The 56,991-nt window shown below is 62.9% G+C and carries 49 protein-coding genes, 1 other RNA gene and 2 pseudogenes (2 of these 52 cut by a window edge); 30 read left to right on the top strand and 22 right to left on the bottom strand.

Annotated elements, in window-relative coordinates; genetic code table 11:
- Both ABQY74_RS03215 and ABQY74_RS03220 read left to right on the top strand, forming a co-directional pair.
- Positions 1–731: the 3' portion of an SLC13 family permease gene (locus ABQY74_RS03215; protein ID WP_024937865.1), read on the top strand. It extends 625 nt beyond the left edge of the window; the window shows 731 of its 1,356 coding nt (coding positions 626–1,356); the start codon falls outside the window, past its left edge; its stop codon occupies positions 729–731.
- Positions 732–810: 79 nt separating this feature from the next.
- Positions 811–1,530 carry a GntR family transcriptional regulator gene (locus tag ABQY74_RS03220; RefSeq protein WP_024937864.1) on the top strand — a complete coding sequence of 240 codons (720 nt, stop codon included), beginning with the start codon at positions 811–813 and terminating at the stop codon, positions 1,528–1,530.
- 150 nt (positions 1,531–1,680) lie between these two features.
- Here ABQY74_RS03220 and ABQY74_RS03225 read toward each other — a convergent pair whose 3' ends face one another.
- The 4 genes from ABQY74_RS03225 to ABQY74_RS03240 all read right to left on the bottom strand — a co-directional run bounded on the left by ABQY74_RS03225 (position 1,681) and on the right by ABQY74_RS03240 (position 5,341).
- Positions 1,681–2,304, bottom strand: a complete 624-nt coding sequence (locus ABQY74_RS03225) for an HAD hydrolase-like protein (RefSeq protein WP_349793363.1) — start codon at positions 2,302–2,304, stop codon at positions 1,681–1,683.
- A gap of 240 nt (positions 2,305–2,544) precedes the next feature.
- The gene (locus ABQY74_RS03230) at positions 2,545–2,964 is read right to left on the bottom strand and encodes an STAS domain-containing protein (RefSeq protein ID WP_005923815.1); all 420 of its coding nucleotides are present in this window, start codon (positions 2,962–2,964) and stop codon (positions 2,545–2,547) included.
- Positions 2,961–3,392, bottom strand: a complete 432-nt coding sequence (locus ABQY74_RS03235) for an ATP-binding protein (protein WP_005923812.1) — start codon at positions 3,390–3,392, stop codon at positions 2,961–2,963. Before ABQY74_RS03235 ends, ABQY74_RS03230 begins: the two co-directional genes overlap by 4 nt.
- Positions 3,392–5,341, bottom strand: coding sequence for a SpoIIE family protein phosphatase (locus ABQY74_RS03240; protein WP_349793484.1), 1,950 nt, complete (start codon positions 5,339–5,341; stop codon positions 3,392–3,394). Before ABQY74_RS03240 ends, ABQY74_RS03235 begins: the two co-directional genes overlap by 1 nt.
- Positions 5,342–5,638: 297 nt before the next feature.
- On the opposite strand from ABQY74_RS03240, the gene ABQY74_RS03245 reads away from it, so the two are divergent.
- The 9 genes from ABQY74_RS03245 (at position 5,639) to ABQY74_RS03285 (ending at position 18,949) form a co-directional block, all read left to right on the top strand.
- Positions 5,639–6,238 (top strand): hypothetical protein, encoded by a 600-nt coding sequence (locus ABQY74_RS03245; RefSeq protein ID WP_179464996.1) that lies wholly within the window; start codon positions 5,639–5,641, stop codon positions 6,236–6,238.
- A complete protein-coding gene (locus ABQY74_RS03250; protein ID WP_349793366.1) occupies positions 6,235–7,557 on the top strand; it encodes an XVIPCD domain-containing protein in 1,323 nt (440 codons plus the stop codon). The genes ABQY74_RS03245 and ABQY74_RS03250 overlap by 4 nt, the downstream gene beginning before the upstream one ends.
- 86 nt (positions 7,558–7,643) lie before the next feature.
- Positions 7,644–7,719: non-coding RNA, sX9 sRNA (locus ABQY74_RS03255), on the top strand.
- Between the two features lie 888 nt (positions 7,720–8,607).
- Positions 8,608–9,609, top strand: coding sequence for an arabinogalactan endo-1,4-beta-galactosidase (locus ABQY74_RS03260; RefSeq protein WP_349793368.1), 1,002 nt, complete (start codon positions 8,608–8,610; stop codon positions 9,607–9,609).
- A gap of 395 nt (positions 9,610–10,004) precedes the next feature.
- Positions 10,005–12,692 (top strand): pyruvate dehydrogenase (acetyl-transferring), homodimeric type, encoded by a 2,688-nt coding sequence (aceE, locus tag ABQY74_RS03265; RefSeq protein WP_349793370.1) that lies wholly within the window; start codon positions 10,005–10,007, stop codon positions 12,690–12,692.
- A gap of 557 nt (positions 12,693–13,249) precedes the next feature.
- Positions 13,250–14,620, top strand: a complete 1,371-nt coding sequence (locus ABQY74_RS03270; RefSeq protein ID WP_349793372.1) for an RES family NAD+ phosphorylase — start codon at positions 13,250–13,252, stop codon at positions 14,618–14,620.
- Positions 14,621–15,204: 584 nt separating this feature from the next.
- Positions 15,205–16,041, top strand: coding sequence for a DUF1837 domain-containing protein (locus ABQY74_RS03275; RefSeq protein WP_349793486.1), 837 nt, complete (start codon positions 15,205–15,207; stop codon positions 16,039–16,041).
- Positions 16,038–18,653 carry a DEAD/DEAH box helicase gene (locus ABQY74_RS03280; protein WP_349793374.1) on the top strand — a complete coding sequence of 872 codons (2,616 nt, stop codon included), beginning with the start codon at positions 16,038–16,040 and terminating at the stop codon, positions 18,651–18,653. The genes ABQY74_RS03275 and ABQY74_RS03280 overlap by 4 nt, the downstream gene beginning before the upstream one ends.
- Positions 18,654–18,727: 74 nt before the next feature.
- On the top strand, positions 18,728–18,949 hold the full coding sequence (locus ABQY74_RS03285) for a DCL family protein (protein WP_372470086.1): 222 nt from the start codon (positions 18,728–18,730) through the stop codon (positions 18,947–18,949).
- Positions 18,950–19,028: 79 nt separating this feature from the next.
- Here ABQY74_RS03285 and ABQY74_RS03290 read toward each other — a convergent pair whose 3' ends face one another.
- Together ABQY74_RS03290 and ABQY74_RS03295 are read right to left on the bottom strand one after the other, a co-directional pair.
- Positions 19,029–19,313: a hypothetical protein gene (locus tag ABQY74_RS03290; protein ID WP_372470110.1), complete on the bottom strand. Its 285-nt coding sequence runs from the start codon at positions 19,311–19,313 to the stop codon at positions 19,029–19,031.
- 92 nt (positions 19,314–19,405) lie between these two features.
- A pseudogene (locus ABQY74_RS03295) lies at positions 19,406–19,633 on the bottom strand (transposase); the annotation flags it as partial.
- 125 nt (positions 19,634–19,758) lie between these two features.
- Between ABQY74_RS03295 and ABQY74_RS03300 the strand changes: the two are divergent.
- On the top strand, positions 19,759–20,397 hold the full coding sequence (locus tag ABQY74_RS03300) for a hypothetical protein (RefSeq protein WP_349793378.1): 639 nt from the start codon (positions 19,759–19,761) through the stop codon (positions 20,395–20,397).
- A 9-nt stretch (positions 20,398–20,406) separates the two neighbouring features.
- Positions 20,407–21,345: an XVIPCD domain-containing protein gene (locus ABQY74_RS03305; RefSeq protein ID WP_349793380.1), complete on the top strand. Its 939-nt coding sequence runs from the start codon at positions 20,407–20,409 to the stop codon at positions 21,343–21,345.
- A 226-nt stretch (positions 21,346–21,571) separates the two neighbouring features.
- Here ABQY74_RS03305 and ABQY74_RS03310 read toward each other — a convergent pair whose 3' ends face one another.
- Positions 21,572–21,958 (bottom strand): hypothetical protein, encoded by a 387-nt coding sequence (locus ABQY74_RS03310; RefSeq protein ID WP_230608471.1) that lies wholly within the window; start codon positions 21,956–21,958, stop codon positions 21,572–21,574.
- 539 nt (positions 21,959–22,497) lie between these two features.
- Positions 22,498–23,244 (bottom strand): hypothetical protein, encoded by a 747-nt coding sequence (locus ABQY74_RS03315; protein WP_349793382.1) that lies wholly within the window; start codon positions 23,242–23,244, stop codon positions 22,498–22,500.
- 458 nt (positions 23,245–23,702) lie between these two features.
- Here ABQY74_RS03315 and ABQY74_RS03320 point away from each other — a divergent pair, with 458 nt between their 5' ends.
- From ABQY74_RS03320 to ABQY74_RS03365, 10 genes and pseudogenes are all read left to right on the top strand, one after another.
- Positions 23,703–23,972, top strand: a complete 270-nt coding sequence (locus tag ABQY74_RS03320; RefSeq protein WP_104593049.1) for a hypothetical protein — start codon at positions 23,703–23,705, stop codon at positions 23,970–23,972.
- On the top strand, positions 23,969–24,382 hold the full coding sequence (locus ABQY74_RS03325; RefSeq protein ID WP_349793384.1) for a SymE family type I addiction module toxin: 414 nt from the start codon (positions 23,969–23,971) through the stop codon (positions 24,380–24,382). The genes ABQY74_RS03320 and ABQY74_RS03325 overlap by 4 nt, the downstream gene beginning before the upstream one ends.
- 89 nt (positions 24,383–24,471) lie before the next feature.
- Positions 24,472–25,090, top strand: a pseudogene (locus tag ABQY74_RS03330) (hypothetical protein).
- Positions 25,091–25,165: 75 nt separating this feature from the next.
- Positions 25,166–25,807 carry a hypothetical protein gene (locus tag ABQY74_RS03335; protein WP_257998296.1) on the top strand — a complete coding sequence of 214 codons (642 nt, stop codon included), beginning with the start codon at positions 25,166–25,168 and terminating at the stop codon, positions 25,805–25,807.
- Positions 25,808–25,915: 108 nt separating this feature from the next.
- Positions 25,916–26,818 (top strand): XVIPCD domain-containing protein, encoded by a 903-nt coding sequence (locus ABQY74_RS03340; RefSeq protein WP_349793487.1) that lies wholly within the window; start codon positions 25,916–25,918, stop codon positions 26,816–26,818.
- A 79-nt stretch (positions 26,819–26,897) separates the two neighbouring features.
- Positions 26,898–27,491: a hypothetical protein gene (locus ABQY74_RS03345; RefSeq protein WP_146010630.1), complete on the top strand. Its 594-nt coding sequence runs from the start codon at positions 26,898–26,900 to the stop codon at positions 27,489–27,491.
- 622 nt (positions 27,492–28,113) lie between these two features.
- Complete coding sequence (locus ABQY74_RS03350) at positions 28,114–28,686, top strand: RNA polymerase sigma factor (protein WP_225880023.1); 573 nt, start codon at positions 28,114–28,116, stop codon at positions 28,684–28,686.
- A 94-nt stretch (positions 28,687–28,780) separates the two neighbouring features.
- Positions 28,781–29,104: a DUF4880 domain-containing protein gene (locus ABQY74_RS03355; protein WP_104601114.1), complete on the top strand. Its 324-nt coding sequence runs from the start codon at positions 28,781–28,783 to the stop codon at positions 29,102–29,104.
- Positions 29,105–29,784: 680 nt separating this feature from the next.
- Positions 29,785–32,232 (top strand): TonB-dependent receptor, encoded by a 2,448-nt coding sequence (locus ABQY74_RS03360; protein ID WP_349793387.1) that lies wholly within the window; start codon positions 29,785–29,787, stop codon positions 32,230–32,232.
- 69 nt (positions 32,233–32,301) lie between these two features.
- Positions 32,302–34,377 (top strand): Atxe2 family lasso peptide isopeptidase, encoded by a 2,076-nt coding sequence (locus ABQY74_RS03365; RefSeq protein WP_349793389.1) that lies wholly within the window; start codon positions 32,302–32,304, stop codon positions 34,375–34,377.
- A 70-nt stretch (positions 34,378–34,447) separates the two neighbouring features.
- Here ABQY74_RS03365 and ABQY74_RS03370 read toward each other — a convergent pair whose 3' ends face one another.
- From ABQY74_RS03370 to ABQY74_RS03400, 7 genes are all read right to left on the bottom strand, one after another.
- Positions 34,448–36,169 carry a lasso peptide isopeptide bond-forming cyclase gene (locus ABQY74_RS03370; RefSeq protein ID WP_349793391.1) on the bottom strand — a complete coding sequence of 574 codons (1,722 nt, stop codon included), beginning with the start codon at positions 36,167–36,169 and terminating at the stop codon, positions 34,448–34,450.
- Positions 36,169–36,843 carry a lasso peptide biosynthesis B2 protein gene (locus tag ABQY74_RS03375; RefSeq protein ID WP_167707702.1) on the bottom strand — a complete coding sequence of 225 codons (675 nt, stop codon included), beginning with the start codon at positions 36,841–36,843 and terminating at the stop codon, positions 36,169–36,171. Before ABQY74_RS03375 ends, ABQY74_RS03370 begins: the two co-directional genes overlap by 1 nt.
- Positions 36,844–36,955: 112 nt before the next feature.
- Entirely contained in the window at positions 36,956–37,102 is a 147-nt protein-coding gene (locus ABQY74_RS03380; protein WP_104533192.1) for a benenodin family lasso peptide, read from the bottom strand.
- Positions 37,103–37,150: 48 nt separating this feature from the next.
- Positions 37,151–37,291, bottom strand: a complete 141-nt coding sequence (locus ABQY74_RS03385) for a lasso peptide xanthomonin 1 (protein WP_104538648.1) — start codon at positions 37,289–37,291, stop codon at positions 37,151–37,153.
- A 244-nt stretch (positions 37,292–37,535) separates the two neighbouring features.
- Positions 37,536–38,315: a GntR family transcriptional regulator gene (locus ABQY74_RS03390; RefSeq protein ID WP_349793394.1), complete on the bottom strand. Its 780-nt coding sequence runs from the start codon at positions 38,313–38,315 to the stop codon at positions 37,536–37,538.
- 148 nt (positions 38,316–38,463) lie between these two features.
- Positions 38,464–39,489 carry an alpha/beta hydrolase gene (locus tag ABQY74_RS03395; RefSeq protein ID WP_039523261.1) on the bottom strand — a complete coding sequence of 342 codons (1,026 nt, stop codon included), beginning with the start codon at positions 39,487–39,489 and terminating at the stop codon, positions 38,464–38,466.
- A gap of 135 nt (positions 39,490–39,624) precedes the next feature.
- Positions 39,625–41,211, bottom strand: coding sequence for an SDR family NAD(P)-dependent oxidoreductase (locus tag ABQY74_RS03400; RefSeq protein ID WP_166764039.1), 1,587 nt, complete (start codon positions 41,209–41,211; stop codon positions 39,625–39,627).
- Positions 41,212–41,629: 418 nt separating this feature from the next.
- On the opposite strand from ABQY74_RS03400, the gene ABQY74_RS03405 reads away from it, so the two are divergent.
- The gene (locus ABQY74_RS03405) at positions 41,630–42,409 is read left to right on the top strand and encodes an SPFH domain-containing protein (RefSeq protein WP_047129562.1); all 780 of its coding nucleotides are present in this window, start codon (positions 41,630–41,632) and stop codon (positions 42,407–42,409) included.
- A gap of 213 nt (positions 42,410–42,622) precedes the next feature.
- On the opposite strand, the gene ABQY74_RS03410 is transcribed toward ABQY74_RS03405, so the two are convergent.
- Together ABQY74_RS03410 and ABQY74_RS03415 are read right to left on the bottom strand one after the other, a co-directional pair.
- Positions 42,623–43,222: a TetR/AcrR family transcriptional regulator gene (locus ABQY74_RS03410; protein WP_184352817.1), complete on the bottom strand. Its 600-nt coding sequence runs from the start codon at positions 43,220–43,222 to the stop codon at positions 42,623–42,625.
- Positions 43,219–43,836, bottom strand: coding sequence for an NAD(P)H-dependent oxidoreductase (locus ABQY74_RS03415; RefSeq protein ID WP_349793396.1), 618 nt, complete (start codon positions 43,834–43,836; stop codon positions 43,219–43,221). The genes ABQY74_RS03410 and ABQY74_RS03415 overlap by 4 nt, the downstream gene beginning before the upstream one ends.
- A gap of 223 nt (positions 43,837–44,059) precedes the next feature.
- Between ABQY74_RS03415 and ABQY74_RS03420 the strand changes: the two genes are divergently transcribed.
- Both ABQY74_RS03420 and ABQY74_RS03425 read left to right on the top strand, forming a co-directional pair.
- Positions 44,060–45,034 carry a glutathione S-transferase family protein gene (locus ABQY74_RS03420; protein ID WP_349793398.1) on the top strand — a complete coding sequence of 325 codons (975 nt, stop codon included), beginning with the start codon at positions 44,060–44,062 and terminating at the stop codon, positions 45,032–45,034.
- Between the two features lie 79 nt (positions 45,035–45,113).
- Entirely contained in the window at positions 45,114–45,509 is a 396-nt protein-coding gene (locus tag ABQY74_RS03425) for a VOC family protein (protein ID WP_104575195.1), read from the top strand.
- Positions 45,510–45,641: 132 nt separating this feature from the next.
- On the opposite strand, the gene ABQY74_RS03430 is transcribed toward ABQY74_RS03425, so the two are convergent.
- From ABQY74_RS03430 to ABQY74_RS03440, 3 genes are all read right to left on the bottom strand, one after another.
- Positions 45,642–46,103, bottom strand: a complete 462-nt coding sequence (locus ABQY74_RS03430; RefSeq protein ID WP_024937826.1) for a membrane protein — start codon at positions 46,101–46,103, stop codon at positions 45,642–45,644.
- Between the two features lie 215 nt (positions 46,104–46,318).
- On the bottom strand, positions 46,319–47,314 hold the full coding sequence (locus ABQY74_RS03435) for an alpha/beta hydrolase (RefSeq protein WP_039531075.1): 996 nt from the start codon (positions 47,312–47,314) through the stop codon (positions 46,319–46,321).
- Positions 47,314–47,937 carry a YiiX/YebB-like N1pC/P60 family cysteine hydrolase gene (locus tag ABQY74_RS03440; protein ID WP_349793401.1) on the bottom strand — a complete coding sequence of 208 codons (624 nt, stop codon included), beginning with the start codon at positions 47,935–47,937 and terminating at the stop codon, positions 47,314–47,316. Before ABQY74_RS03440 ends, ABQY74_RS03435 begins: the two co-directional genes overlap by 1 nt.
- Before the next feature lie 149 nt (positions 47,938–48,086).
- Between ABQY74_RS03440 and ABQY74_RS03445 the strand changes: the two genes are divergently transcribed.
- Both ABQY74_RS03445 and ABQY74_RS03450 read left to right on the top strand, forming a co-directional pair.
- Complete coding sequence (locus ABQY74_RS03445) at positions 48,087–48,422, top strand: DUF3817 domain-containing protein (protein WP_065046138.1); 336 nt, start codon at positions 48,087–48,089, stop codon at positions 48,420–48,422.
- Positions 48,423–48,904: 482 nt separating this feature from the next.
- Positions 48,905–50,080: an HBL/NHE enterotoxin family protein gene (locus tag ABQY74_RS03450; RefSeq protein ID WP_104623450.1), complete on the top strand. Its 1,176-nt coding sequence runs from the start codon at positions 48,905–48,907 to the stop codon at positions 50,078–50,080.
- Between the two features lie 325 nt (positions 50,081–50,405).
- Here ABQY74_RS03450 and ABQY74_RS03455 read toward each other — a convergent pair whose 3' ends face one another.
- Entirely contained in the window at positions 50,406–52,730 is a 2,325-nt protein-coding gene (locus ABQY74_RS03455; RefSeq protein ID WP_349793403.1) for a DPP IV N-terminal domain-containing protein, read from the bottom strand.
- A gap of 403 nt (positions 52,731–53,133) precedes the next feature.
- Here ABQY74_RS03455 and ABQY74_RS03460 point away from each other — a divergent pair, with 403 nt between their 5' ends.
- On the top strand, positions 53,134–54,567 hold the full coding sequence (locus tag ABQY74_RS03460; RefSeq protein WP_349793405.1) for a GAD-like domain-containing protein: 1,434 nt from the start codon (positions 53,134–53,136) through the stop codon (positions 54,565–54,567).
- Between the two features lie 50 nt (positions 54,568–54,617).
- Here ABQY74_RS03460 and ABQY74_RS03465 read toward each other — a convergent pair whose 3' ends face one another.
- The gene (locus ABQY74_RS03465) at positions 54,618–55,709 is read right to left on the bottom strand and encodes a DUF1615 domain-containing protein (RefSeq protein ID WP_349793407.1); all 1,092 of its coding nucleotides are present in this window, start codon (positions 55,707–55,709) and stop codon (positions 54,618–54,620) included.
- A gap of 439 nt (positions 55,710–56,148) precedes the next feature.
- On the opposite strand from ABQY74_RS03465, the gene ABQY74_RS03470 reads away from it, so the two are divergent.
- Positions 56,149–56,991 carry the 5' portion of a diguanylate cyclase gene (locus ABQY74_RS03470; protein ID WP_024937818.1) on the top strand. It continues 1,032 nt past the right edge of the window, so 843 of the gene's 1,875 nt are visible here — the first part of the coding sequence; it begins with the start codon at positions 56,149–56,151; its stop codon lies beyond the right edge, outside the window.

Here is a 56,991-nt window from a genome sequence, read left to right on the forward strand (position 1 = left end):
CCGATGCGCAGTATGTGGCGGTGGCCGACGACCAGGCCTCCAAGCGCCCGTTCGCGATCGAAGGGCATGGTTCGCTGGTGGCCGCCGGTGGCGGCACCCTGTCGACCAATCCGCTCGCGCTGGAGGCGGTCGCCATCACGCGCGATCGGGTGATCACGCTGGTCGGCCTGCTCGGCCTGGGCATCGCCGCGCTGGTCTACAACCTCAACGTCGGCCTGGTCTCGATCACCGTGGCGGTGGCGCTGGCGTTGATCTCGCCCAGCGCGCAGAAGGGCGCGGTGGACGGCATCAGCTGGTCCACGGTGCTGTTGATCAGCGGCGTGGTTACCTACGTGGCGGTGCTGGAAAAGGCCGGCGCGGTGGACTACATCGGCACCGGCGTGTCGCATATCGGCATGCCGTTGCTGGGGGCGCTGCTGGTCTGCTACGTCGGCGGCATCGTTTCCGCATTCGCCTCGTCGGCGGCGGTGCTGGGCGCCACCATCCCGCTGGCGGTGCCGTTCCTGATGCAGGGCCAGCTCGGTGCGGCCGGGGTGATCTGCGCGCTGGCGGTGTCGTCCACCATCGTCGATGTCAGCCCGTTCTCCACCAATGGTGCGTTGGTGGTGGCCTCGGCCGCCAAGGAAGAACGCGACGCGCTGTTCCGCCGCTTTCTGGTCTACAGCGGGCTGGTGGTGTTGCTGGGGCCGCTGGTGGCCTGGCTGCTGTTCGTGGTGCCGGGCTGGCTGTGATCCGGCCCGTGTCCGGCAGGGCATTGGGGTGCCCCGGTAGAATGGGCGCCCCCACGCCAGCATCGATGACCCGCCTGCCATGACCCTCGCCCCTGATTCGCGCAACGCCAAGAAGCGCGTACCGCTGTACGAGGAAGTGGCCGAGCGCCTGCGCCAGAAGATCTACGACTACGCGCTGCCGCCGGGCGAATGGATCGACGAGCCGGCGCTGGCCGAGGAACTCGGCATCAGCCGCACCCCGCTGCGCGAGAGCCTCAAGCTGCTCGCCGCCGAAGGCCTGGTGCAGCTGGACGCCGGCCGCGGCAGCCGGGTCACGCGGCTGACGCTGGAAGACCTCAACCAGTTGTTCCCGGTGATGGCGATGCTGGAAGGCCGCTGCGCGCACGATGCGGTCAAGCGCATCGACGCAGCCGGTGTGCAACGCCTGGAAGAGCTGCACGCGGCAATGGAAGCTGCCGCCACCGCTGGCGACCTGGCCGAGTACTACCGCAACAATTACCTGATCCACGAGACCGTACAGCAGTACGCCGGCAATCCGTGGTTGATCCGCGTCACCCACGATCTGCACCGCATCCTCAAGATGCACCGCGGCCGGCAGCTGTTGACGCCCGGGCGCATGGCGCAGTCGCTGGCCGAGCACCGCGAGCTGATGGCGTGCGTACGCCGCGGTGACGCCGAAGGCGCAGAGCGCACGATGCACGGGCATCTGCTGAGCCAGGGCCAGGCCTTGGCGGCGTACGTGGCAGCGGGCGGCATGTTGAACGTGCCGGCACCATTACCGAGGGTGGGTGGGGTCTAGCAGTCGGCGCTGTCCGGGCGCATCACCTCGCGCACCGAGATCGCACATCCCGTCTCCCATCAGGAGAAGGTGCCCGAAGGGCGGATGAGGGTACGTGCGCACGCAGCACCGGGACGCTTCTCGCTCTTGCGAATCCCCAATCCCCGCCGCCTATTCCCCGCCCAACGCAAGCAAGTCATCCACGCGTTCGATCAACCGCGCGCCCGCCAATCCCGCAAACGCCTCCGGATGCGCATAGCCCCAGGCCACTGCAGCAAACGGTAAGCCCACCGCTTGCGCCGCCTCCCAGTCGGCGACCTGATCGCCCACGTACACCGCCTGCGCTGCGGTATGCCCGGTGCTGCGCAACACGCGACGCAAGGCGCGCTGCTTGCCCAGCAGATGCGCACCGCCGTCGATCACTGCGAACTTCGCGCTCAGCTCCTCGCCCAGCGCGCGCTGCACATTCTCCACCGAGTTGGAAGACACCAGGGCCAGGCAGGTGCCGCGGTCGTGCAGGGTCTGCAGCACCTCGGCAATGCCGTCGAACAAGGCCATCGGCGGGGCAGCACGCATCAGGCGGATGAAGTCGGCGGCCACCAGCGGGATGCGCCAGCTGCTCAGGCCCGATTGCTTGAGCAGCTGGCGGGTGCTCAGGCGGCGTGCGGCGTCCACTTCATGCGCTTGCGCGGCGCGGAAGCCGTGCCGCTCGGCCAGTACGCGCTGCGTGCTCAGAAAGAAACCGAACGAGTCGGCCAGGGTGCCGTCGAAATCGAAGATGATCAGCTTGGGCATTGCAACGCAGGGATCAGGGCGTCATAGCCTAACCACTGCCGCGCACACGCCGTACGCAAACACGCCACCGATGTGCGTGCAGGCGAGGTGGCGCCGCAATGCGATCGGCACAACCACTGCGCGCATCGCCAGGCAGGCGCGCGTCCGATGCCAGGGGCGGCATGCACCTCTCGTGTCCTTCTGCCGAGCGCGCCGTCTACATCCAGCCGGCGTCGGTTCGCGGTGCGGCGCTGGCCGCGCTCAGGCCTCGGCGAAATGCGGCACGATCGGCGTATCGCCTTGCGCATGCTGTTCGATGACCTTGCGCTGCATCGCCGCCAGGTAGGCATCCAGCTCTTCGGTGGAGGCAAAGACATCGCTCAGCGGCACTGCCTTGACCATGTCGAAGACCTTGCGGATCTGCGGCTGCGGGTTGGTCACCAGCACCTTGCCCTGGCGCGTGGCCAGTGCCTTGCGCGCCTTGAAGATGCAGCGGATGCCGGCGCTGGAGATGTATTCCAGCGCGGTCAGGTCCAGCACCAGCGTGGTGATCAGGGTGCCCAGCAGCGGCGACAGCGCCGCGTCCAGATCCTGGTAGGTGTGGGTGTCCAGGCGCCCGGTCAGGATGACGCGTTGACGGGTGTCCTGCGGCGGGTCGATCTGGATGGCGAGCGTGGTCATGACAGTGCCTCGGGGACGGGGGCGTACGGGTGGAGCAGGGTGACGCGCACCACGTTGTATGCACCATCGCGGCGGTAGTCGATGTGATCGGCGAACTGATGCACCAGGAACAGCCCCAGCCCGCCGATCGCGCGCTCGTCGAGCTCGGCACTCAGGTCCGGCATCGCGGCGGTGGTCGGGTCGAACGCACTGCCGGGGTCGTGCATCTCCAGCACCAGCGCCTGCGGGTCCAGCTGCAGTTGCAGGCGCAGCGGCTGCTCGGCGCACTGGCCGTGGGTGAGCGCATTGCAGCCGAGCTCTTCCACGATCAGCCGCACCTGGCCGATGCGCTCGGCGTGCAGGCCTTCCAGCGTGAGCGAGTGTTCCAGCGCGTCGTTGGCGCCGGCCAGCTGGGCCAGCGAGGGCGCGATGGCCAGGTCGAGCTTCATCAGGTCGTTGCCTTTCCGGGTGCGTCCCGGCCAGCGTCTGCGACCCGCCCAGCATGCTCCTGGCGCAGCCGGATCGCCAGCAGGGTGATGTCGTCGTACGGGTCGGCCTGGCCGGTGAAGTGGGCGATGTTGGCGATCACCGCCTTGCACTGCGCCGCTGCGCTACGGCGTGGCCGCAAGGCGCCGAGCAGGCGCTCCAGCCCATAGCTGGCGCCCTGCTCATCCATCGCCTCGGTCACCCCGTCGGTATAGCCCAGCAACGTCTGCCCGGCGCTCATGCGGCCCTGCAGCACCGGGTAGGCCACCTGCGGCTCGATCCCCAGCGGCGCGCCGGTGTCCAGCGGCAACGGCCGCGCGCTGCCATCGATGTCGATCAGCACCGGCGGCTCATGGCCGGCACTGGCCAGCCAGTAGTCGCCGCTCACCACGTTGATCACCCCGCACAGCACAGTGGCGAACATGCAGGTGTCGTTGTTTTCGGCCAGCCGCGTGGAGGCGGCGATCAGGATGCTGTCCGGGCGCGTATGCCGGCGCGCGGCGATTTCCAGCACGCTCACCGCGCGCGCCATGAACAAGGCGGCCGGCACGCCCTTGTCGGACACATCGCCCACCACAAACCACAGCAGCCCCGGCTCGGTCTCGACGAAATGGTAGAAGTCGCCGCCCACCGCCTTGGCCGGCTCCAGCCAGGCGCAGGTTTCCAGATGCGAACTGGCGCGGTCGAAGGTGCGCCCGGAGGGCAGCATCGCCTGCTGGATCTCGCGCGCAATCTGCAGCTCGCTGTGCATGCGCTCGCGCGCGGCGGTCATCTCGCCGATCTGCGCGATGTGGTCGCGGATCGCATCGCGCGCGCTGTCGAACGCACGCGCCATCACGCCCACCTCGTCGCGGCGTTCGATGTGCTGCAGCGGGTATGCGAATTCGCCACGGCGAAAGTGCTCGGCGGTATCGGTCAATTCCTCGATCGGGCGCGTCAGCTTGCGCGTGATCCGCCCCATCAGCCACCACCACACCACCGCGCCCAGCAACGCCGCCAGCGCCACCCACGCGGCCAGCCAGTTCAGGCCCGCTAGCACATAGCCTTCCGAGGCGGACAGCACGAAGGTCCAGCCGCTGCGCCCCACCGCCGCGCTATGGGTCAAAAAGCGCTCGCCATCCGGCGCGGTGTGCGCGAACGAGATCGGCTGGCCTGCCGCCACCGCGCGCTGCAACGGCAACAGGTCGGGCCGCGAATGCGCCACGTAACGCTCCAGCGTGTAACGCAGGTTGAGCGCCGGGTCGGGGCTGAACACCAGCATGCCTTCGGGCGACAGCAGCATCGGCTGGATGCCGATGTCGCGCGGCAGTTGGTCGATGATCTCGCGCAGGTGCTGCAGCGGCAGGTCCACGCTGACCATGCCCACCGGTGCGGCATCCACCGCATCGCCCGGGCGGTGCAACGGCAGGTTGTAGCTGGTGTACAGCGCATTGCCGCCATTGGTGTTGAGGTACGGCTCTGACCACCACGCGCGTCCTTCGCGCTGGGTGCGCAGATACCACGGCATCGCGCGGTAGTCGTAGCCCAGGTCCTGCACCGATTTCTCCAGCACGCGCGTGCCATCGCGATGCACGTACCAGACAAACCCGGTGTCGCGCGCCTTCTGCGTGCGCGGCTCGATGATCAACCGCGCCGCACCGATATCCGGGTCGCCGCTGAGCGTGGCCAGCAGCAGCGCGCGCAGATTGAACGGCTGCAGCCCCACCGCGCTGCTGCTGGCCGCCAGCGTGCGGCCGCTCACCTGCACCGAGTCCAGCATCGCCGCCAGGCTGCGTGCGGTCTGCTCGGTCAGGCCATCCACCTCGGTGCGCGCCGCCTCCACCAGCTCGGCGCGTGCGCCCAGGTAGAACACCGTGCCCAGCAACACCAGCAACACCACCAGCACCGCGGTGGCGGCCAGCAACACGCGCATGCGCAGGCTGTGCCGCCAGTGCACCCGCGGGGTGACGGCCACGCTGTCGGCTGGCGATGTGGGACCCGTGGCGATGGCGCGCTTCCGTGGTGGCGGATGGCCCCGATCATGGCAGTTTTGCGGCCGCCGGCAACCGGCTCACGGCCGCCTCATCCTCAGCTGCCGTAAATTGACCCCAGCGGGTCAAGCAAACTAGATTGACTCCCCCTATCGCCATGGAGGCCGGCCTTGCGCCAGATTCTGACCCCGAGCCTGCTGGCCCTTTTGCTTACGGCCTGTAACGCCCCGGAGACCAGCATGACCCAGACCCAATCCCCCGCAACCGAGGCCGCCGCAGAAGCCGACGTCGAGGCCGGTGGCCGCGGCCTTGCCAAGTTGAATCCCAACCCGCGCAAGGCCTACGAGGTCACGCTGACGCTGGACAAGGCGCCCGGCGCCTTCGGCCTGGTGCAGGGCGCGGCGCAGTACGACGTCAGCAACGAAGCCGAATGCGGCAAGATCCAGCCCGAAACCGGCACCGCCGGGCGCATCACCAGCCAGGAAGACTTCGCACTCAAGAAGATCTCCGACACCGAGTACCGCGGCACCGTCTATCTGGACCTGATGCAGGACGAGGACTATTACGGTCGCGGCGTCTGCCACTGGGAATTCAGTGGTGCCAGCGTGCTGCTGAAGGCCACCGGTGCAGAGGAAGAGACCCGCTTCCTGTCGTTTATCGAAGGCAAGACGGTGCAGGCGCAGCAGGCGTCTACTGAGTATTACTGGAGCGAGCGTTATCCGCGTTCAGAGATGAGTGATTTCCCGGACATGGGGAAGCACAACGCTGAAGAATTCAAGCCAGAAATTCGCGACAAGCTCTTCACCATCACGTTGGCTGCCAAGGAAGTTGCGCCATGACCATCCCATCTCAACAGTACGCTGGCTTGTCGGAGGATGTTTACAAGGATCGTGCGGTAGGTCGGCGCGCGCCTGGCCAGGAAGAAGTCGTCACGATTGAAGGGCAGCGTTACGCCGTTCTCGAGCACGTCAACAACAAGTCCAACGGCTATCAAGGCACCATCTATCGTCGCGAAGGCAGTGGCGAGATCGTAGTTGCGCATCGAGGCACCGAAGGCGCAGTCAATGATGTTCTCACCGATGCGAAGATGGTCACCTCGCGGACCAACCCGCAAGCAGCAGATGCGTTGGCGCTGACCAAGAACGCATTGGGCTACGCAAAGGAGCTTGGTAAGGAAGAGGGGCGCACTCCCGAAGTCACCGTCACCGGCCACTCCCTGGGTGGTGCGCTTGCGCAGGTCTCCGCGCACCACTACGACCTCAAGGGCGAAACCTTCAACGCCTACGGTGCAGCCAGCCTGAGTTACCGCATTCCCGAAGGCGGCAACAGCGTGATCAACCACGTGATGGCGTCGGACCCGGTCAGCGCGGCCTCGCCGCATTTCGGGCAGGTGCGCATCTACGCCAAGCCGGATGAAATCGCCACGTTGAGCGGCGCCGGCTACAGCAACAGCAAGGCCAATTTCCTGATTCCCGACTACCCGCTGGTGGCGGCCGGCGGTTCGCTGGGCGCGCACAAGCTAGGCAACTTCCTGGGCGAGCATTCGGCGCTCACCGACCCCAACGCGCGTCCGCTTGCCGAAAAGAACGCGCGCATGATCGACGAATACCGCAGCGATGTGGACGGGCTGCGCACCGGCACCACCATCCTGACGCGCAGCGCGCGCGGCCTCGGCCAGGACGCCATCGACGCCATCCGCGGCCCGCTCGCTCCGGGCGAGCCTGCCAAGCGCGACGCACGCGAGCATGGCAACGAGCACACCTCGCTGCGTATCGACCAATCGGGGCATGTGGGCAACGCCCTGTTCCAGGACGCGCAGCGTGGCGTGCACGCACAGGACGCACGTGCAGGGCGCGCGCCCGACCAGCAGAGCGCCCAGTTGTCCGGCTCGCTCGCCTCGGAAATGCACGCCGCCGGTGGCCAGCGCATCGACGCGGTGATGATGAGCCCCGATGCCGCACGCACCTTCGCCGTGCAGGGCCGCGTGGACGACCCCGCGCAGCTGCGCGTCAGCGTGGAAACCATGACCGCGATGAACACCCCGCTGGAGCAGAGCAGCCAGCGCGTGGCCGACAATGCCGCACGCCAGTCGCTGGCGCTGGAGCAGCAGCAAACCCAGACCCAGCAACAACAGCAGGGCGCACGCGCGCTGGGCTGAGTGCGCTCAGGCATGCATGAGCGCGGAGCGGTCGACAAAACGGCTGCGCAGCCGTCAGGTGGGCGCAGCCCTTGTCCGGAATCGGCATGGACCAATGGTTCACTGCAGTGCCGGGTGCGCCGTTCGCACCATCTGACGGCCGCTCGCTACGCGCTGGTAGTCGCGCTTGATGCGGTGACTGCGCCCGACCCGCAGGCCTGACGCGGCGACGCTTCGATCCGCCAACTGCCGCGATCGCGTGGTGCACAGAAAAAATGCCGGCTTGCCCGGCGTTTTTCGTTTCGGTCGCTGCCGAGCCATGGACGCGAGCGTGTCGAGTGCGCTGAGCGGGCAGGGCAGCTGGAAGGCGGGCAGTCTTCACCCGTCGGGCTGCTGCTGTCGAGCTGGAATCGCAGCTTGCCGCGTAGCGCCGGTGACGGTGATCGAGCCAGGGTGGTCGTTCCAGAATCAGCTGTCAGCCACAGCCACAGCCACAGCCACAGCCACAGCCACAGCCACGCATCCGCAGTCACGCATCCGCAGTCACAGCGCAGCCGCAGCCGCAGCCGCAGCCGCAGCCGCAGCCGCAGCCGCAGCCGCAGCGCGCGGTGAGCGGTGAGTGGCGTGCGTACGGCGATGGTGTGCGCTTCCAGCAACGCGCCCCGGTGCCGGGAGGCCCACAGCACGTCGCCGCACCGCATCGCATCGAGCCCAGGTCTGCTTGTGCTGCCCTAACAGTCGACCACGCCTGTCACCTCAGCGACCGATCGCCAGTAACAGACCCGCTGCGCACTATCGCGCCGGTTTTCTGTTGCACCCGCACAACAATGCGCTGGCGAAAATATCGCCAGTTCGCTGGCGCAAGGTGTTTGCCGCCGCGAGATATGCCGCAACCACGCAGCAGCTATAGCGAGCGCGACCGCATTGCGCCGCCGTGCTGCAATCGCCACCGTTTCGCGGCGTGTCTGGCTGCTGCGGGCAGCGCCACATCGCCACAGGCATGCGGCGAATTCAGGGGGATCAGGCAGGGCGCCACGTGGCGCGACATCCATCGATCAAGGGAGAGGGTTCATGCACGTTTTTCGCAAGGGGTACCACCGTTTGCTACTGGTGCTGCTGCTGGGTGGCCTCAGCGCCGGCGCCGGTGCGCAGGGCATCGCCAAGGGCGCCGATGTCAGCTGGCTCAACCAGCAGGCCGCGGCCAACCCGCCGCAGGTGTTTCGCGATGCGGCCGGCAACACCACCGACTTCATCAAGCTGTTCAAGGATGTGGGCGGCAACGCCATCCGCCTGCGCGTGTGGGTCAACCCGTCCGGCGGCTGGAACGATGGCCGCGACACCCTGGACAAGGCCAAACGCGCCGCCGCGCAGGGCATGCGCATCATGATCGACTTCCACTACAGCGACAGCTGGGCCGACCCCGGCAAGCAGACCAAGCCAGCGGCCTGGGCGGGCCACTCCGTCGCCCAGCTCAATACCGATGTCTACAGCCACACCCTGGGCATCCTCAAATACCTCAAGGACAACGGCATCACCGTCAGCTGGGTGCAGGTGGGCAACGAGATCAACAGCGGCATGCTGTGGAACGAGGGCAAGACGCCCAACTTCGCCACGCTGGGCCAGTTCATCAATAGCGGCTACAACGCCACCAAGGCGGTGTACCCCAACGCCAAGGTCATCGTGCACCTGGCCAACGGCTACGACAACGCCAACTTCCGCTGGTTCTTCGACAACCTGCGCTCGGCCGGCGGCAAGTGGGACGTCATCGGCATGTCGCATTACCCGCCGGTCGGCAGCTGGCAGGACTACAACAACCGCCTGGACACCAACATGCGCGACATGATCTCCCGCTACGGCAGCGACGTGATCGTGGCCGAGGTCGGCATGGACTGGCAGCAGGCCGCCACCACCCGCGCCATGCTCACCAACCTGCTCAGCCGCAGCAGCGCCATCGGATCGCGCGTGCTCGGCATCTTCTACTGGGAGCCCAACGCCTACCCCGGCTGGCAGGGCTACACCATGGGCGCGGTCAACAACAACGGCCAACTGACCGAAGCGCTACAAGCGTTCTGACCCGCCCGCCGCCGTAGGAGCGCACCCGGGCGCGACGGGCTTTACCGGTAACGCCCCTCGCGCCCAGGTGCGCTCCTACGGGGCGCCAGGCGTAGGAGCGCACCCGGGCGCGACAGGGCTTTGCCGGTAACGCGTCTCGCGCCCGGGTGCGCTCCTACGGGTATGCGTGTCGGTCCATTCCGGCCGGCGGCCCTTATCCTTTGGTCGTATACCGGCAGCGCCCGCTGCACCGGATCGTCGTCCCAGCCGGCACCGGTACCCCACCCGCGCACAACACCGTCCCATTCCATACGCACCCGTAGCGAGGAATGGCAACAGGTGCGTGCGGTACACTTGGGGGTTCACGAATTCACGATGTCGACACACCCGCGGGGTGTGTCCCCCCGGGAGCGCTAATGAACTGGTTGAACGAAGTGCTGCACAACGATCCGAACCCGCTTGAGACGCAGGAGTGGCTCGAATCGATCAAGGCCGTCATCGACGTCGAAGGCCCGGAGCGCGCCCATCAGCTGCTGGAAGGCATGGTCGAACAGACCCGCCGCGCCGGCGCTTACCTGCCGTTCTCGCCCACCACCGAGTACGTCAACACCATCGCACCGGCCAACGAGGCCAAGAACCCCGGCGACTCCGCGCTGGAGTGGAAGATCCGCTCGATCATCCGCTGGAACGCCATGGCCACCGTCGTGCGGGCCAACCGCAAGCCGGGCGACCTGGGCGGCCACATCGCCTCGTTCGCCTCCAGCGCCACGCTGTACGACGTGGGCTTCAACCACTTCTGGCGCGCGCCCAGCGACCAGCACCCGGGCGACCTGCTGTTCATCCAGGGCCATAGCGCCCCGGGCGTGTACGCCCGCGCCTTCCTGGAAGGCCGCATCAGCGAGGCCCAGCTGGACAACTTCCGCATGGAAGTGGACGGCCAGGGCATCTCCTCCTACCCGCACCCGTGGCTGATGCCCGAGTTCTGGCAGACCCCCACCGTGTCGATGGGCCTGGGCCCGCTGGCCGCCATCTACCAGGCGCAGTTCATGCGCTACCTGGAAAACCGCGGCCTGATCGAGAAGTCCGACCGCAAGGTATGGTGCTTCATCGGCGACGGCGAGAGCGACGAGCCGGAAACCCTCGGCGCCATCGCCCTGGCCGGCCGCGAAGGCCTGGACAACCTGATCTTCGTGGTCAATTGCAACCTGCAGCGCCTGGACGGCCCGGTGCGCGGCAACGGCAAGATCATCCAGGAACTGGAAGGCGTGTTCCGTGGCGGCGGCTGGAACGTCATCAAGCTGCTCTGGGGCGGCTACTGGGACGCGCTGCTGGCCAAGGACACCGACGGCGTCCTGCGCAAGCTGATGATGGAAACCGTCGACGGCGAATACCAGAACTGCAAGGCCTTCGGCGGCGCCTACACGCGCGCCAACTTCTTCGGCAAGTACCCGGAGACCGCGGCCATGGTCGCCGGCCTGTCCGACGACGACATCTGGCGCCTGAACCGTGGCGGCCATGACCCGCACAAGGTGTACGCCGCCTACCACCAGGCCGTGAACACCAAGGGCATGCCCACCGTGATCCTGGCCAAGACGGTCAAGGGCTACGGCATGGGCTCGGCCGGTGAGGCGCTCAACCCCACCCACCAGACCAAGAAGCTGGACGACGCGGCGGTCAAGCACTTCCGCGACCGCTTCAACATCCCGGTGACCGACGCCCAGCTGGAAGACGGCCAGGTGCCGTTCTACCACCCCGGCGAAGATTCCCCGGAAGTGCAGTACCTCAAGGAGCGCCGCAACGTGCTGGGCGGCTTCCTGCCGTCGCGCCGTCCCAAGGCCAGCAAGTCGTTCGTGGCGCCCACGCTCGACAAGTTCGAGCGCCTGCTCAAGGACAGCGGCGAGCGCAGCTATTCCACCACCATGTCGTTCGTGCAGAGCCTCAACATCGCCCTGCGCGACAAGGAACTGGGCCCGCGCATCGTGCCGATCGTGGCCGATGAGGCGCGCACCTTCGGTATGGAAGGCATGTTCCGCCAGATCGGCATCTATGCCCCGTTCGGCCAGAAGTACAAGCCGGTCGATGCCGACCAGCTGATGTACTACCGCGAAGACCAGACCGGCCAGGTGCTGCAGCAGGGCATCAGCGAGCCGGGCGCCATCGCCTCGTGGATGGCCGCCGGTACCAGCTACTCGGTCTCCGACGTGCCGATGCTGCCGTTCTACATCTACTACTCCATGTTCGGCTTCCAGCGCGTGGGCGACATCGCCTGGCAGGCAGCGGACATGCGCACGCGTGGCTTCCTGCTCGGTGGCACCGCCGGCCGCACCACGCTCAACGGCGAAGGCCTGCAGCACGAAGACGGCTTCAGCCAGGTCATCGCCGGCTCCATCCCGAACGTGCGTAGCTACGACCCGACCTTCGGATTCGAAGTCACCGTCATCATGCAGCACGGCATGAAGGCGATGATGGAAGACCAGATCGACGAGTACTACTACATCACCCTGATGAACGAGAACTACGCCCACCCCGGCATGCCGGACGGCGCAGCCGAGGGCATCATCAAGGGCATGTACCTGCTGAAGGACGCCGGCAAGCCCAAGAAGGGCGAGCTGCGCGTGCAGCTGCTGGGAAGCGGCACCATCCTGCGCGAGGCCATTGCCGCAGCCGAGCTGCTGGACAAGGACTTCGGCGTCACCGCCGACATCTGGTCCTGCCCCAGCTTCAACGAAGTGCGCCGCGACGGCTTCGCCGCCGAGCGCTGGAACCGCCTGCACCCGGAGGCCGAACAGCGCAAGCCCTACGTCACCCAGCTGCTGGAAGGCCGCCAGGGCCCGGCAATTGCCGCCACCGACTACGTGCGCCTGTTCGCCGACCAGATCCGCGCCTTCGTCCCGATGACCTACAGCGTGCTCGGCACGGATGGGTTCGGTCGCTCGGATACGCGTGCGAATCTGCGCCGGTTCTTTGAGGTCGACCGCTACTACATCGCGCATGCGGCGATTGCTGCACTGGCGAAGGATGGCAAGATGACGGGTAAGGATGTGGCCCGGGCGATCAAGCAGTACAAGATTGATCCTGAGAAGGCGAATCCTGTTGGGGTTTGACGTAACAATAAAAAGGGTGTCCTCGGGCACCCTTTTTTATGCGTGAAGCGCCGCTCTTCGGTCGCTCATTGTCGACGATGAGCGAATTGGTATCGAGTTCGCTGACGATCCCGGATCGATTCGATGAGGAGAGCGCAACTGTGAAATGAGAGAGTGCAGCAGCATGGACCACCTCCAGATTACATAGCCAGCAAGCGGGGATTGCTAGGCATGACTGGAACGCTACTCCTCGACCATTGTTGGCCCAAGCCCTTCGTCTGATTAAAGATCTTCCAACTGCAGTAAATTTTTGCGCAAGTGTGATTTTCCGGCCTAGACAACATTCTCAACCTATGCGCTAAGTTGCATGATTGCCGGTGGCTCGCAAGCGCACGTGCTTGACTGAAGCCTGTTTTGAGATCCCAGCGTCTTGGTTTTGTACGCTGTGGAAAGACTAGCATCGCCTAGTGGACACGCGGCTTCCTTCGTGCAGACAGCCATGGCTAAGGGCCGGGACTGCTGGATTGATGAACAGTTCTATCTTTGCCCATGTGAAAAGAATATAGGTGCGCAAAAGTATGACTAAGCTAGTTTGTATTGACTGCATGTCTCCCAATGCTCTTAAGGACTTGCTCGCAGCTGAAGGAACTGCGGGGCAGTGCTTCTTCTGTCACGGTCAGAACCTTTGCATAACCACACGAGCACTTTACGACTATTTGTGGGATCGCATTCGCGAAAACATAGTGTTCATTGATAAGTTGTCGGACTATGAGCAGGCGATGATCTATGAGTGCGGTTCGGACGATATACAGATAGCCACAATTGATGTCGTCCTATCAGAGTGGCTGGGGCTCGGTGAAGATCCTTATATCGATGATGCTATCGAGAATCTTCCGGATGACTTGCGCCAAGATGAGTATGGTAACCAGCGTCATTTTTTCATGGACGAGGGAAATCTCGAGCGGAACCCCTATGACGACAAGTGGGTCGCCTTCGTTCGTGGAATAACTCACGTCCATCGCTTCTTCAATTCTGGCGCGTCGGCGTTTCTGGATAAAATATTTGCCGACCTGGTTGATGTAAAAGGCAGTATTGCCACTTCTCGCTTGCTAGTTCTTCAGCCGGGCGTCGCATTGTACCGCGCAAGAAAAGTTGACGGATTGGAAAGTGCACAGAAGCTTGCAGAAAATCCAGGTGCTGAGTTCGGTCCAACCCCGCCTTGGCTAGCCGGAAATCAGAGGATGACTCCTAGCGGAATTTCAGCGCTGTATTGCGCCCTCGATCGGGATACTTGCTTGAGTGAAATTAGATCAATTACGGGGGATAACGTAGTTTCTGTGGCTCTTAGTCCGATCAATTCAATGATCTTCCTGGATATCTCGAGGTTGGCAGACGGTCAGGCTGCTGATCTGAGCATGTTACAGGAGGGTTATCTGGATCAAGTACATCGCAGGAGCTTCATTCGCTCCTTAGTGAGTAAAATGTCCCGGCCAAAGCGAACGGGTGATGAGCTTACATACCTATCCACCCAAGTCGTGTTCGAGTACTTGCGAATGAAGATTGGAGAGACAGCTCAAGGTATCGCGTTTCCCTCCGTCCAGACCGGGCGCAAGGGGGTGAATATCGCCGTTTTTCCTGAATACTGCCTAATCGCCTCTTCAATAAGCGCCGATACAGACAATTCAATTTCGCAAGGCTCTGCGTTCCTTTCGGTAGTGCCGGACTCAGCTGTATTCCACAGAATTACAGCAATCTCGACTTCTGCTACTACCTACCTTTCTGCGAATCACCTGTTCATGGACGAACCGACGAAGCGTCGATTGGGCGATCATGGTACCGAGTCTTGGCGAGAGGCTGATCGAAAAATGCAGTACATGGAAACGGGAGGGGTGTCAGTCACGCCTAAGACTGGGCGCGTTAACCGATTCATGAGGCAGAGGCTCGGTTGAAAGTGGTAAGGAATCCAAGTGCTTGCTTTGCCATTTAGCCTAATTGCCACGAGGGGGGCGAGGAAAGTTGGATGGCTGCTTGGCGCGGGCATGAATAGATTCCGTCATTCTGGAAAGGACAAGGAGCGGGGCGAGTGGTTGCTAGACAACCACCTTCGTGGGTAGCTGCAAGCGACGGCGACAGGTCTGGCTGCTGGCGTTCCGCTGTGTGAGCGGGGAGCGGGAAGTGGCGCCACTAGCGGATGTCTCTGATTCCAGTGAGGCGCCAGTCGCAGGTAATACAGTGATAAAGATTCGCTGTTGAAACCGCCATTCCCGCCCACCCACATGCTTGGAGAAGAGTCGGTTCATAGCCACTGCATGATCCTCCGAACTGTAACGTCAAAGAATTGACGGAATAGGGCCGCGGGACTGGTCTTTTCACGTGCGTCTTATAGCGCTAGGCTGTGCTTAACGGATTTACGGGATTTCCAGTGACGGAACTAAAGTCAAGCGACCTTGAGGCAATCCTATCTGGGGATGCGAACCAGCTGGATGTGCACCTGACCCTAGTAGAGAAGTCGATACCAATCGCAGGATCTGAGATGCGCTTGAGCTGCCATTGCCTCTCGGTTGATGCAAACGGGCGGGTCAAGGTGTCGCGACTTGTTGAGTACCTTCGTCTTGTACTAACGGACTACGCAATTCCGCGGACCAAGATCGAGGCAGCGCGAAAGCGGGACGCTGAATTCAAAAGTTCTGCGGCGATGAACTCTCTTCTTTTTGAAGCTCGCAGTCTATTTACCGACTTGAGGAATAGCGGCGAGGGTGGGGAGATGCTCCTTTATGTCCTCGCCCAGCATTACCTTAAACTTCCGCAAGTGCTGTGCAAGATGGATCTAAAGACCGATTCGAAGATGCACTACCACGGTGCGGACGGTGTGTATGCAGGGGTTACGGATGAGGGTGTTCTCAAGCTCTACTGGGGAGAGTCCAAGGTCTATGCCACACCTAGTTCAGCAATTTCCGCATGCCTCCGCTCTCTCGCCCCATTTCTTTCACAAGAGGAGAGCGAAGAGGCGGAGCGAGAGAGAGATCTTGTGCTTCTCAGCGACAAAGCAGATCTTAGTAATCCTGAGCTAACTTCCGCCTTCAAACGCTACTTCGACAAAAACTCAGCTATGTCCAATCGAGTGCGTTATTGCGGAATAGGACTTGTCGGGTTCGACTCGGCAATGTACCCGGAAGCGAATGGCAGCGCTATCGCGGAAAAGCTGGCTACGCAAGTAAAAGTAGACATCCAGGATTGGCTGATCCAGGCCAAGAAACATATCGAAAAAAGAAAAATAGAGAATTTTGAGATAGAGCTGCTGTGTGTACCGGTGCCCAAGGTGAGCACATTCAGGCGGGAATTCTTGCGCGCGCTGGGGATCTCAAAATGAGTGCAACGGAACTGCAGGATTGGCTGGTGGAGGATGGTGTCCGGGATGAAATTGCTCTCATCTCTCGGAGGATGGTCGAGATGGAATTTGAACTCTCCCCCAATAAGGCCCCTTCGGCTGATTGCCAGCCTATCGACTGGCAGCGTTTGCTCTTGGCCGGGAGCATACTCGCTCGGTCACGGATTCGGAGCCACGAAGAGACAGCGTTGAAAATCGCGACGGCGGCAGTATTGCTCCCAGAACGAAAAACGTGGCGGGACGCGGGTGCGATCTTGCTTGAGAAACTATCAAATCATCGTGCAGTCACCCTCGCTGAAGAGCGTGCGCTCATCAGCCCAAGATTGGATGGCCGTCTAGGAATTACAAGTCGGCTCGAAGCATTTCGCAGACAGATGGAGACAACCATCCTCGAAAGGTTCACGGGGAAGTGGTTGCCAGTTAATGACTTTCAGCGCGACTTCTGGAGCGGGGCGTCGTCAGAGGAGACGTCGTGGTTATCCGCTTCCGCGCCTACCGCATCCGGAAAGACGTTTTTGGTGCGCAAATGGCTGATTGATCGGATGTTGACAAGCGATTCGACTGTTGCTGTGTATATCGCACCGACGCGGGCGCTGGTCTCAGAGGTCGAGTCTTCAATAATTGAACTCATCAGCGAGATGGAGGTTGCGGATAGAATTCACGTGGCATCGTTGCCGCTCAAAGATAGCTACCTCGCCCCTCTGAAGCAGGCGAAGAAGGTCATTCTTATTTTTACGCAGGAGCGGCTTCACCTTTTAGCAAATACAGTCGGAGATGATCTGCGGATTGATCTCCTCGTGGTAGACGAGGCACATAAGATCGGAGATGGCGGGAGAGGGGTCATTCTTCAATCGGCGATTGAGCGCGTGGCTTCAGGGAATCCATCCATGCGAGCTGTCTTCATCAGTCCCGCGACCCAGAATCCCGGAATTCTGCTAGAAGATGCTCCGGCCATAGCGAAGAAGGTCGCCGTGGATAGTGACTTCCCAACGGTTCTTCAGAACATAATCCTGTGCTCACCGTGCGCCGGCAAGCCATTGGAGTGGACGCTTGATCTAAGAACGCCGTCCGGTATGCTCCCGATTGGAAGTCTCCTCCTCAAGAATAGGCCTAATAGCCTATCGAAGAAGATCGCGTCCATTGCGGCCGCAGTCGGTCAGCGCGGTGGGACGCTGGTGTACGCGAATGGTGCTGCGGATGCTGAAAGGATCGCGATGCTCATCTTTCAGCAAATCGAAAACGAAATAGTAATCGATTCAGAGCTTGCCAATCTTGCAGATCTTGCACGAAAGGGAGTTCATCCGGAGTATCAGCTTGCCAATGTGGTAGAGCGAGGGGTGGCGTTCCACTATGGAAACATGCCATCTCTTCTTCGTCAGGAGATTGAGAAGCTCTTCCGCACCGGAAAGCTAAGATTTTTGGTCTGCACGTCCACATTGGTTGAAGGGGTGAATCTATCCTGTCGAACGATCGTCGTGCGAGGGCCTCGCAAGGGGCGCGGTCATCCTATGGGAGCGGCTGACTTCTGGAACCTGGCCGGTCGTGCCGGTCGCTGGGGGAATGAATTTCAGGGAAACATTGTCTGTATTGATCCAAATGATACTGACGCTTGGCCTTCTGGGGTTCCAGAGCGCTCTCGCTATCCCATTGAGCGAGAAACGGATGCGGTAATGGATAGAGTTAACGAACTTGACGCGTACATAAGGGCAAGGCCAGATGCAGTGGTCAGAGAGATACTCGATAACTCGGATCTCGAGCAGGTTTCATCCTATCTTCTGGAAGTGTACATGAGGAGTGGATCAATCCTCGGCGCCCCATTCGCGTCGCGCCGTAAGGCTGCCGATATCCTCGCACTAAACAGTAGCCTGGCGTCGGTGGTTCCTGCGATTGAGCTTCCTGCGGATCTTATCTCCCGACATCCGGGCGTAGCAGCCCTTGGTCTCCAAAAGCTATTGCAGTACTTCAGGCGCTTCTTAGGAAGAGAAGAGCTGTTGCTACTTGAACCAGCTGATAGCGACAAGGCATACGGAAGGTTCAATGCGATTATGAGTGCTATCAACGAACACGTATTCCCTGCGTTTCAGCCTCCCTCTGCTACGACCGTGTACTCGATCGTAGTCCTTGACTGGCTTAGGGGATACTCTCTCAGTCACATGATAAGGAAGCGAATTGACTATCTGAACCGCAAGGGGAAGGAGGTCAAAGTACCTCTTATCATCAGAGAGACCATGGAGCTTGTCGAGCAGGTTGCAAGATTCAAGGCGCCGAAGTACATCGCGGCATACGTAGATGTTCTAAAGTTCTTTCTCGCAGAGGCGAATCGCGCCGATTTATTGAGTGATGACATTGACATAGGGACGGCGCTAGAGTTTGGTGTATCAACGCGAACTATGCTGTCATTGATGGAGCTGGGGTTATCCCGAATGAGTGCGGTGGCGATTAATGATGTCATTGCCAACGACCAGATGAACCACGACGACTGTCTTAACTGGATGCGTGAAAACATTAATTTGATCATCGGATCTGAAATTCCTGTAATCATAGTAAGGGAAGTCCAATCAATCATCGATAGTGCAAAGCATACGGGGTTTTAACGGCCGCAAAGTCCGTGCAGGTAGGTAGTAGGGTCTTCGTCCTGCAGAAGGATGCCCTTCAATTCTTTAAGGGGATGCTGGGTAGATATAGAGTGGGTGATAGAGTCCTAACCGATGACGAGGTGGATCTTCGAGCGTTACTTAGCCTGCACATAGATAGTGAGCAGAAGATCGGAGCTGGAGTGGATCATTTTGAGGTGTTGGAAGACGGTTACGGCGGCCGATGCTTCTGGATAGTTAGGATCGATGGCACGCTCGAGAAATTCTCCTACATAAGCTGCGTAACGGGTCGATAGCAGCTATTTGGCCCTGTAGCTCGAGCTTTATGCGCTATATTTTTCGTTTCCATCAGAGTAACGAGGTCAGGTTCACTTATCAGTCGATGGCGCTCTGCTTGCGCGGCCGATGAGCGGGCCTGACGCCCGCAAAGCGGCGGATCTTGGCTTCGACCATCGCGCGGAAGGCATCGTCGCCCTGAGCTCGCTGCTGCTGTAAGTGACGGCGGATGCTGGCGAGCAGTTCGTCGGACAGGGTTTCATCGAGCGGGCGCGGTAGGCGTTGGATCGCTCGAGCGGGTCGTTCACAGGTGCAAGCCAGCAGGGGTGTGGCGTCAGCGCGGAATGCCCGCGCTGGCCTAGACTGGCCGGGCAGCTGGACCAACGATACGAAGCCGGATCGTCGGTCAGGCGCCCAAGCCGTTGCATCAGTTGCCCGATCCGTCCCGCTGCAGGTGGCGTGATTAGCAAATGCACATGGTTGTCCATCAATACATAGGCATGCAGCTTGCAGCCCGTGGCCTGTAGGGCCTCATGCAGCAGGTGCAAGTAGCGTAATCGGTCGCCATCATCCAGAAAGCACGGCAAGCGGTTGTTCCCACGCTGCACGATGTGCTGCTGGATACCGGGAAGGTCGATACGCGGAAGTCTGGCCGCCTGGCAAGACTCGCAGCAAGGTATTGGTTCTGACAGCGAGGACACCATCCCAAAGGGTAAGGCCGCAGCCTGAAATTTACGTAGGAACTAACCTGGCCGCTGTCAGCGGTGTATAAATAAGCAGAGCCATAGACGCGCGGCTTGCTAGTCTTGCTTAAAGTGAGGGAATACACATGCAACGATATGGGCAACTACTGCTGTGGGTTCTGGCCTGCTTAGGCATCTTGGTGCTGACAAGTTGCCAGGCACAGACAACCCAGGCGCATGACGTGCCAACGCGCGTTGCGGCTGATGGGCAGGTTCCCATCGTACGACCGCTGCAGTTGACGGCGATGACCAGTCCGATGGTGGTCGAATTCAACGTGCAGCCTCCTGGTAAGAGCGCAACTGGCACACTGTTCCTGGGTATCCGCGTCGGTGACGAGGATGCTCTGAAGTCACTTGAAGCTGCTCAAGCGCTCCGCAGATCCAGCCTGCACGCTGAGCTTGTTCTGAAACGGCTTGAACCAAGCGGCGCAGTCAACATCCCATTGGTGCGCGTTGAATCGCAGGCAGGCGCTCCCGCTCGGACCATCGCTGTGAGTGCAGACGGGCGTGTTCCAGGCGTGTGGCTGGACGAGGTGGATGGCTCGTCCCTTCAATCTGCGGGTCTGGAATATCCAGAGCGTCGCTACACGCAGCTTGCCTTCGCATGGGCGCAAGGAATTCAGCCTGGCAGGTATCAGCTGAGCATCAGGCTGCTTGGCCAGCCGCCGCAGTTGGCATCGATCGAATCCGAGTTGCTGGTCGCTTACCGGCACAAATCAAAGTAGGAACACCTCATGGACGATAAATACGCTGTCACTCTCTACGTTGCCGCGCCAGGGACACCGCTTCTTGACGGTGGAACATCAGCGGCAGGGCACATGTATTACACAGTCACGCACGGGAAGGAACAAACCAGCTTCGGGTTTGCGCCCATCGAGCACGGCGTGATGTCAGGACCTGGAAAGGTCTACAACGATGACGCCGATCAATACCAAAAGCCTTTCTATCAACGCACGATGGAGATAAGCAAGGATCAGTACGAAAAATTGATGGAGTTTGGTGCAAAGCCCGGCGAACACGGCTTCAATACGCAGTATCACGGCGCAATGAACAGTTGCATCGATTACACATGGGGCGCTGTCAATTACGCCGGTCTGCATCGTACCGACCTGAAGTTCATACAGGATAAGGACTTCGAGGGTGGCCTGAAACCGCTCAGCAACGTTGAGTACATCCGTAGTATCAAAGCCCCTGTTCCCGACAGCGAATTGAACACTGAGCAATACAACCCGATGCCGGAGCGGACACTCCTGCAGCGCGTGATCAGTGATGCGCAGTTACCAGACAAGGATCGTGAGATGCTCAACACGATTCGGGAACAGGTTGCAGGCATCGATCAGCAACATGGCAGGGCCTACGATGCCACTAGCGAGAAGATTTCCGTTAGTTTGCTGGCAACCGCGAAGGAGGGCGGACTGAGCCGCGTAGACCACGTGGTTCTCGGAAACACTCCCGGTGATGGAGCAGGCCAGCGCCTATTTGTAGTGCAAGGCGAGTTGGATAACCCTGCTCACCTCAGAGCATCGATAAAGGCCGAAGAAGCAGCAAAGACACCTGTCGAGCAGTCATTCGCAAAGGTCGAGCAAATCTCTAACACCCAACAAGAACGTGCGTTGGCAGCACAGCAGGAACCCCCACTTGATCAAAGTCGGGCGCCGATGCAGATGGGTTGACCGCCGTTGGTTTGGCTGGGAAAGGGAGCCGGTTTGTGAGGGAATGGCTGGGGTCAGGGTTACTTATCAGTTGGCGGCACTTGGCTTGCGTGACCGATAAGTGAGCTTGACGCTGGCGAAGCAGCAGGTCCTTACTTCGAGCGTCGCATGAAAGACAGCGTGGCTGGGCCTCTGCTGCTGCCACGAATAATGGCATATTACGGTTTTTATCGTTCTTATGATTGAATTAGAAGGTCAACGTTTCTTCGGTATCTGCATAGACCAGTACGACCTTTTCGCCTGCATACGGTAAGGCGACCTCAGGTGACGATGGCTCAGTCTTGGAAAATTCAACTTTCGCCATGGTGTCACATTTATCACTGATGCTGCATCTGCGAATGGCAATACGCAATACGCCGTGGTCGTTTGTGAAATCCACACCGGGAGAATAAAAGAGGCTTTCTGCAGGCATGTGGTAGCTAATTCGGATTGCATTGCCCTCTGCTTTTTCGATCTTGACGGGCTGAACATCTTTCTTCTTGTAATCAGAGCGTATCTTTCCTCCTGTACATGCAGTCAAAGTTGATATCGCAAATAATCCCGCAGCAAGAGTAAGCCTGATTTTCAAATTCATATCAATACCTATCTGTAAATTCGCCAAAATAACTTGGCGCCTACTCCCCAATGTCCTGCGGAGCTCGGTGCACTATAAGCTTGCTTAGGTGGATTCCGTCTGCAGAATGAAATCCGACCATCCATGTAACCGGTACAGGTGGCGCGGCCACCGAGGGCTGCGCTTCTTTCATGATGGAGGGAAGCTTGCAAGCTACTGACGCCTTGTAACCTGCCCCCGAAGAGCTAAGTACCTTGCATTGGAAGCCGAGGTTCTCAAGATTCTTTTGCGCGGCTGTGAGAGGCGAGCCGATCGGATTATCCGCTTCAAGCTGCTGCCTTGCTTCAGTGGAAGACTGTTGAGTATTAAACACGAGCCGTGAGTCTTGCTGCATGGCAGAGCACCCCGATATGAAAAAGAGGCTAGCAGCTACCAGTGGTGCTAGAGGACTACGGTTGGCTTGAGGATCGTTTTGCATGATTTGACAGCTTCACCGCAATCACACGGACGGTCATCCATGTGGATGTCGGTTGCAAGTATGCTCCCATAAGGTAGTGGAGCTATGACATAACAGAGTCCGGTTTAACTTGATCTCGTTTCATCGCAGTCTGTGCGTCGGTTGCTGCCACATCTTTCGCTTTGCTCTTCAATGCCATCTCGAGCAAATATTCATAGGTCTGAAGCTTACCCCTAGCAGATGTGGCCACCCAGCAGATCATCCAGAAGAACAGCAGGAAAATACCCACCATTGCTGTCAATGGGGACATTGCTAAAGGATTGCCACCTGCGCGCAGAACCAGAAAGAGCGACACCGCGACCGGTAGAAGTCCTAGCTTGTCGATGCTTCCAGCCAATAGCGCAATGCGGCCCGCACGGCGCATATGACTGTAGCGGGCGTGATCTAGCACGACTTGCAGGGTTGCCGCCGGATACCCTTTCAGCCAAGTCACCTCCTGCATGAATTGCTCCAGTTGATGATCAGTGCGCATTGCTTGATCTACTGTCCACCGACGTAGATCAATCACAATTCCATAGATGCTAAGCACAAACAGGACGATCAGCGCTACCAATGCAACCCAGAAGCCAGCCGTTGCTGCCTTCTTTAGCAACTGGGGAGGAACATTGGTAAAGCTTAAGAACGAAGCAATAAGGGTCAGGGCGATTCCCAATGCCATAACGATGGCTGCGCCGCGCACGAGGCGGCTTGGGCTGGCAGTGTCGGCCGGGAACTCTGGTAGTGCGCGCAGGCGTTCTTCTAATACCCTGAAGGTCAAGGGAACGACCGGTGCTACGCCGCTACTTTCCATGACACCTGCCATCGTTGAGTGATACGGCAAGATTAAAGGTGTCTGGCCTACACGGCCAGGTGGAAATGATGGGACGGCACGAAATTTATTTCGTAGTGCGCCCGGTTCGTAGCGGGCCTGTGATCTTAACTTTCTGAGCACAGGGGCTGTGTTTCCGCGCCTTTTGGATCTGCCTTTCAAGAACAGATGGCCACAGTTGACATCGCAATCCGTGCGTTGCAATCTCCAACTTAAGGAGCGTCGAAACTCCTCAGACAGCGGTACCCACCTCCGTCAAACCGGTGGGTTTTTTGTGCCTGCATCCTGCAGGTACAAGCCGACGCGATGCCTGCGTCGGGAGGGCGGCTAATACAACACCCTTCGGGGAAATACGCCCGCCGGCTGTCTGCGGTTTCGAACCTCCCGACATCCCGTCGCCGTCGGCGGCGGTTCTTGGGTTGTTCCAGGAGGGCATTGCCATGTCTACCGCACTTTCCATGCCGGCATCTGTGCCGGTTGATCTGTTGCCAGCCTCCGCTCGCCGCGTGCTCTGGGATGAGGGCGAGGTGCTGCGCGGGATCGTCGCAGGCGCAGCTGTTGAGCAGGCGAGCGAGCATCCCGCGCATCCGCTGAGTCGCCAGCTCGTTGTGTTACCGCACACCTCGCGCCGCCTGTCGGCACGCAGGGCTGCGCCATTGCAGCAGTACGTCGCTGCAACCATCACCCGCCACCACCCGGAGGCGCCATGACACGCCGCCGCCCACCCACGGTATCTGCCAGCGCACGGCCCACCCGCACGCGTGCGCGCCCCACGCCGCCCAAGCGGGTGCAGTGGGTCGTTGTGGAACCCGACCGCACCAAGCTGCCACCGATGCTGCCGCCCGACCCGGACGCCTCCCCGCAAGGCCCCGGCACGCTACGCGCACCCCGCCGCGCCCGCCGCCCGCGCCAATGCACTGTCAGCTACACCCATTACCCCGGCGCCCACGACCATGCCGGCGACCAGCACGTACCCCACGTCCGCCTCAGCGGCCTATGGCTGGAACAACTGGGCTTTGCTATCGGCACCAAGCTGCGCATCACCGCCAGCGCGGGGCAGTTGTTGATGGAGGTGTTGCCGCCGGTTGAGGTGCCGGCCAAGGCGCGCAGCGTGCGGTGATGATGGTGCGGCTGCCAGACCCCTTGCGATTGACCTCGGTGCCGGATGCCACTAGCGTCGCAGCCACACCAGCGCACAACGGACGCTTCATGATCGCGCGCCCCCTCTACGCCTTGCTGGCCACCCTCGCTCTGGGCGCATGCGCCCACACGGCGGCCACCTCAGCCCCGGCAACCGTCACGGAGACATCTGCCATGAGTTTATCCAGCCCTGCCACGGTGCCGCCTGGTAAGCTCACTGCGGAGGATTTACTTGGCCAACTGCTTGCCTTGATCAAGGGCAGCCAGACCATCTCCGACTTCACTCCCGAGCGTCTGAATTCAGCGATGGGGCAGGTGGTTCAATTCGTGAAAGACGATAAAAACGCCGATACCGTGCTTCTGGCCCGCTCACCAAAGAGTGGGGTTACGGCTTTGGTGTTGATGAAACCAAACTCGATGGGCGATGGTTCGAATTCCCTTTTGACCGCAATGTGGCCGGTGCATCACCTCCGATGACCGAGATCTGCGGTCTCGACTTCGATCACTTACCCAGCAGCTTGAACGAATGGGATTCACGCGCGAGCGCAACATCGTCGAGGATGGCCGCTGGATGAGTGACTTCTTTACACGCCCAGGGATGCGTGTAGAGGTTTTCCCACGGGGAGAGGCTGCGGAACCGCAACAGCTGGTGGCCCACAACTGCATCAAATGGATCTACATCCGATAAGATCGCCTCATGGGCCTGGACGTGCATTTTTGCCTTAAGCGTCAGATCCAGCATCACACTCACAGGAGAGATACGGTGCTTATTACAAGCGGTCGAATGCGCTTTGCCGTTGCGGCATCGATCATCGGTCTGATCATAGGCTGCAGCATGCAATCGCCCCCCGCAAATACCTCCATTGCAAAGGAGCAGTCAGATATGCAAACCACAGTGCCATTGACGCGAAGCTTGCTTTCGCACGACGGAGAAAACATGGTGCTTGAGTTCGACGTACCTGCCCAGCCGGAGGACGCGAACCCACCAATTTTCATCGGCGTTCTATTGACGGGAAATGACATGGGCACGGTAGCGGATGCCGCCGACCGTCTGGTGCGTGCCGATATCATTGCAGTCGTGCATCTGGAACGTATCGAGCAGGCCGGGGCGGTTCCGGTGGAGCTGCAGCGCAGTCAGCGTGTCGGAAGAGAACAAGAGTTGCCTGTTGCCATCGCCGCAGACGGCATTGCAAAGGGGTTGTTCGCGCTAAATGCAGATGTCGCGACAATGGCACGCGCTGGGCTACCCCCGACCGGCACGGTCTCCGAGGAGCTCGCGTTTGCCTACAGTACTTCCCTCCAGGCTGGTCGCTATCGTCTCCGATTGCGTATTGATCAGAACCGGCGGGCATTGCTAGATGAGAACGCTCAGCTGTTGATTGCTTACACTCACAAAGCAAAATAAGGTTGGCGAGACATGGATGATCACGACAAACGCTACACTGTCACCGTCTACGTCGCTGCGGCGGGCACCCCACTCTTGATCACCGGCGGCAACTCCATGGCCGGCCACATGTACTACACAGTAAGCGACGGCAAGGAAGTTAATAGCTATGGGTTTGCTCCCGCTGAACACGGCGAGTCTAGCGGGCCGGGAAAGGTATTCAAGGATGACGTCAGGAACTATAAAGATCCTTATTACTCGCGCACGATGGAAATCGATCAGTCGCAGTACGAGAAGCTAAAAGACTTCGGCAAGTCGCCTGCGAAACATGGGTTCAATATGGAGTACGGTGGCGCTTCCAACAGCTGCATCGACTTCACGTGGGGTGCGCTGAACCATGCGGGACTGCATCGTACGACCAGACAGGGGGTCGACAAGGACTTTGAAGGCGCGCTCAAGCCGGTAGGGAATGTCGACGAGATCAAGAGCATCCATGCCCCCTTGCCTAACAGTGAGTTGAACAGGGAGCGCAGTAATCCTAAGCCCGATCAGCTCTGGTGGCAGAAAGTGATCGGAGAGGCGCATCTACCCGGTAATCAGTTGCCCCCGGGCGAGGTCAGTGCAGTAGCCGCGCATCCACAGGCGCATGATCCACTTCATCGCCAGGCCGAGGATGCCGTTCGTCGCCTTGAGCGAGGCCTCGGCAGGGAATACGACGACAACAGCGCCCGCCTTGCAGCAGGCAGCGCATATCTAGCCAAGGAAAGCGGGCTGGCGCGGATCGATCACGTTGTGCTGAGCGAGAACACCAAGTCCGTGCGACAGGGTGAGAACGTCTTCGTTGTGGAAGGCGCGTTGAACGACCCCGCTCACAAGATGGCGCACATGAAGACCAACGACGCGATTGCACAGCCGGTTGAGCAGTCTCTCGCGCAGCTCCAGGCTTTGGGCGAGACGCAGCGTCAGCAGCACTCCCAGCAGCAGGAGCAGCAGCGCGAGCAATCGATCGCCCCGCAGCACCGGATGGTGTGAAGGATACAGATCCGATGTTCTGCGATGCTCTTCTCGGGCGGCTAGGGTTGTGGGTGCATCCAGAACGGAGGACGGGGACATGATCTTTTTCTCGGCGCATGTGACTGACCCGGCGAGCGGCGCCGCATGCGGTAGGGGATGCGCGGTGAGCCTGTTAGTGTCGATGGCGGTCTGTCTGATTCTTGCGGCGCCTGTTTCCGGCACTCCGGTCTTTCAGCAGGCTGTTGTAGCATCCGGAAGCAGAGCGCAGCCGGAAGCGCCTGATGTAATGAGGCGACTTAGGCGAGACATAGACCGCTTGCTCATCACGGACTTCAAGGATATTGCGGCGCTTGATTCTTTACTGACGACAAGACTCGGCCCCATCCAGTCACGAGATGGGGTGGCTGTACGCGGCGGTAGCAATGGTCTGTTGGCAGGCATCGCCGTGCGTAATATCGAGCTGCGGGGTGCGCAAGAAGATCGATCACGAACAACTCTGGTGATAGAGGTCTGGCCGTCCCGCGTTCTTTTCGATGATGCGGCCTGGGCAGATGCCCTCCCGTATCCGCCTCACCCAGATGCGCCCGGCTCCAGGGCTTACAGGCTGCTGCAGGTCGGTACGACGCGAGTTGTCATTGGTCTAACCGAAGACCAGCTGCACGTGAGTTACATCACCATCAGCAAGACTTGATTCAACCGGTGCAGTCAGGTTGTCTGCAGGATGGATGAGGCGTATGTGGTCAATTCACTGGAGGACAGCTGCGTCACGCCGTCCGATCGCATCTTGATCAAGAAGAAGTATCCGGGCGCTCACGGGCCCGTCGAGTTTCAAAAGGCGGCACATAGAAGCTGAGTAGTGGTCGACATTGCAGAGACGCATGCGCATTCGTGAGGTGAGCACACGCATTGGTCTAGTGCACGCTTCGTAGCAAGCGGCGTATCCGTTATCTGCAACTGCTAAAGCGTGCCGCCTCGCTGTTTGCATAGAGTGCGCGGGAAAAGCGTGGCAACCGGGCGATGCCGCGCTCCGCTGCGCATGCAGCGATCTAGTGTCGAGCGCGTGGTGGTCATGCCCCAGGCTGACTAACGCGCAAAACGTAGGGGGTTAGCATCGCTTGCCGTCATAGAGGAAGAGGTGGGGCTGCGGTTCGGGGTGCGGTGCCCACCACCCACTCTCCCTCTTTTGGCTGCACTGCTCATGTTCAGATCCACTTGCACGGCCCTTGCGCGCGCGTTGCGCTGGTGCGTCGTGTCGCAAGATGCGTGGGGAAGTTGGTGGGCAGCGGCACTTGGCCGAAGGCGCGGCGATCACGATGAGCTCGCGTGACGGGCCGCCTGCGGCGCGCGGCCAGCTGTCGCTCGGGGACAGGGAGCGCCTGCGTGCCGAGTTCGACCAGGCACTGGCCGCACTGCATCCTGAGCTGTTGGTGTACCTGCGCCGCCGTACGCGCGATGCCGAAACCGCTGCAGACCTGGCGCAGGAGACCTTCTCGCGGATGATGGTGTACCGCGATGCGCCCAACATCGGCGACCGCCGGCTGCTGATGTATCGCATCGCGCACAATCTGGTGATCGAGCTGCGGCGCTCGCGTCAGCGGCGGCTGGCGGCGCAGCACGTGTCGCTGGATCAGGTGGCGCCGATCAGGGCCGACGAGGCCGGCGTGGACGAGATCGCCGAGGCGCGCCAGACGCTCGATGTGCTGCTCAAGCGCACCTTGCTCGAGCTGCCGCCGAAGTGCCGGCTTGCGTTCAAGCTCAGCCGGTTCGACGGGCTCACCTATCCGCAGATCGCCGCGAAGATGGGGATCTCCACCAAGATGGTGGAGAAGCACATCAGCCGCGCGCTGCTGGCGTGTCGTGCGGCCGTGGGGGAATTGCCGCAGTAACCGGGCTGCAAGGCGGCTGGCTGGCGCCGCCGGAAGATGCTGGTAGCATCGTGCGCGAGGGCGCAGGGAGACCGCCCGCCGGGAGTCACCAGCCATGCGTGCAGAGTCCGGGCGCATCCACGCGCAGGCGGCCGCCTATCTCGTTCGACACGGCAGCGAGACTGCTGCCGAGCGCGCTGCGCGTGAGGCGTGGCTGGCTGCCGATCCGCGCCACCGTGTGGCCTACCAGCAGTTGCTCGACGTGGACGAACACGCGTCGGCAGTGCTGAATGATCCTGAGTTGCAGGCCGCCACTGCACGCGATCTGGAACTGCTGACGCCGGCCTCTGCCCGGCGTCGTCGCTGGCTCTGGCTGTTGCTGGCAGCGATGCTGGTTGCCGCGATCGGCTACGCGGTGCATCACCTGCCGATGCAGTAGCGCGCACTCAACACTCGGCACTCAGCAAACCGCACTGCGTGTTGCAGAAACCGTTGAATGTGCGCTCTGTTGCAGCGCTGCCTGCATATTGCACACGTTGCTGGTAGGGCATTGCGCTTGCGCAACATCACTTGTTGTCGGGGGACGCAATGGCGATGGTGCCGCGCCCAGGACGCGAAGGATGCACATGCAAGCACGACGGGCAGTATCGGGGAGCGGTGTCGGTTTTGGTCATGCACGTAGCAGACTGGCAGTGGCGGTGGTCTCGCTGCTGTCGCTGCACAACCTTGCGGCGCAGGAACGCACGGCTGCGCAACGCGTGCAAACCCCAGCGGTGGAAGCGGATGCGTAGCGCGGTGATGCGCCGTGCATTTAGCCAAGGCAGGCGTGGATTGGTGATGGCGATGCGGGCGTAGTGGACGCGTAGCAGGTAGTGGGGAAAGGGCAATTGCATACACAGCAATGACGTGTCGGGCCCGGATGGGTACCGGAGCCATTTTGCGTGCGCAATGATTGCTCGAAAATCAAACAGTTAGTGATACTGGTCGCTGCTCGCCGCGTTGCGGTGCCCGCGTTTTAGCAGTGGGTGCAGGACCGATCTTGCTCAGCTGGCGATGCGCGCCGGGTCGCCCCGGAGTGCGCCGTCGGCGGGCCAACCCAGGCAAGCCAAAGGACGCAGCATGAAGACACGCACGTTACGCAACGCCATTTCCATCGCCCTGCTAGCCGTGGCGAGCGGGGCGGCAGGTGCGGTGGGGGCACGGGCAGCGACAGCGCAGGGGGCGAAGCAACCTCCTGCAGCGGCGCAGAAAACGCCGGCAGCCGTGGCACCGAACGCAGACGAGCCGCCCAGGCCCGGCTCGCCGGAGGCTGCGATTGCGGCGGCCGCGCCGGCGCAAACAGCCGCGACCGAGTTGGAGTCAATCGAAGTCACCGGTACGCGCATCAAGGGCGGTGCAGTTCCATCGCCGGTGATTTCGATCAGCGCGGCGCGTATCCAGGAAGAGGATTTCAGCGATCTGGGCGAGGTGATCCGCAGCGTGCCGCAGAACTTCTCCGGCGGGCAGAACCCGGGCGTGCTGAGCGGCAATCTGGCCGGGGCCGGCAATGCGAACCAGAACATGACCGGCGGCGCGAGCCTCAACCTGCGCGGGCTGGGCGCCGATGCCACGCTCACCCTGCTCAATGGGCGCCGGCTTGCCTATGGCGGATTCACCCAGGCGGTGGACCTCAGCGCGATCCCGGTGGAGGCAGTGGAGCGGCTGGAGATCGTGGCCGACGGTGCGTCGGCAATCTATGGGTCGGACGCGGTGGGTGGCGTCGGTAATGTGATCCTCAAGCGCGACTACGACGGGGTAAGCGTTGGCACGCGCTTCGGGCGGGCCACGCAAGGCGGGCTCACCTCGCGGCAATACAGCGTTACGGCCGGCACCACCTGGCGTAGTGGTGGAGTGATCGCGACCTATCAGGACGTGTCCGCAGACCCCATCTACAGCCGTCAGCGTAGTTACACCACTCAACTCACCGACCCGTCCACGCTGTATCCGGGCAGCGACCTGCGCAGCGGGCTGCTGAGTGCCTACCAGGCGCTGGGCGACAACGCCGAATTGCGCCTGGATGCGTTACGCACTGAACGCGACCAACTGCACTTTTACGCTGTCAGTGGCCGCAACAGCCGGGTCACTCCGACCACCACCAGCCTGCTGCTGTCACCGAGCCTTGTGGTGTGGTTGCCCAACGACTGGACGCTGACATTGGGCGCCACCGACGGCAACAGCAAGCACGATCAATACCGCCAGGAGACGGCGCTGGCCAGCGGTGCGGTGAGCGTGACCGACCTGTGCTATTGCAACGACAGCCGCAGTTACGAGCTGGGCGCCGAAGGGCCGCTGTTCGGGCTGCCGGCAGGCGATGCGCGCCTGGCCACCGGGGTGGGGTATCGCAGCAACACGTTCCGCAACGTCAACCACGTCAGTGGCGTGGAGACGATCGACGGCAGCGAAAGCGCGCGCTTTGCCTATGCGGAGCTGAACCTGCCGGTGGTGGGCCCGGCGCAGGGCGTGCCCGGTGTGCAGCGACTGACGCTGACAGCGGCGGTGCGCGGGGAGGACTACAGCAGCTTCGGCGGGGTGACGACGCCCAAGTTCGGTGTGCTGTATGCGCCTGGTAGCGACGTGACGCTCAAGGCATCGTGGGGCAAGTCGTTCAAGGCGCCGACGCTGTTCGAGCGCAACTACGCGCAGGAGGCGTGGCTGTTCCAGCCGGGCGCGTTCGGCGGGGTGGGCTTTCCCGCCGGGACGACGGTGCTGGTGGCCGATGGCGGCAACCAGGATCTGCAGCCGGAGCGCGCCATCACCCGCTCGGTCTCGCTTGCCTGGCACCCCGAGGCGCTGGATGGCCTGGAGGCGGAGCTGACCTGGTTCGGGGTGGACTACAGCAACCGCGTGTTGCAGCCGATCGCCAATGCCAGCCAGGCGTTGCGCAATCCGATCTACGCGCCCTTCGTGGACCGCACGCCGACGCCGCAGGCGCAGGCCGATGTGATCGCGCTCGCCAGCCGATTCTCCAACTTTGCCGGCGTCGCCTACGACCCGAGCCGGGTGGCGGCAATCATCTACACGCAGTACGCCAACGTGGCGCAGCAGGACATCGCGGGTCTGGACCTGAGCGGTAGCTACCAGGTGGCGTTGGCGCGCGGCACGCTGACCTTGCGCGGCTCGGCGAGCTGGCTGGACAGCACGCAGCAGACGTTGCCCGCGCAACCGGCGTTCGATCTGGCCGGTACGCTGTTCAACCCACCCAAGCTGAGCAGCCGCGTGGGCGCGGTATGGAAGCAGGGCGGGCTCACTGCCTCGCTGTTCGGCAACTACCGCGGCGGGGTGCGCAACCGCGCCGACGGGGTGGAGTCGGCATCGTTCACCACATTCGATATGGCGTTGCGCTATGCCACCGGCGCACGCCGCGATGCGTGGGCGGGGCTGGAGTTCGGTGCGTCGGTGGACAACGCCTTCGATCGCGATCCGCCGTTGTATCGGGTGACCTCGCCGTTGTACGTGGCGCCGTACGACTCCACCAACTATTCGGCGATTGGTCGCTTCGTGAGCGTGTCGGTGTCCAAGCACTGGTGATGCATCGGCCGCCTGCTGCAGCCGATGTACTGGCGATGGTCCTTGAGCGTTGCTGAGAGGAGTGTGTGCGTGAGGAGTCACAAACCATGGCGCCTGCTGCTTGCAGGCGTGCTGATGGCGGCAGGTGCGTGCGTGGGACACGCGCAAACCGTTTCGCCCCAGCGATTGCTGGAGGTGGTGGATATCGGCAGCCCCACGCTGTCGCCGGATGGCCGCAGCGTGGCCTTTCGCACCGAGCAGGCAGCGGTGCAGCGCAATACCTACGACAGCATCTGGTACGTGCAGGGCCTGCAGGACGCTGCGCCCAGGCGCATTGCCGATGGCGGCGTACCGTTACGCGATTCGGCAGGCGGGTCCCTGCCTGCAAAGGTGCTGTGGTCGCCGGATGGGCGCTGGCTGTACTACCGCGCGTTGATCGATGACGTGATTGCGGTGTGGCGCGCGGCGGCTGACGGTTCCGGCGCGCAAGCGGTAACCCACGATGCGGCCGACGTGCAGGAGTTTTCGCTGGACGCGGATGGGCGGGTGCTGCGTTACCGCGTCGGTGCCACACGCGCACAGGTCATGGCGGCCGAACAGGACGAGTATGCGCAAGGCATCCGGATCGACGAGACGGTGCCGCTCGGGCAGGGCCTGTTCCGCTCGGGCAATGTGCAAGGACGCCTGGCAACGCAGCGTTTCGGCACGGTGTGGTTCGATCGCACCGGGTTGTCGGCCGATGTGCCGGAGCACTGGCTGGCGCTGGACCTGGCCACGGCAACCACGCGGCCACTCGCGGACGCGCCGGTGCCCGCGGAGGAATCGCCCGTCAGTACGCACGGTGTCGACGGTGACGTGTGGCAGTCCGTGCCTGCGCCCGGTGGTGCGGTGGCGGTGCTGTCGCGTGTGGGTGATGGCAAGGGCCAGCTATTCCGTCCGCAGGTGGCGCTGTCAGTCCTGCCCGGTGCACACGCCCGCAAGGCCGTGCGCTGCACCGCGGCGGCCTGCGTGGACAAGGCAATCAGTGCAGTGCAGTGGCGCCCGGGGAATGCGGAGGTGCTCTTCACCATCACCGATCCTGCATTGGGCCTGGCGCAATCCATCCAGCGCTGGAATCCGGCCACCGGGCAGGTGCGGTTGGTGGTGCAGGGGCGCGGTTTGATCAATGGCGGGCGTGACCCGGCGGCACGCTGCGGTGCCTCGACCGTTGCGCTGGTGTGCGTGACAGCCGAAGCCGATCGCCCGCCGCGTCTGGAACGTATCGGCCTGGACGATGGCACGCGGCAGGTGCTGTTCGATCCAAATGCGGAGCTTGCAGCGGACATGGCGCATGCGACGCCTGCACGGCTGTTGCAGTGGAGCGATGCACGTGGGCGGCGATACAGCGGGCAGTTCTTCGCGGCACACGGTACCGGCGCGGGCAAGCTGCCGTTGTTCGTCACCTACTACAGCTGCCCCGGCTTCGTGCGCGGTGGCGTGGGCGATGAGTGGCCGCTGGCTGCGTTGGCGCAGGTCGGCATCGCAGCGCTGTGCATCAATCAGCTGCCCGGCTACACCATGGATGCGGTGGAACGGCACGGCGAAGGGCTGGCGGCGGTGGAAAGCGCGGTGGCGTTGTTGTCGTCGCAGGCCGGCATCGATCGCACGCGGGTGGGCATGGGCGGGCTGAGCTTCGGCGGTGCGGTGACCCTGTGGACGGCCACCGAGTCGAACCTGCTGGCCGCCGCTTCGGTTGCCAATCCGGTGGTGTCGCCGTCGTACTACCTGTTCGGCAGCATGAAGGGCGAGCCCTTCCTCAAGGGGCTGCGCGACATGTGGGGCCTGGGTGCACCGGAGCAGACACCCGAGCGGTGGAAGGTGTTGTCGCCAGCGTTCAAGCTGGAGCGGATTCGTGCGCCGATCCTGTTCCAGCATTCCGAGCAGGAGTATCTGTACGCGCTGGATTACCTGATTCCCCTGCTGCGTGCGCAACGCGCCGAGCTGTACGTGTTTGCGAACGAGCCGCACCAGAAGTTCCAGCCGCAGCACAAGTTGGCCGTATATGCGCGCAACCTCGATTGGTTCCGCTTCTGGTTGCAGGACTACCAGGACGCTGCGCCGGAAAAGGCCGCGCAGTATGCGCGCTGGCGCGCAATCAAGGCAGCACTGCCGGCGCGTGGCGACTAGCGTGTGTGGTGCGGCTGACGCGTGCCACGTTGGCATGCGGGCGCCACGCATCTACGCAGCGCAGGCAACCTCAGCGCTGATGACGGACCCAGTTCTCGACCGCACACAGGTCGAAGATGCGCATGACGCTGTGGTCGCCGTCGGCCACTGTGTGGTCGAAATGGTGGCGCAGGGCATCGGTGTCCAGCAGCCCCTGGCCTGCAAGCCGACCCTGCAGCAGATAATCGCGGATCTGCTGCCTGCCCCGACGATAGACCGCGCCGGAGTAGTTCATAAAGGTGCCTTTGCTGCGGCGATGCAGGATCTGCGCAGGCAGCACATCCGCAAACGCATCGCGTGCGACGGCGCGATTGCGGCCGCCAGCGATCCACATCCAGCTCGGCACTGTCAGGCAGGCCTCCACCACCGGTTGCGAGAGCAGCGGCATGCGCAGGTGCCACGACGCACTGCGCGCCAGTCCATCACGGAACACCTGGGTGCCGGCCAGATCGACGATACGTTCGCGGTCGCCGGGCAGGCTGTCGGGTGGGGCATCGAACCAGGGATGCGATTGCAATGGAATCTCAGCCTGCGTGCCTGGCAGGAACGATCGCTCCGGCTTGCGTGGCGGTCCGGCCTTGGCGAGGAGTTTCTTGATCGTCAACCTGCCTGCTTTCCACAGCGTGCACTGGTGCAGTTCGGCAAGTGCATGGACTGCGCTGAAGCCGGCGCGCAGGCCGCCTGCACGGAAGGCGTCTGCGGCGGGCGCGGCGGTTCTGGTGTTGCAGAACACGGTGTCGCCACCGCCGCCGGAAAAGAAACTGGTGATGGCCAGCTGCGTGCCGATCGCTTCTTTCAGCGCATTGGAGGCATGCTGCAGAAACCAGGTGCTGGGCGCGACCGCATGTGCCGGCGGTGCGAAATCGACCGGTGCAGCGTCGAACCCCAGGGTGCGCACGATCAGCTCGGTGCCCAACAGATCGCTCATCTGCCGGGCATAGTGCCGCTCGTCGGCGCCAGGCACCGGCGTGACCAGATTGCAGCACGCCACGCGCGCGGTGGTGTCTTTCAGGCATGCAGCCAGGATGGAGGAGTCCAGGCCGCCAGAGAGTTCCAGCAGCACGGACGCATCGGTCCGCGCCCAACACGTGACGCTGGAGGCCACCGCCTGACGCAGCTGTGCCTGTGCGTCGAGTGGGTCGTGCCGGCGCCGAGAGGCTGCGACAAAATCCCAGGGGCTCCAGACTTGCTCGACACGGCTGTGGTTGGACTGCAGACACAGCTGGCTGCCCGGCAGCAATTCGCGCACGCCGACAAGCCCGGTGCGCTCGGTCTTGAGGTGCGGGTAGTGCAGATGATGGGCGATGGAGTCCCAGTCGATCTCACGCGTGTACACACCCGCATGCGTGGCGATCGAGATGTCTGAAGCGATGAAGCCATGCTGTAGCGCGTAAACGCATGCCACGCCGCCGGAAGGCTCGCGCATGACGGTGATGGCGCTCGGGTCCGCGCGCGGTGCATGCAACAGCAGGTACTCGCCCCAGTGCGTCTCGATCAGATGCCGCGTGGACAACGCATGCAGCGATGCGCCGTCCAGCAAGGGGGCGTTGTCGCGCTGCGAAAAGACATGGCCGATCAGAGCGCCACCACCAGGCAAGCCGAGCACGGGCGTGTCGTCTGAGGCATACAGGTCGATGTGCCCAGCGCGTTGCCGTAGCTGTAACCCGATCTGGCGCAACGACGCATCGATACCGGCGCGGTCGCCATCGCGGTGCGCCTGCGCATGGTTGAACAAGGCGATGTAGCGGTACATCACACCACCCGGATGGGGGTATGCGCGTGGACGTTGCCGACCGTGTCGTTCAAGACCAGATCGCCTGTCTGTACCCAGCAATGGGCCGAAAACGGATCGAGTGCAACCCCGAAGACAAGCTGGGCGTCAAGCTGGCGCCTACGCAGGAATTTTGCCAATGCGACTGAATCGAGCAGGCAGCGCATCTCGACCGGCACCCACACGCGTGCGCGCCGGAAGACGGACGCTGCATCGGTGAGCCGTTGCTCGAGTCCGGCGAGCGAGCGTTGCTGCATCCCCCGACCCTGTGCTCCATCGGAGAGGCTGCCAAGTACCCTGCCAAGTGGGCTGCGCTTCAACGCCAGGCGTGTGGACAGCACAAGTGCCAGCACCTCGAGCTTTTCAAGCAGCTGTGGTCGTCGCGCCGGTACAGGCATTTCCATCGCGCTACGCACAACAGGTATGACGGGAAGCTGCGGTCCGGCGGTCGCTTGCGCCCGTTCCACCAATAAGCCCTGTCCGACAAGGTCGTTGATCTCCAGGTCCGACACCGGGTCATGTGCCAGGTAGGCGAGCAGGGAGTGCTCCAGTACCTCGGGCAGACGGAAGTAGCGGTCGTTGCCGACATCCAGGAACACCAGGCGCTCGCCAATGCGGCAGAACGTTAGGTCGTTGCGCAATGTGTAGCGGTGCATGGCGCTGTCCTTGAGAGGGAGAAGGGGCGCACCGTTGCAGTGCGCCCCTTGGCCTGGGAAGTTGCTCACCGGCATGTACAGCCGAGTGGCGACTGCCGCGCGTTGGCAGCGCCTAGTCCTGGCTGATGCCCAGCGTGGTGATGCCACCCATTTCTTCGCCTGCCAGTGGCCCGCCCTGTGTGTCCAGGCTTGCGATCCCAAGCACGATGAGATCCTGACCAAACGTCGTGGTGTGCGCGTCGTTGTTGCTGGTATCCATGGTCTCTACTCCTGGTGGAAGAGGCGTGCACTCAGGCACGCCTCGGGTTCACTCTTCGGAAATGCCAGGCACGTTGAAGCCGCCGATTTCTTCGCCAGCGAGCGGGCCGCCTTTGGTGTCGGTGCTGGCAACGCCAAGCACCGTGATCTCGCTGGATGCATCGCTGTAGGTGGTGTCATTGATGTTCATCGCTGTCTCCTGGTTGTGTCATGGGGATCCATGACACAGACACGTTAGGAAACGGGTGTATTGATTTTCAAATGATTAAGTCGTAACACCGTCATAATTAAATGCACTGTGTGACCGCCATCGAAGATGACCGCGGAAACCTGGCCGGTGGCGTCGCATCGCACCTTTCACGCCACATCAGGCGCACGTCACAGGCAGCTCGCAAGCAGCATGCAGGTCCTGCAATGTGCTGCGCTGACGACACTCAATCGCCGAAGCTGGAAGCCTGATTGATGCGCTCATTCATGACCGCCACGATGCGCGGCACGGCCTGGATGCGGCGTACGTGATAGGCATGCAACGCTGTCTGCAACGCGGCAAGGTTGCGCTGCTGCCAGTGCAGCGTGAGCTCTGCCAGTTCTTCTTCGAGAGAGTCGAGCAGGCCATGTTTGGCACGTCGCACCGGTGCCAACCGGTCGTTGGTCTGCCTGACGGCATGATGCAGCGACCAATGCGCCGTGGCATGGGCGATGGCGTCGAAGAGCTTCCAGGTCTGCTTGACCACGTCCGCAGGTGCGGTGGTGGTCTCCAACTCGCCAGCGGCGTGCGGTGTCGATGCAACGCCGATATCGCAGGCCATCCGCAGCAGGCGGTCCATCCAGTCGTAAAGATCCCGCAGCGCGACCTCGGTGAGCAGCGGCACCTGCAAGCCATAGCGTGCGTGATCGATGACCAGGCCTTCGCCGACCAGGCGATGCAACGCAAGTTGTACTGGCGTGGGGCTAACCTTGAACTCGGCAGCCAGCGTTGTCGGATCGATGCGCTGACCGGGTCGATAGCGGCCGGATTGCAGGGCGCGCCTGACCTGCGTATAGGCGATGGTACGTTTGGAGTGGATCCCATGCATGGCGAACTCCTTGTCTGACCGCGACTCCTCCCCTGGCCGGATCGTACATGCAATGGCTGCGGCAGGAATTGCTGTGGTAGTCCTTTTTAGTCCTAGGCCTGTCGCATCGTGCTGCGTAAGAGGCAGGCTCGGAGCCAATACCCTGTCCCGACAGTAATAGTTTTAATAACGCACAAACTAGGATCAAAAAAGAGGGCCGCCTGGTATGCCAGGGCGGCCCTCGTGTGGACATTATCTGTTCCTGCTATCGCGTGGCACGCCCGTCGTGCCAGACGCTGTGCCTTGGTTAGCGGAACGACTCGCGCAGCCGCTTGCCTGCGTACTCCTGTGCGGCCTTGGCCTTGGCAACGACTGCGGCGCAGCCGAAGAACTCGTGCGTCACGCCGGTGTAGACCTCACGCTCGACCGGTACGTCGGCGTCCTTGAGTGCGTCTTCCAGCTTGGCGCCGTCGCTGCGCAGCGGGTCGATGGTGGCGTTGATGATCGTCACCGGTGCCAGGCCGCGCAGGTTGGCGTTGACCAGGTCCAGACGGGTATCTGCCTTGTCGGCGTCGCTGCGGATCAGGTGCCCCACGAACCATTCGATCATGGCCTTGTTCAGAGGCTTGGCGATGGCGTTTTCGATGTAGGACTCGGTGTGCAGGCTGCCGGTCTGCCCGACCGGGTAGACCGCCAGGATATGCGTCGGTGCCGGTAGCCCCTTGTCACGTGCGGCCACGGCCGTGGCGATGGCGAGGTTGCCGCCGGCGCTCTCGCCCGCGAGTGCGACGCGCTGCGGGTTGCCGCCGATGCTTGCCGCGTTTGCCAGCACCCATTCGTAGGCGGCGAGCGCGTCGTCCCAGGCGGCGGGGAACTTGTGTTCGGGCGCCTGGCGATAGTCGACCGAAACCACGATGGCGCCGGTTTCCTTGGCGAGCCCGCGCGCGCCGCCGTCATAGACCTCGGCATTGGCGATCACCCAGCCACCGCCGTGGAAATAGACAATGACCGGCAGTGCGGTGCCACCTTGCGGGGTATAGACGAAGGCCGGGAGATTGCCGGCGGGCGTTTCCAGCGTGTGGGAGGTGCGCTTGACGCCGGGCACCAGCGCCTCCGGGTCGGCGGATTTGCCCTGGTCGTGCAAGAGCTTCTTGACCGCATCGGCAATGGTCGGCTGCTGCCGGGCTTCGGCCGGCGTCAGCTTCTCGATGGCCTTGGGCTCTAGCGCATCGTGGGCCTGGGCCAGGTCGTGCATGTCGTCGTCGGCACGGATGGCGCCGATGACGTTGGAGAGGGTGTCGATGATCGGGTTGGGCTTGCCGTGCTCTGTCATGTGGGCGTCTCGGTTGATTGACCGTGACGCTAGCGGCGTTGCAGTCAATGGGGCGACAAGGGAGCTCGGCCGTTATGCACATGGCGGCAACATTCGCAGCAGGCGCCGGTGCAGGCACCTGCCGATTGAGAGCCCTTACCAATCCGTCGGCGCATAGTCCTTGAGGAACTGCCCCCACACATGCTCGCCGGTGTTGGCGCCGTGGATGATGGGGTCGACGATGCGCGCGGCGCCGTCGACGATGTCCAGCGGCGGGTGGAAGCGTTCCTGCTGGACCTTGAGCGCGGCGATGTCCGCCGGATCCTCGTCGGTGACCCAGCCGGTGTCGACGCTGTTCATGTGGATGCCGTCGTTTTGGTAATCGGCCGCCGAGGTGCGCGTCATCATGTTCAACGCGGCCTTGGCCATGTTGGTATGCGGATGCCGGGTGGTCTTGAAGTTGCGGTAGAACTGCCCTTCCATCGCCGAGACGTTGACGATGTGCTTGTCGCGCTCGGGCGTGCGCAGCATCAGCGGCTTCAGCCGCGCGTTGATGATGAAGGGCGCGATGGCGTTGACCAGCTGGGTTTCCAGCAGTTCCACCGAGGGCACTTCGTCCATCAGCAAACGCCAGGAGTTGCGCCCGCGCAGATCCACCTGCTGCAGGTCCTGATCCAGTCGGCCTTCCGGGAACAGGTGCTGCTGGCCGACCAGCTCGTCGTCCAGCAACGCCACCTGCGACAGCTCTGCAGCACGGGTGAGGCCGTCGGCGCCGTCCAGGCCGCGGCCATGCACCGCCGGCAGCGCCATTGCCGAGGCATCGCGCAGCAGTTCGGGCGTGCGCAGGCCTTCGTAATGGCCGACCAGGTTGCGTACGGTTTCCGGCAACTCATGCAGCGCGGCGGTCTCGCCGGCCATCATGTGCGCGTAGAACTGCGGCGGGCGGCGCACCGTCTGGCAGGCGTTGTTGATGATGAAGTCCAGCCGGTCGCGGGTGGCCAGCAGCTGGCTGCAGAACGCTTCCACGCTGGGGGTGTGGCGCAGATCCAGGCCGAACACCTGCAGGCGATGGCCCCATTCGCTGAAGTCCGGCTCCTGCGCATAGCGCGCGGCCGAATCGCGCGGAAACCGCGTGGTGACGATCAGTTCCGCGCCGGCGCGCAGCAGCTTCAAACCGGCCTGGTAGCCGATCTTGACCCGTCCGCCGGTCAGCAGCGCCACGCGTCCGCGCAGGTCGGCGGTTTCGGTGCGCTTGAAGTAGTTCAGCTCGGCGCAGGCCGGGCACATCTGGTCATAGAAATGATGCAGCTGGGTGAACTTCTGCTTGCAGACGTAGCAGTGGCGCAACTCCGGCGAATGCGTGGGCTCCGGTGCGGCAGCGGCGTTCTGGCCGTTGTGCGCGTCGTGCAGGCCGGCGGCATGCGGCGGGAAGAAGTTTGGCGTGCTGAACACCGGTTTGCGCCGCAGTGCGCGGATGCCGCGCTGCTCGAGCAGCGCTTCGGCCTTGCGCACCTTCTCCTGGTGCCGCTCGCGCTCGCGCTGCTTGAGCAGCTGCCGCCGCGCCTTGGGCTCGGGGTGATAGACCCTGGCCACCACCTGGTGCAGCCGCACGCGGTCGGCCTCGGGCAGCGTGTCGAGCACGCTGCGGTCTGCCTCGATGGCCTCCAGCAGGTCCAGCGCCGCGCGCAGGCGGTCGGTCAGGGGCAGGTCGTCGGCGGGCGGGGGTGGGGCGTTGGTGTTCAAGATGGATCCGAAAAAGAGCGACAGAAGGCGAAGCGCATGCAGCGGGCGGCGCGGTGGACGCGATGGATGGCGGCCAGCGGCCACGCTGGCCTGGACCGCTGCCGCCGCAGGCCGGAGCGTCCGGACCGCGGCTATTTTCGCCGATCCTTGGGTGCGCGCGCCAATGACAGACTGGATGGGCTGCGGCAGTGCGGGCGTCGCTGCCGGGGATGCATCCAATCGCCGCGCAGGGCGTGCGCCAGGTTCAGCTCTCAGCACGCGGCTGGAAGGCCTGCGTGCACGTGCTTGCATGCAGCGACGTATTGCCGCCCGTCATGCGGGAGGCCGGGGTGCGATCGCATCCCGGATTGGATAATCTTTCCCCATACCGGAGGGGCCTCACGCCCATCCATTCAAGGGGACATTGATGAAGAATTCCATGCTGGCTTTCGGGCTGGCCGGCTTGCTCTGTGCGTGTACGGTGGTCTCGCCCGATCCGGGGCAACAAGCCGTGCTGGTGGATAAACCCCTGTTCTTCGGCAAGGGGGGCATCCGCTTGGACGATGTGCGTGATCCAGGGCGCACGTACACCTGGTTGACCACCTCTGCGTCGTATGTGGATGTCACCCCGCAAACCGTGCAGGTGGCCTTCGACGATTTCTCCTCCAGCGACAATATCCTGTTGGACTTCTCGACCCAGATCCAGTACCGGATCACCGCCCCGGCCTTGCTGCTGTCCGGGTTTGGGCAGGACTGGTTCAAGAACAATGTCGCCAGCCAGTACGCGTCCATCGTGCGCGATCAGGTCAAGCGCTACGACATGACCAAGATGATGAGCGACCCGGATACCGCCAGGAAAATCGACGATTCGGTCACCCAGAACGTCAGCGCGCTGGTCAAGCAACAAGGCCTGCCGATCCAGATCCAGAACATCACGCTCGGACGCGCGCGCCCTAATCCGGACGTGTTGCAGCAGATGAACCTCACCGCTGCGCAGCAACAGCGTGTCAAGACGCTGGTCGAGGCGACGACTGCAGAGCGGCAACGCGAGCAGGAACAGGTCGCCAAGGCCGATGCCGACAATGCATACCGCAACCGCATGGGCCTGACGCCCGAGCAGTACCTGGCCAGCCAGATCGCCGAACTCAATGCCGATGCCTGCAAGAAGGCGCAGGCCTGCTACATGGTGCCTTCCGGCACGTCGGTGATTGCCAAGTAGCGTGTGTCGCCAAATTTCGGCAAGGCAACATGTGTTGCCTTGCCGTTGCATGTCTTGGGCTTCAACAGCCAGTGGTCATTGCGTTCGCTTCGGTCAGCCGAAGATAGCTCTGGGACGTTGCAATGCGTCGCGCGTTCTGGAATGACACGCAGGTCAGTCCAGCTGTCCAATGATGGCTCAAGTGACCGGCAACTTCCTTGTTGCCTTGCCGGGTTAACCGTTTCGCTCGACCATGCCCAGAATGATCGCCTGCAGTTCGTGCTGCGCCTGCGCTTCGCTGAGATCGCCGGCAACGGCTGCGTCGGATAGTGCGTCGGCAGCGCCGAGCATGGCCCATAGGCTGGCGGACGAAATGCCGGATGATGCGCAAAAAGGCGCCAGCAGCGCTGCGCACTTTGCGATGAAGGCGTGTTGGTATTGTTTCTTGACGGCGGCCAGTTCCGGGGAGCCGGTGAGGGCAGCGACGACGCCGGAGATCTCGCGTCCCTGGGTCAGCACGCAGTTGACGTAGCTGGTGGCGATCACGCGGGCCTTGTCCTGCAGGGTCGCCGCAGCGGCCTCGACGGCGGCGTCGAAGATTACCGTCTGGCGCGCGTCGTAATCCTGGTAAAGCGCGGCCAACAGCCCGTTGCGGGTACCGAAGTGGTCGTACACCACCGGCTTGGTCACGCCGGCCGCGTCGGCCAGCCTGCCCAGCGTCAGGGCATCGGTGCCTTCCTCGCCGATCAGTTGCCATGCCTTGGCCAGAAGCTGACGCGTGCGTTCTTCCCTGGGCAGGCGGCGACGTGGCGATACATCGGGCGGTGGACTCATCGAGACTCTGGGGCGCTTGGGCGGTGGTCGGCAAACAGCTTACGGCCAATCGCCCACGCGGTCTCCAGATGCGCTGCCGGAAAGCCAGGATCGGAGGCAAGCAGAAACTGCGATGTTGCGACCGGTGCGCCGCAGTAATCGAAGATGCCGTGGGCGATCTGCGTCTGCATGGCCTGGTCGTAGCCATGGCGAGCGAAGGTACCTGCGTCCGCACCGCCCACAGCCACCAGGTGGATCTGCAGGCGCTGTAGTTTTTTCACCACGTTGCCGTTTTCCGATTCTGCATAGGCCCAGCCGTTGGTGAACACACGGTCGATCCAGCCTTTGAGCAAAGCAGGAAACGACCACCAATAAATCGGGTAGACCAACACCAGGGCGTCGGCCCGATCGAGCCGCGTGTGTTCGGCGGCGACGTCTGCCGGTGCCGGCGCCTTTTTCTGGAACAAGGCGATGTCCGCTGCGGTGAAGCGCGGGTCGAACCCTTCCGCCGCCAGATCGGCAATCTCGACCGAGTGCCCGGCCTGCGTGGTGGCGAGCCCATCGGCGAGGCGGGCGACGACCGCGTGGGTCAATGATTGGGTGTCCGGGTGTGCAACGACGATCAGGGTGTGCATGGATTGGTCCGGTGGGATTTAATTACCATTAGTAACCTACCTTTAGTATATTGTCGACCTCGGCGAAATTTCGCCCTGCGTTGTGGGCCGATCTGCGTCTGTTGCTCATAGGGCGTGCAGGCCTACTGCAACGCTGTGTTTGCCGATGAAACGCCCGACCATCGCGCTGCCTCCAAATCGTCTGCGTTACGGTGATCCTTCAACGTTGCAGAAGGAGAGCTAAATGGGCCTATTGGTCGATGGCGAGTGGCAGGACAGTTGGTACGACACCGACAAGAGCGGTGGGCGTTTCGAACGCTCGCAATCGCAGTTCCGCAATTGGGTGACGCGCGATGGCAGCCCCGGCCCGCATGGGGACGGTGGCTTTCAGGCCGCTCCCGGGCGCTATCACCTGTATGTGTCGCTGGCCTGCCCGTGGGCGCATCGCACATTGATCTTCCGGCGCCTGAAAGGTCTGGAGTCGATGATCGATGTGTCGGTGGTGCACTGGCTGATGGGCAAGCAGGGCTGGACGTTTGCGCCAGGGCCGGGCGTGGTGGGCGATGCGCTCCACCAGGCGCAGCATCTGTACGAGGTCTATCTGAAGGCGGATCCGCAGTATTCCGGGCGCGTGACCGTGCCGGTGCTATGGGATCGCGAGCGCAACACGGTGGTCAGCAACGAGTCGGCCGACATCATCCGCATGTTCAATAGCGCCTTCGACGCGGTCGGTGCTGCGCCCGGCGATTTCTATCCGGCGCCGCTGCGCGAGCAGATCGATGCGATCAATGCGCGCGTGTACGACACCGTCAACAATGGCGTGTACAAGGCAGGCTTCGCCACCACGCAGGCTGCGTACGAAGAGGCGGTGGTGCCGCTATTCGAGAGCCTGGATTGGCTGGATGCGCGCCTGGGCCAGCAGCGCTACCTGTGTGGCGACCGGCTCACCGAAGCGGACTGGCGCCTGTTCACCACGCTGGTGCGTTTCGACGCGGTGTATGTCGGCCATTTCAAGTGCAACCTGCGGCGCATTGCCGACTATCCGCAGTTGTCCGGCTACCTGCTTGAGCTGTATCAGATGCCGGGTATCGCAGACACGGTGAATTTCCAGCACATCAAGCACCATTACTACCAGAGTCACGACATGATCAACCCCACCGGCATCGTGCCGCTGGGGCCGGTGCTGGATCTGCAGGCGCCGCATGGGCGTGACGGCTGATACAGCTGTTCGCCGAATGCTGCCGGATATCCACGTGCTGGCCTAAGCTGTGCGCCTTCGATACGAACAGGAGTGATGTGTGCTGAATCATGTGATGGTGGGATCGAACGATATTGCGCGATCCAGGCAGTTTTACGATGCGGTGCTCGGCGGCGTCCTCGGTGCGGCGGAGCCACTGGTTAACCCAGCCGGGTCTGGTCATGTGCGCCTGTTCTATCGCCATGCCGGCAGCACGTTCGTTGTCAGCGAGCCGATCAACGATGCGCCCGCGACCAGCGGCAACGGCGCCACCGTGGGCTTCAGCTGCGGCTCGCCCGAGCAGGTGCAGGCATTCCATGACGCTGCGGTGGCGGCAGGTGGTGTGTCCATCGAAGATCCACCGGGCGTGCGTGAGAGCCGCATGGGGCCGGTGTGGCTGGCCTACGTGCGCGACCCGGACGGCAACAAGCTCTGTGCGATCTACCGGCCTGCGTAGGCTGTGAGACTTGCGCTGCTGCGACTGCCGCAGCGCGAACGGACACCGGGTTATTGCTGCGCCATGGAGACGATGGAATGACCATCGTCGTGGTGCGGCCTGCGGTTGCAGCGGGTGACAGGCTAAATTGCGTTAGTGCTTGGCCGCATCGCGCATGATCAACGTCGCCGCGCCTACCGTGATCGCGTCTTCGACCACGCCGGTGCTGGTCTGGCCATAGCGGTCGATCGCACGCATGCGCAGGTTGAAGGTGAGATAGGCGGCCGCCACTGCGGTGGACGCTCCCAGCAGTGCGGCGACGCCGCGCTGATGGCGCGGAGCCAGGGCCGCGCCGACGATCACGCCGGTGGCGATGCGCGCGATCATGCCGGGCAGCACGATGCGGTCGGGCGCGGTTTTCATCTTGTCGCCTGCCAGTTCGCCGCCGGCAAGCGCGAGCATGCCGGCCGACGCCAGCGGATTGGCCAGCAGCGGCGGTGCGCCGTTGTCGGCAGGAAGCTTGCCGGTACGCGCAGCATTGGTGACCGCCGCCAGCGGCGTCATCGAGCGCATGCCGGCGACGGCGCCCATCAGGATGGAATGAATCAAAGCCATGTACACCTCTGCGTGTGCTCAACAATCGCAGGCGGAATGCGCTGCGTGCGGCACGCTGTATAGATGTGCACACACTAGGCCGGCGCATGTATGGGCGTTGGCAAGAGCTTGTGCATGCCGTGCATTGGCGGCGCCCGCACGGCACTGATGTGCTTGCGATGCGCCGCCGGAGATGCGTCGGCTTGCGCCGCGCAACCAGGCGCGCGGAATTGCACTCAGGGAGCCTTGGTGCCCAACAGGAACTTCAGCCCATGGGTGATGCCACGCGGCGCGACACTCAGGTGATCTTCGTCGTTGAGCACCTCCAGCTCCAGCTGCAGCGACGGATACTGTCTCGCGCGCAGCGTCTGCACCAGGTTCCTGGCATCGATCACCATGTCGTACTGCTTGTTGTAGCGCACCTGCTCGTACTCGCCGACATACATGTAGACCCGCGCCGGCGCATCGGTGTGTACCGCAGCGAAGCGCTTTTCCTGCGCGGCCGTGGCGTGCTCGCCGTACCAATACGAGGGGCTGCCAAGCAGATAGCCGGAAAACATCTGCGGTGTGCTCAACAGGATCTGGGTGCCGAGCAGGCCACCGTAGGAATGCCCGAGAAACAGGCGCTTGCCTTCGTCGGTTCGGTAGCGGCCGGCAATGAAGGGCAGCACCTGCTGGCGCAGGTAGGACGCGTAGGCCGTACTGCCACCGTGGGTTGCATTGGGCGGTGCGGTGCCGCCATTTTCCAGCGTCGGGGTGTAATCGCGCCGCCGGCTGGGCATTGGCTCATCGCCCACCGCGTAGGACAGCCCGACCAGGATGAAGTCCTTGATCGCCGGCCCGTCGCCGTTCAAGCGGCGAGCGATCTGCCGCACCACCGGGAACGCATAGTCGCTATCGGTGACGTAAAGAACCGGATAGCGACGCTCCGGGTGGTCGGCGTAGCCGGCCGGCAAGCCGACAACGACCTGATAGCGGCGGCCTGATGCCGGATCCGGGACATCCCAAACCTGGCTGTCGACAATCTCGTACGGCTGGCCTTCGCCGCGTTGCCCAGCTAGCGCGGTGGCCATGGCCGCTTTGGCAGGTGCCGGTGCTTGCTGCGGCACAGCCGCCTTTTCCTGCGGTGCGGGTGGTGCATTGATGCAGCCAACCAGTGACAAGGCGAGCAGCCCTGCCGGCAATGCCTTGTTCAACGTTCTCTCCTGACCACGCGCGGCATTCCCGCGCATCAATTCAAACGGCCGACATGCGCCAGCACGGGAGCAGCCGCCATATCGTTCGGGTTGGTGCCGGGCAGGCCTTGCGGCACGTCCATGCCCTTGCTGCGGTAAAAGTCGGTCCAGTACTGCGAGATCTTGCCGGTCTGCAGGTTCTTGAAGTTCATCGGTTGCAGGACGAACACGTGTTGGGCGCGAAACGCGCGTTCGATGAAGTCCGAGCAGTAGTAGCTGTTGTCGTCCTGCACGTAGGTCTGGTTGTAAGGCTTGCCGAGCATGCGCCGTGCCTGTGCGATGGCGCCGGGGATCGCATTGCGCTGTTCTTCCGTCAGCCGGTACACATGGATCTGCCGATGCTTGGCGTTGGCTTCTTCGACGAATGCCTGCAGCGGCTGCTGCCGCGAGCCTTGTTCGTCTGCGTGCAGCAGCACCTGTCCGGTAGCGTCATGGGCGAGCAGTGCCACGTGATCGAAGCTGGGGGCATCCTGCCTGGCGGTGGCATCGTCGATGGCGCCGCTCAGGCCGGTGCGGGCGGCGGTGACGAACAGCAAGTCGCCGTCCTGCAGCTGTACGGCGATGGAGGTGGTGGGCAGCAGTGCCAGTGCAAGCACGGCAAGCAAGAAGAGGGTGCGCATGGGAGGCCGGCAGGTGGTGCAAGGGCCACCATTATCGCCAGGAACGCGGGCCGGCTGCCGATGCGCGATGCGCTCTGTAGAATGCAACTGCCAGCGGGCGTCGCCGCCGCCATCGCGTCGCGGCAATCCCTGTCCGTCTGGAGTGTTGCATGCGTGCTTCTTCTGCGTTGTCGCCGATCGGCCGGCTGTTTGCGGTGGCCGCCTTTATCGAGGGGCTGACCTGGGCCGGGTTGTTGCTCGGCATGTTGCTCAAGTACGGCACGCACACCACCGAGCTTGTGGTGTGGCTGTTCGGGCGCCTGCATGGCGGGGCCTTCCTGTTCTATGTGGCGGTCAGCGTGCTTGCCGCGCTGCGCTTGCGCTGGCCGTGGTGGGCGTGGGCGCTGAGCCTGCTGGCCGCGTTGCCGCCACTGGTGACGGTGCCGCTGGAAATGTGGTTCCGGCGTATTGGCCTGTTGGGTGTGCCGACGCGAACTGCCGGCTGAGCGCGCCGGGGCGAACCCCGATGCGGCGTGATCGCCATTGCAGTGAAGGTGATCGACCAGCGCATCCGCTGTTTGTGGACGCCACTGGCGATCGGCATGGTAGAGCCTGCACCTGCCGGACGATGTGCCGGCTGAGACAAATCGACGGGTCGGCGCGCATCGGTTCGGGGATGCTGGGGTTCTCGGGCACTCGGTGCTTTCGCAGATAGCACGGCAGCGTTCTCGAGAGCATCGATCATCGGCGCTGTCCCGTTGTGGCAGCAGGCCGGCAGTCGCTGTGTTCAATGGCAAGCGTTGATGGAGCGTCCAACGCGTCCGGGCTCGGGCATCGGTGGTCGCAATCCGGCATGGACCCAAGGCGAACGGATCCATTGGACCACACGCAGGTGACGTAAACAGAACGTCTGGATCCGAGAACCAGCGGTCCGGATCTGGCGGTGACATTCCTCGATTCATTGGTTGACAGCATCAGGAGACGATCCATGCAAGCGCAGAAGAAGCCGTTTTTTCCCTTTGCTCTGAGTTCGGCCCCGCAGGTGACCAGCATCGCGAGTGCGATCGGTACCTCGCGTGTATTGGCTGCCGTCTCCAACGATCCCTTGCCCATCGATCAGCAACTTGCAAACGCATTCAATGCCAATAATGCGGTCATGGCCTATGTCTTGGGCATCGGCAATACGCAGTTGCCGACGATCTCGCCTTCGCCCACGTGGTACAGCACGTTCCAGACAGCGTTCAGCGATGCACAGATTCACGCCAATGGCTGGTATCCGATTGCGACCAATCTCGTCAGTATCCCCAACTCGATTGCGGGCTATGGCATTTCCTTCAATGTCAGCATGTCCACCATCAATTCCCTGGTGGCGGTGCTGCAGAACGATCCGACCAATGCCGCTGCGATTGCTGCGCTGAAGTCTCAGTTCGGCAGCATGATCTCCCAAATCACGTCCTATACGCAGAGCGCGGTGAATGTCCAGCAGTCCATCACTACATTCAGCAATAACCTGACATCCGATGCGGCAGTGCTGGCGCAGGCAGTCGTTGACTCGACCAAGGAGCAGGAGGTGGATCAGGCCAAGATCGCTGCGTTCAAGGCCGATATCGCGTCGCTGCAGTCGGAAATCAGCCATTGGCAAACCGTCGAGACGGCATCTGCGATTGCCGCAGGTGTCGCCTTCTTTACTGGTGCGGTGATTGCAATTTTCTCGTTCGGGATCGGCTTGGCATTCGGGATCGTCGCCGCCGCAGCGCTGATCACGACGATGGTCATCGCATCGAACAAGATTCAGGCGTTGAAGAGCCAGGTAGAGGCCGACAACAGCAATATGAATGCTGTGACCCAGCAGGCGGCGAGCCTTGCGGTGCTGAATGACCAGGTCAATGGATTGATCGCGCTTTCGCAAGCGGCCAGCACGCAGATTTCCCTGGTGTTGCAGGTCTGGCAAGAGCTTGAGTCCGAGTTGAATACCGTGGTGACGGACTTGACCAACTGCAACGGAAACGTCACCAATTTGAACCTGCCACAGCTTCAGTCCAATCTGAATTCCGCCAACCAGGATTGGCAGACCTTGGTGGGACTGTGCAATACAATCGCCTCGATCAAGTACAACCAGGCAACGCCCGCCACCGCGACGATTCCCGACCCCGCCACTGCCTGACGATCGGCATTGCATGGTTGGATGAGGTGGCTGCATTGCCGAGCCACGTGCATCGGGTCGCCATGGACTGGTGAGCATGTGGCCGGGCTGGCGGAGGCGTGTGGATGTCCACACTCTTCCGTCAGCCCGCCATCTGAAGCGCGTCGGCGGCCAGCGATGTTCCACTTGCCGGTGCACAGCGCAGTCGTCATCAGCAGGTTCCAGCGCTGTGGAAGCGTACAGCGCCAGCACGTACGGCCGGCGCCACCCCGAGTGGCACGTGTGGCGGTTCGTTGTCTGCACGTTGCTGCATTGGCGTTCTAAGGAGAGGTGCCGTGCACACCGCTCAGTTCTTGGGCATCGGCTTCATCTGGTAGTCGGCCGGTGGCGTGGCGCCGAGCAGGTGTTGCACGAAATAGTCCCAGCGGCGGCGGCTGACATACGGGGTGAGCTCGCCATAGCCGTGCTTGGCATTGGGCAGCATCAGCATGTCGAAGCTCTTGTTGGTCTTGATCAGGGCATCGGCCACCAGCAGGGTGAGATACGGCGGCACGTTGTCGTCCAGGGTGCCGTGCACCAGCATCAGCTTGCCCTTGAGTTTGCTGGCGTGGGTGGCGTTGGCCTGGTCGTCGTAGTTGGAGCTGCCGTCTTTGTTGACGATGTGCTCGCCGTGATACTTCTCGGCCCAGTCGTCCTCGTAGCCGCGGTTGTCGTGGTTGCCGCTTTCCGACCAGGCCACCTTGAAGAAGTCCGGGTAGCGCAGCATCGCGGCGGTGGATGCATTGCCGCCGCCGGAATGGCCCCAGATACCGACGCGGCCCAGGTCGATCCACGGATAGCGCTGGCCCAGTTCCTTCAGGCCGGCCACCTGGTCGGGCAGGGTGTTGTCACCCATGTTGGCGTACCAGGTGTCGTGGAAGGTCTTGGAGCGCCACGGTGTGCCCATGCCGTCGATGGCGACCACGATGAAACCCAGCTCTGCCAGCGATTGATTGTCGCCATGGCCGGCAAGGAAACTGCGGCCGCGGACCGAGCCGGTCTGCGGGCCGGGATAGACGTAATCGATGATCGGGTACTTGCGCGCCGGGTCGAAGTTGCTGGGCTTGAACATCAGGCCGTACAGCGTGGTCTTGCCATCGCGCGCCTTGACCGTGATCGGCTCCGGCGGCACCCAGCCGGCCGCCTTGAGGCGGCTGATGTCGGCAGTGGCGATCGTGCTGACCGTGCGTCCGTCGCCGGCATCGCGCAGCAGCGTGATCGGTGGCGTGACCGAGGTGGAGTAGGTATCGACAAAGCGGGCGCCATCGGGCGCCAGCGCAATGCTGTGATCGGCGACTTCTGGCGTGAGCAGCACCGGCTCACCACCGTCCAGGCTCACCTTCCACAGCTGCTGGTAATACGGGTCCACGCCCGGGCTGCGGCCGACGCCGACAAACCACGCAGTGCGTGTCACCGGGTCCACGCGCAGCAGTTCGGTGACGTTGCCCTCGCCGCTGGTGATCGCGCGCTTGGGCTTGCCGGTGGCCAGGTCGTAGAGATACAGCTGGCCCCAATCGCTGCGCTCGGAAAACCACACCGCCTCGTTGCTGCCGGGCAGGTACGCCCAGTTGGCGGCGACCTGGCCGCTTTCGTAATAGGTCTTGGCGGTTTCGTCGAAGGCGGTGCGCACGTCGCCGGTGGCGACATCGGCAATGCGCAACCAGGCCTGCTTGTGGAAGCGCGAGGTGGAGACGAAGGCCAGCGTCTTGCCGTCCGGCGCCCACTTCACATCGTCCCACAGGCCCGGCGAGCAGCTGACGTCATCGCACAGGGTGGAGCGGTGCTGGTCGGGCGGCAGTTTCAAGCGCAGCACGCTGCGCGTGGGCACGTCGATGACCACGCGCTCGATCATGGTCACGTCCTTGTCGCCGGCCAGCGGGTATTTCCACGACTGCAGTTCCGGATGCCCGAGCTTGGTGCTGACCAGGTACATGTCGCCGGTCTTGCGCTGGTCCTGCTGGAAGGTGGCGATCTTGCGCGAGTCCGGCGACCACGCAACGATGGCGTTGTCGCTGTGCTGCCAGCCGGCGTTGTCGGTGGCGTAGCCGAAGTTTTCCACGCCGTCGCGGGTGAGCTGGGTCTCCTGGCCGCTGGCAAGATCGCGCACCCACAGGTTCCAGTTGCGGATGAAGGCTTCGCTGCGCTTGTCCGGCGACAGCACGCCCGGCTCGGCCTTGTCCTTTGCGTACAGCTTGCTGCAGCGCGCACGCGCATCGCAGACCACGGCGGTGTCGCGCACGTTGAGGCGGTAGCGGCCATCGGCGGTGCGCTTGACCACCGGGGCGAAGGTGTCGGCCTTGAGCGGCTTGTCGCCGGTCTTGAGCAGCGTATTGAGCGAGGCGACCAATGCGGACTGCTTGAAGATCGGCGCGCTCTTGCCGGTGGCGGTGTCCAGCTGCAACAGCTGGTTGCCCTTGGCATCGTGGTCGACATAGACCACGTGGGTGGCGTCCAGCCAGTCGATGCGGGTGGCCTGGTGATCGACCAGCGGTTGCGCCAGATAGCTGGTGAGGCGCTCGGCGCGGGCGTAGTCGGCCTCGGTGACAGCAGGCGTCTGTGCGCTGGCGAGTGCCGGCAGGGTGGCCAGGGCGATGGCGACGAACAGCTGCCGCAACGGCAATGGGGTGGGCATGAAAGACTCTCCGGGACGAAAGGAGCGCGCAACGCGGTCGGCGCGACCGTCCGATGCTACCCGCCAGATGGGCCGGGCGCCTCTGCCAGAAGTCGTGTTCGCGCCATTGTCGACTGGTGCGGGCCGCACGCGTTTCGGTGATCGAAGCGGGGCGGACCTGTGATGGAGCGATTGCCGAGCGCATCGGCCGGTCCGGCACCGCCACAGCGTGACCGATGAGGTTCGTCGAACGCGATGCCCATCGAGGCAGATCACACCCGTGGACCGCACGCGCGCCGGTGATCGGCCAGCCACTGACTGCGGGAATGTCCCGGCATGAACTACGCTTCCCGGCGTCCACACAGGGCCATTGGGCACGATTTGGGTTTACTGAATGCACGCAACGTTGACTGGAGGCCGTCTGATGTCATGGTTCCGCCGCTTGGCACTGTCCCCCTTTATCAAGGCGCACCCGCCGCGCAAGACGCAGCCTGCCCCGGCGGACCTGATTGCCGCCTATGCGCCGGTGCTGCCTGCCAGCCTGCTTGAACTCTGGCGCCAAAAAGGACTGGGGCACTATGGCGACATGCAACTCGCGCTGATCGACCCCCGGCAATGGCAACCGGTGCTGGATCGCTGGATCGTCTCGCCACCCGATGCGGTGCGGCGTATTCCGATCGCGCTCACCCCCTTCGGCGCGCTGCTGTACTACCGCAAGCTGACCGCCACCGACGAAGACGTGGTCTACCTGGACCCGGTCTCCAAAGCCGCCGCTGACCTGAGCTGGAGCCTGGACGACTTCTTCAACCAGTCCCTGTGCGAGGCGGAATTCTGCGACTCCCTGATCCCATCGGCCCTGCTCGCCGCCGCGCGCAAAGAGTGCGGCGCACTGGCTGCGGGCGAGGTCTACGAGATCGATCAGATGATGTTTTCGATGCAGATGTTGCGGGTCAACAAGGTCGATGCGTTGGCGCTGCACAGCCGACTTCGCGATGCTGTCGACGGCCCTGCAACCGTTGCCGATGCACCTACGACCAATGGCGAGGCATTGCCCGCAGAGCAGCGCCCTATGTTCGAGGGCATCTTCAACGCGCCACAGTGCAGCAATGACCTGCACGGCGTGTACCTGTCGTCTTACATCGATTGGCATCGCATGCTGGCGATCGAGCCCAACGGGCAGTATCGCCTGCTGTTCTGGAAAATCGATCATCGCAGCCTTGCACGCACCGATGTGCGTGCGTATGCGGGCCGCTACGAGGTAACGCATACCGAGATTGGCGACGAACACGTGACGCTCGATATTCGGTTGCGCAGCGACTCCAGTGGTAGCGATGCCAACGATGCGCAGCTGGTGGTCATGCGCTCGGGGACCGACATGTTCCTGCTGCGCGCCGACGAGCTGGCAGACATGGCAACGGCCATGGATGGCTCGAAAACGCTGGGCCGCAGCGAGTACTACTTTCGCAAGGTGGGGTTGGGCGATGCATTTGTCGAGGAGCCATCCGGTGGACGCGCTGCGCCCCCGCTTGCCGATCTTCCACGCGCGTTACAGCAATGGGTGACTGCCGAAGCGATCATCGCCACCATCACCCATGTGGACGACGTCGACCTGGACGCTGAAGACGACGGCGCCGGCACCGTCATGTGCACACTGGACCGAGGCCAGGACGATGGGCTGCGCATGAACATGCCGCTGCGCTCGCCGCCAGACACCGGGCGCGCCCTGTATGGCTGGGTCTGGGAGATGCACCCTGCCGCGTGTCGGGTCGGCATCAACTATCAACGCGGTAGCGATGGCAAGGTGGAACATGGTCCTGTTGTCGGCGATGTGTTGACCAGTCGCCTGAGCGGGGAATGAGATGGCGATGCGCAGCGCAGGCAGTGCTCGCAGCGCGGCAAGCCAGTCGCTTACTTACCCATGCAGCGCTTCCAGCGCTCGTTCACGCGTTGCGCGAACCAGGCGGTGGTGAGGGTGCGGGTGATCTTGGGGCTTTCCAGCGTGATGCCGGGCAGCACCGCGCGCGGCAGCGGCTTGCCGGCACTGCGCTCGGCCAGCGCGAATACCTGGCGATAGAGCTCGGTGTCTTCGAAATCGGCAGAGTTGCCGGCTTCCAGGGCGCGGCGTAGCTGCCGGTCGCTCATCGCCAGCTGGCTGCCCAGGGCGCGTGCGGCGCGCTCGGTGCCGCCGGGTGCATCCAGACCGGCGCCCGGTGTCAGCAGGTCGCCGTCCAGGGTCAGCGCGATGCCGCTGGCCTTGCTCAGCGCCGCCTGGAAGGCGGCATTGCGGCTGGCGTACCAGCCGGCATTGAAGTCGGCAAAGCGGTACAGCAGGGCGTCGTAACTGGCCGGATACCCGAGCAGGTGCCTGGTGCCGAACCACAGCCCGCCGCGACGGCTGAACACCTCGTGGCGGATCGAGTCGCCGGGCGGATACGGGTAGCGCTCGGCATGCTGCTCGGCAAACGCGATGCTGACCTGCATCGGCCCGGCGGTATGCACCGGGTTGAGCCCGTCGAACAAACGCGCGCCCAGCGGCACGCTGCCGGTGAAGTCTTCGAAGATGCGGCTCAGCTCCTGCTCGGTGCGCGCGCTCGCGATGCGCGTGGCATAGCTGCGGCCGTCGGGCGAGTCGATGCGCAGGGCGGCATCGACCATGAAGCCGGGGATGTGATGCGTGCTGGCGCGGCGGTCGATCTCGGCGCGCGAAATCTTGCCGAGATTGGGTACCACCGGGTTGGCCTGGTAGGTCGACTCCTGCTCGGTCACCGCCAGCACCGCGCAGATGTGCTCGGCGCTGGTGTCCAGGCCCTGCGAGGACAGCGCCACGTAGACATCGTCGGCCCAGCCGTTGCGATCGCCCAGCGTGGCCGGCAGGCGCCGCGCGATGTCGGCCTTGACCGCGTCCGGGGAGCGCTGTGGCGCATGCGGTGCCTGGGTGGCGCAGGCCGACAGCAAGGCGACGGCGAGCAGCGTGAGCAGGCGGGGCAGGCGGGATGTCACGGCGTCTCCAGGATCCGGGGGGCGGCAGCAGCTGCCGTGCTGCAGTTTACGTGGCTGGCGCTGGGTGGTTGCATTTGGCGATGTGCGGCAGCCGCGACGGCGCGGGTCGCCCGCCGGGCCGCAGCGCTTGCCAAGGGGCATGGCCGCAGGCCGCGGTCATGCGATCTGCAGGCCGATTCAAGCCCGCTGCACGCAGGCCGCTAACGCTCTTGAGGCATAGCGTGGCGATCACATGACCTGCCGTGTTCGCCGGTCATCATGACCGCGTTTTTTGCATCGAAGTGGCGTCAGTCAGACGCCGACATCGCCCCGATTCCACCGCCAGCCAACCATGGGAGAGCTCGAGTGCCGCAGCAACCAGCAAACCCGATGCGGGCCGGGCGGCGTGTCTTGTGCACGGCAGCCATGCGGTGTGACTCATCGTCGCCGTGAGGTGTCGATGAGCAGTGCGACGCCACGCTGGCGGCGCATGGTCGTGGGGATGGCTGCAATGCTGTTCAGCGCGGCGCTGTGGGCGCAGCCGCAGCCGTGGAAGAGCATCGAGACCGCCGCGATCGACGACCCCAGGGCCGCCTTGCAGGCCGCCCAGGCTGCGTTCGAGCGTGCCCGCAGCGATGGCGACGCCGATGCGCAGTTCTGGGCCTCGCTGGCGCAGGCGCGGGTGCTGATTTCGCTGGAAGAGACCGAGCGCCGCCAGACAGCACTGGCCCAGGCGCATGCGCTGCTGGAACGGGTGCGCGGCAACGCGGCGCAGGCGCAGCTGTGGCTGGCGATCGTGCAGGCGCTCAGCGATGTGCGCGAGAGCCCCAACCGCGGCATGCTGGCGCGGCTGGAAGCGCTGCGTCAGCAGGCGCGCGCGCTGGGGCGCAACGATCTGCTGTGCGAGATCGAAGCGGTCGACATGTGGAGCATGCTCGCCTCCGGCAGCAGCGACGAGGCCTGGAACGCGGCGCAGGCCAGCTACCAGTGCGCGGTGCGCGAGCACAGCTTGAGCCTGGAGCTGGATGCCTTGACCCAGCTCGGCTCGCTGGCCAGCCGCGTGGGCGGCCGTTCGGCGGAAGACAACGATGCCGAGGACTATCTGCAGCGCGCCCTGGCGCGCCTGCGCGGCCAGCCGGCACGCTTCCAGCGCAGCCTGATCGAATACGAATACGGCACCTCGCTGGCAGCGCAGCAGCCGGACGCGTCGCTGCTGCATTTCAGGCGCGCGCTGGCGCTCAGCCGCGAGCTGGGCGATCAGGCTGGCGTGGCCGCGGCATTGACCAGCGCCAGCGAGGTGCTG

It is taken from the genome of Xanthomonas sp. WHRI 7064, assembly GCF_040202355.2.
GTDB classification, from domain to species: domain Bacteria; phylum Pseudomonadota; class Gammaproteobacteria; order Xanthomonadales; family Xanthomonadaceae; genus Xanthomonas; species Xanthomonas arboricola.

What these genes read in the sequence shown, in the direction of transcription:
- ABQY74_RS03320 (WP_104593049.1), top strand. Translation starts at nt 23,703, where the DNA reads ATGTCTACCGCACTTTCCATGCCGGCATCTGTGCCGGTTGATCTGTTG.
- ABQY74_RS03450 (WP_104623450.1), top strand. Translation starts at nt 48,905, where the DNA reads ATGCAAGCGCAGAAGAAGCCGTTTTTTCCCTTTGCTCTGAGTTCGGCC.
- ABQY74_RS03380 (WP_104533192.1), bottom strand. Translation starts at nt 37,102, where the DNA reads ATGGATACCAGCAACAACGACGCGCACACCACGACGTTTGGTCAGGAT.
- ABQY74_RS03460 (WP_349793405.1), top strand. Translation starts at nt 53,134, where the DNA reads ATGTCATGGTTCCGCCGCTTGGCACTGTCCCCCTTTATCAAGGCGCAC.
- ABQY74_RS03395 (WP_039523261.1), bottom strand. Translation starts at nt 39,489, where the DNA reads ATGACAGAGCACGGCAAGCCCAACCCGATCATCGACACCCTCTCCAAC.
- ABQY74_RS03230 (WP_005923815.1), bottom strand. Translation starts at nt 2,964, where the DNA reads ATGACCACGCTCGCCATCCAGATCGACCCGCCGCAGGACACCCGTCAA.
- ABQY74_RS03430 (WP_024937826.1), bottom strand. Translation starts at nt 46,103, where the DNA reads ATGGCTTTGATTCATTCCATCCTGATGGGCGCCGTCGCCGGCATGCGC.
- ABQY74_RS03445 (WP_065046138.1), top strand. Translation starts at nt 48,087, where the DNA reads ATGCGTGCTTCTTCTGCGTTGTCGCCGATCGGCCGGCTGTTTGCGGTG.
- ABQY74_RS03240 (WP_349793484.1), bottom strand. Translation starts at nt 5,341, where the DNA reads ATGCGCGTGTTGCTGGCCGCCACCGCGGTGCTGGTGGTGTTGCTGGTG.
- ABQY74_RS03440 (WP_349793401.1), bottom strand. Translation starts at nt 47,937, where the DNA reads ATGCGCACCCTCTTCTTGCTTGCCGTGCTTGCACTGGCACTGCTGCCC.
- ABQY74_RS03220 (WP_024937864.1), top strand. Translation starts at nt 811, where the DNA reads ATGACCCTCGCCCCTGATTCGCGCAACGCCAAGAAGCGCGTACCGCTG.
- ABQY74_RS03270 (WP_349793372.1), top strand. Translation starts at nt 13,250, where the DNA reads ATGACTAAGCTAGTTTGTATTGACTGCATGTCTCCCAATGCTCTTAAG.
- ABQY74_RS03350 (WP_225880023.1), top strand. Translation starts at nt 28,114, where the DNA reads ATGAGCTCGCGTGACGGGCCGCCTGCGGCGCGCGGCCAGCTGTCGCTC.
- ABQY74_RS03355 (WP_104601114.1), top strand. Translation starts at nt 28,781, where the DNA reads ATGCGTGCAGAGTCCGGGCGCATCCACGCGCAGGCGGCCGCCTATCTC.
- ABQY74_RS03245 (WP_179464996.1), top strand. Translation starts at nt 5,639, where the DNA reads ATGACCCAGACCCAATCCCCCGCAACCGAGGCCGCCGCAGAAGCCGAC.
- ABQY74_RS03435 (WP_039531075.1), bottom strand. Translation starts at nt 47,314, where the DNA reads ATGCGCGGGAATGCCGCGCGTGGTCAGGAGAGAACGTTGAACAAGGCA.
- ABQY74_RS03250 (WP_349793366.1), top strand. Translation starts at nt 6,235, where the DNA reads ATGACCATCCCATCTCAACAGTACGCTGGCTTGTCGGAGGATGTTTAC.
- ABQY74_RS03420 (WP_349793398.1), top strand. Translation starts at nt 44,060, where the DNA reads ATGGGCCTATTGGTCGATGGCGAGTGGCAGGACAGTTGGTACGACACC.
- ABQY74_RS03375 (WP_167707702.1), bottom strand. Translation starts at nt 36,843, where the DNA reads ATGCACCGCTACACATTGCGCAACGACCTAACGTTCTGCCGCATTGGC.
- ABQY74_RS03280 (WP_349793374.1), top strand. Translation starts at nt 16,038, where the DNA reads ATGAGTGCAACGGAACTGCAGGATTGGCTGGTGGAGGATGGTGTCCGG.
- ABQY74_RS03310 (WP_230608471.1), bottom strand. Translation starts at nt 21,958, where the DNA reads ATGAATTTGAAAATCAGGCTTACTCTTGCTGCGGGATTATTTGCGATA.
- ABQY74_RS03415 (WP_349793396.1), bottom strand. Translation starts at nt 43,836, where the DNA reads ATGCACACCCTGATCGTCGTTGCACACCCGGACACCCAATCATTGACC.
- ABQY74_RS03410 (WP_184352817.1), bottom strand. Translation starts at nt 43,222, where the DNA reads ATGAGTCCACCGCCCGATGTATCGCCACGTCGCCGCCTGCCCAGGGAA.
- ABQY74_RS03385 (WP_104538648.1), bottom strand. Translation starts at nt 37,291, where the DNA reads ATGAACATCAATGACACCACCTACAGCGATGCATCCAGCGAGATCACG.
- ABQY74_RS03275 (WP_349793486.1), top strand. Translation starts at nt 15,205, where the DNA reads ATGCGCTTGAGCTGCCATTGCCTCTCGGTTGATGCAAACGGGCGGGTC.
- ABQY74_RS03345 (WP_146010630.1), top strand. Translation starts at nt 26,898, where the DNA reads ATGATCTTTTTCTCGGCGCATGTGACTGACCCGGCGAGCGGCGCCGCA.
- ABQY74_RS03405 (WP_047129562.1), top strand. Translation starts at nt 41,630, where the DNA reads ATGCTGGCTTTCGGGCTGGCCGGCTTGCTCTGTGCGTGTACGGTGGTC.
- ABQY74_RS03300 (WP_349793378.1), top strand. Translation starts at nt 19,759, where the DNA reads ATGCAACGATATGGGCAACTACTGCTGTGGGTTCTGGCCTGCTTAGGC.
- ABQY74_RS03225 (WP_349793363.1), bottom strand. Translation starts at nt 2,304, where the DNA reads ATGCCCAAGCTGATCATCTTCGATTTCGACGGCACCCTGGCCGACTCG.
- ABQY74_RS03340 (WP_349793487.1), top strand. Translation starts at nt 25,916, where the DNA reads ATGTACTACACAGTAAGCGACGGCAAGGAAGTTAATAGCTATGGGTTT.
- ABQY74_RS03315 (WP_349793382.1), bottom strand. Translation starts at nt 23,244, where the DNA reads ATGGAAAGTAGCGGCGTAGCACCGGTCGTTCCCTTGACCTTCAGGGTA.
- ABQY74_RS03360 (WP_349793387.1), top strand. Translation starts at nt 29,785, where the DNA reads ATGAAGACACGCACGTTACGCAACGCCATTTCCATCGCCCTGCTAGCC.
- ABQY74_RS03235 (WP_005923812.1), bottom strand. Translation starts at nt 3,392, where the DNA reads ATGAAGCTCGACCTGGCCATCGCGCCCTCGCTGGCCCAGCTGGCCGGC.
- ABQY74_RS03260 (WP_349793368.1), top strand. Translation starts at nt 8,608, where the DNA reads ATGCACGTTTTTCGCAAGGGGTACCACCGTTTGCTACTGGTGCTGCTG.
- ABQY74_RS03455 (WP_349793403.1), bottom strand. Translation starts at nt 52,730, where the DNA reads ATGCCCACCCCATTGCCGTTGCGGCAGCTGTTCGTCGCCATCGCCCTG.
- ABQY74_RS03325 (WP_349793384.1), top strand. Translation starts at nt 23,969, where the DNA reads ATGACACGCCGCCGCCCACCCACGGTATCTGCCAGCGCACGGCCCACC.
- ABQY74_RS03285 (WP_372470086.1), top strand. Translation starts at nt 18,728, where the DNA reads ATGCTGGGTAGATATAGAGTGGGTGATAGAGTCCTAACCGATGACGAG.
- ABQY74_RS03305 (WP_349793380.1), top strand. Translation starts at nt 20,407, where the DNA reads ATGGACGATAAATACGCTGTCACTCTCTACGTTGCCGCGCCAGGGACA.
- ABQY74_RS03370 (WP_349793391.1), bottom strand. Translation starts at nt 36,169, where the DNA reads ATGTACCGCTACATCGCCTTGTTCAACCATGCGCAGGCGCACCGCGAT.
- aceE (WP_349793370.1), top strand. Translation starts at nt 10,005, where the DNA reads ATGAACTGGTTGAACGAAGTGCTGCACAACGATCCGAACCCGCTTGAG.